55 protein-coding genes, 1 pseudogene and 1 other annotated feature (1 of these 57 running past the window's edge) are annotated in these 57,671 nt (G+C 35.3%); of the genes and pseudogenes, 31 read left to right on the top strand and 25 right to left on the bottom strand.

Annotated elements, in window-relative coordinates; all coding sequences use genetic code 11:
• Positions 1 to 176: 176 nt before the first annotated feature.
• The 4 genes from croR to V192_RS0108320 all read left to right on the top strand — a co-directional run bounded on the left by croR (position 177) and on the right by V192_RS0108320 (position 5,254).
• The gene (croR, locus tag V192_RS0108335) at positions 177 to 866 is read left to right on the top strand and encodes a response regulator transcription factor CroR (protein ID WP_010766703.1); all 690 of its coding nucleotides are present in this window, start codon (positions 177 to 179) and stop codon (positions 864 to 866) included.
• Complete coding sequence (gene croS / locus V192_RS0108330) at positions 856 to 2,007, top strand: sensor histidine kinase CroS (RefSeq protein ID WP_025870748.1); 1,152 nt, start codon at positions 856 to 858, stop codon at positions 2,005 to 2,007. The genes croR and croS overlap by 11 nt, the downstream gene beginning before the upstream one ends.
• A gap of 38 nt (positions 2,008 to 2,045) precedes the next feature.
• Positions 2,046 to 2,257, top strand: a binding site (T-box leader).
• 126 nt (positions 2,258 to 2,383) lie between these two features.
• Positions 2,384 to 3,655 (top strand): serine--tRNA ligase, encoded by a 1,272-nt coding sequence (gene serS / locus V192_RS0108325; RefSeq protein ID WP_025870746.1) that lies wholly within the window; start codon positions 2,384 to 2,386, stop codon positions 3,653 to 3,655.
• A 108-nt stretch (positions 3,656 to 3,763) separates the two neighbouring features.
• Positions 3,764 to 5,254 carry a polysaccharide deacetylase family protein gene (locus tag V192_RS0108320; RefSeq protein WP_025870744.1) on the top strand — a complete coding sequence of 497 codons (1,491 nt, stop codon included), beginning with the start codon at positions 3,764 to 3,766 and terminating at the stop codon, positions 5,252 to 5,254.
• A 45-nt stretch (positions 5,255 to 5,299) separates the two neighbouring features.
• Here V192_RS0108320 and guaB read toward each other — a convergent pair whose 3' ends face one another.
• The 5 genes from guaB to V192_RS0108295 form a co-directional block, all read right to left on the bottom strand.
• Positions 5,300 to 6,784, bottom strand: a complete 1,485-nt coding sequence (gene guaB, locus V192_RS0108315; protein ID WP_025870742.1) for an IMP dehydrogenase — start codon at positions 6,782 to 6,784, stop codon at positions 5,300 to 5,302.
• 152 nt (positions 6,785 to 6,936) lie between these two features.
• Positions 6,937 to 8,619 carry a 6-pyruvoyl-tetrahydropterin synthase-related protein gene (locus V192_RS0108310; protein WP_025870740.1) on the bottom strand — a complete coding sequence of 561 codons (1,683 nt, stop codon included), beginning with the start codon at positions 8,617 to 8,619 and terminating at the stop codon, positions 6,937 to 6,939.
• A gap of 270 nt (positions 8,620 to 8,889) precedes the next feature.
• The gene (locus V192_RS0108305) at positions 8,890 to 9,573 is read right to left on the bottom strand and encodes a DUF1129 domain-containing protein (protein ID WP_025870738.1); all 684 of its coding nucleotides are present in this window, start codon (positions 9,571 to 9,573) and stop codon (positions 8,890 to 8,892) included.
• Positions 9,574 to 9,674: 101 nt separating this feature from the next.
• Positions 9,675 to 10,775: a redox-regulated ATPase YchF gene (gene ychF, locus V192_RS0108300; RefSeq protein ID WP_025870736.1), complete on the bottom strand. Its 1,101-nt coding sequence runs from the start codon at positions 10,773 to 10,775 to the stop codon at positions 9,675 to 9,677.
• Positions 10,776 to 10,778: 3 nt separating this feature from the next.
• Positions 10,779 to 10,976 (bottom strand): DUF951 domain-containing protein, encoded by a 198-nt coding sequence (locus tag V192_RS0108295; RefSeq protein ID WP_025870734.1) that lies wholly within the window; start codon positions 10,974 to 10,976, stop codon positions 10,779 to 10,781.
• 318 nt (positions 10,977 to 11,294) lie between these two features.
• Between V192_RS0108295 and V192_RS0108290 the strand changes: the two genes are divergently transcribed.
• The 3 genes from V192_RS0108290 to V192_RS0108280 all read left to right on the top strand — a co-directional run bounded on the left by V192_RS0108290 (position 11,295) and on the right by V192_RS0108280 (position 14,405).
• Entirely contained in the window at positions 11,295 to 11,822 is a 528-nt protein-coding gene (locus V192_RS0108290) for a helix-turn-helix domain-containing protein (RefSeq protein ID WP_025870732.1), read from the top strand.
• Positions 11,729 to 12,703, top strand: coding sequence for an IS3 family transposase (locus V192_RS0108285; RefSeq protein ID WP_128080805.1), 975 nt, complete (start codon positions 11,729 to 11,731; stop codon positions 12,701 to 12,703). Before V192_RS0108290 ends, V192_RS0108285 begins: the two co-directional genes overlap by 94 nt.
• Before the next feature lie 190 nt (positions 12,704 to 12,893).
• The gene (locus tag V192_RS0108280; RefSeq protein ID WP_025870728.1) at positions 12,894 to 14,405 is read left to right on the top strand and encodes an AcpB/EbpR/MafR family transcriptional regulator; all 1,512 of its coding nucleotides are present in this window, start codon (positions 12,894 to 12,896) and stop codon (positions 14,403 to 14,405) included.
• Between the two features lie 124 nt (positions 14,406 to 14,529).
• Here the strand turns inward: V192_RS0108280 and V192_RS0108275 are convergent, their stop codons facing one another.
• The 17 genes and pseudogenes from V192_RS0108275 to V192_RS0108205 form a co-directional block, all read right to left on the bottom strand.
• Positions 14,530 to 15,633, bottom strand: a complete 1,104-nt coding sequence (locus tag V192_RS0108275) for a tyrosine-type recombinase/integrase (RefSeq protein WP_025870726.1) — start codon at positions 15,631 to 15,633, stop codon at positions 14,530 to 14,532.
• A gap of 374 nt (positions 15,634 to 16,007) precedes the next feature.
• Entirely contained in the window at positions 16,008 to 16,400 is a 393-nt protein-coding gene (locus V192_RS22110; protein WP_239644612.1) for a hypothetical protein, read from the bottom strand.
• The gene (locus V192_RS19710; RefSeq protein WP_239644611.1) at positions 16,397 to 17,227 is read right to left on the bottom strand and encodes a hypothetical protein; all 831 of its coding nucleotides are present in this window, start codon (positions 17,225 to 17,227) and stop codon (positions 16,397 to 16,399) included. Before V192_RS19710 ends, V192_RS22110 begins: the two co-directional genes overlap by 4 nt.
• A gap of 105 nt (positions 17,228 to 17,332) precedes the next feature.
• Positions 17,333 to 18,520, bottom strand: a complete 1,188-nt coding sequence (locus V192_RS0108265; protein WP_025870724.1) for a WxLIP family cell surface protein — start codon at positions 18,518 to 18,520, stop codon at positions 17,333 to 17,335.
• Between the two features lie 125 nt (positions 18,521 to 18,645).
• Positions 18,646 to 18,789: a hypothetical protein gene (locus tag V192_RS21530; protein WP_158001097.1), complete on the bottom strand. Its 144-nt coding sequence runs from the start codon at positions 18,787 to 18,789 to the stop codon at positions 18,646 to 18,648.
• Complete coding sequence (locus V192_RS0108255; protein WP_025870722.1) at positions 18,782 to 19,909, bottom strand: hypothetical protein; 1,128 nt, start codon at positions 19,907 to 19,909, stop codon at positions 18,782 to 18,784. Before V192_RS0108255 ends, V192_RS21530 begins: the two co-directional genes overlap by 8 nt.
• Positions 19,910 to 19,926: 17 nt before the next feature.
• Positions 19,927 to 20,715: a hypothetical protein gene (locus V192_RS0108250; protein ID WP_025870720.1), complete on the bottom strand. Its 789-nt coding sequence runs from the start codon at positions 20,713 to 20,715 to the stop codon at positions 19,927 to 19,929.
• 27 nt (positions 20,716 to 20,742) lie between these two features.
• Positions 20,743 to 20,913: a hypothetical protein gene (locus tag V192_RS22105; RefSeq protein WP_239644610.1), complete on the bottom strand. Its 171-nt coding sequence runs from the start codon at positions 20,911 to 20,913 to the stop codon at positions 20,743 to 20,745.
• Positions 20,910 to 21,569 (bottom strand): helix-turn-helix domain-containing protein, encoded by a 660-nt coding sequence (locus V192_RS19705; RefSeq protein WP_239644609.1) that lies wholly within the window; start codon positions 21,567 to 21,569, stop codon positions 20,910 to 20,912. Before V192_RS19705 ends, V192_RS22105 begins: the two co-directional genes overlap by 4 nt.
• A 920-nt stretch (positions 21,570 to 22,489) precedes the next feature.
• Complete coding sequence (locus tag V192_RS0108240; RefSeq protein WP_025870718.1) at positions 22,490 to 23,383, bottom strand: ParB/RepB/Spo0J family partition protein; 894 nt, start codon at positions 23,381 to 23,383, stop codon at positions 22,490 to 22,492.
• Positions 23,376 to 24,137 carry a ParA family protein gene (locus V192_RS0108235; RefSeq protein WP_010766686.1) on the bottom strand — a complete coding sequence of 254 codons (762 nt, stop codon included), beginning with the start codon at positions 24,135 to 24,137 and terminating at the stop codon, positions 23,376 to 23,378. Before V192_RS0108235 ends, V192_RS0108240 begins: the two co-directional genes overlap by 8 nt.
• A 15-nt stretch (positions 24,138 to 24,152) precedes the next feature.
• Positions 24,153 to 24,869, bottom strand: coding sequence for a 16S rRNA (guanine(527)-N(7))-methyltransferase RsmG (gene rsmG / locus V192_RS0108230; protein WP_025870714.1), 717 nt, complete (start codon positions 24,867 to 24,869; stop codon positions 24,153 to 24,155).
• Between the two features lie 275 nt (positions 24,870 to 25,144).
• Positions 25,145 to 25,903 (bottom strand): class II aldolase/adducin family protein, encoded by a 759-nt coding sequence (locus tag V192_RS0108225; RefSeq protein ID WP_025870713.1) that lies wholly within the window; start codon positions 25,901 to 25,903, stop codon positions 25,145 to 25,147.
• 6 nt (positions 25,904 to 25,909) lie between these two features.
• Positions 25,910 to 26,191 (bottom strand): hypothetical protein, encoded by a 282-nt coding sequence (locus tag V192_RS0108220; RefSeq protein ID WP_035011069.1) that lies wholly within the window; start codon positions 26,189 to 26,191, stop codon positions 25,910 to 25,912.
• A 5-nt stretch (positions 26,192 to 26,196) separates the two neighbouring features.
• Positions 26,197 to 27,553 (bottom strand): annotated as a pseudogene (locus tag V192_RS19700) (PTS galactitol transporter subunit IIC).
• A gap of 95 nt (positions 27,554 to 27,648) precedes the next feature.
• Positions 27,649 to 27,951 carry a PTS sugar transporter subunit IIB gene (locus V192_RS0108210; RefSeq protein ID WP_025870711.1) on the bottom strand — a complete coding sequence of 101 codons (303 nt, stop codon included), beginning with the start codon at positions 27,949 to 27,951 and terminating at the stop codon, positions 27,649 to 27,651.
• Positions 27,944 to 28,420 carry a PTS sugar transporter subunit IIA gene (locus tag V192_RS0108205; protein ID WP_025870710.1) on the bottom strand — a complete coding sequence of 159 codons (477 nt, stop codon included), beginning with the start codon at positions 28,418 to 28,420 and terminating at the stop codon, positions 27,944 to 27,946. Before V192_RS0108205 ends, V192_RS0108210 begins: the two co-directional genes overlap by 8 nt.
• Positions 28,421 to 28,611: 191 nt before the next feature.
• Between V192_RS0108205 and V192_RS0108200 the strand changes: the two genes are divergently transcribed.
• From V192_RS0108200 to V192_RS20880, 3 genes are all read left to right on the top strand, one after another.
• On the top strand, positions 28,612 to 29,370 hold the full coding sequence (locus V192_RS0108200) for a DeoR/GlpR family DNA-binding transcription regulator (RefSeq protein ID WP_025870709.1): 759 nt from the start codon (positions 28,612 to 28,614) through the stop codon (positions 29,368 to 29,370).
• Between the two features lie 61 nt (positions 29,371 to 29,431).
• Positions 29,432 to 30,397: a 1-phosphofructokinase family hexose kinase gene (locus tag V192_RS0108195; RefSeq protein WP_025870706.1), complete on the top strand. Its 966-nt coding sequence runs from the start codon at positions 29,432 to 29,434 to the stop codon at positions 30,395 to 30,397.
• A 441-nt stretch (positions 30,398 to 30,838) separates the two neighbouring features.
• Positions 30,839 to 32,935: a leucine-rich repeat domain-containing protein gene (locus V192_RS20880; protein WP_025870704.1), complete on the top strand. Its 2,097-nt coding sequence runs from the start codon at positions 30,839 to 30,841 to the stop codon at positions 32,933 to 32,935.
• Between the two features lie 353 nt (positions 32,936 to 33,288).
• Here V192_RS20880 and V192_RS0108185 read toward each other — a convergent pair whose 3' ends face one another.
• Both V192_RS0108185 and V192_RS0108180 read right to left on the bottom strand, forming a co-directional pair.
• Entirely contained in the window at positions 33,289 to 34,686 is a 1,398-nt protein-coding gene (locus V192_RS0108185) for a M24 family metallopeptidase (protein ID WP_025870703.1), read from the bottom strand.
• A gap of 36 nt (positions 34,687 to 34,722) precedes the next feature.
• Complete coding sequence (locus V192_RS0108180) at positions 34,723 to 35,430, bottom strand: GNAT family N-acetyltransferase (RefSeq protein WP_025870700.1); 708 nt, start codon at positions 35,428 to 35,430, stop codon at positions 34,723 to 34,725.
• Between the two features lie 261 nt (positions 35,431 to 35,691).
• Between V192_RS0108180 and V192_RS0108175 the strand changes: the two genes are divergently transcribed.
• The 16 genes from V192_RS0108175 (at position 35,692) to V192_RS0108105 (ending at position 51,251) form a co-directional block, all read left to right on the top strand.
• Entirely contained in the window at positions 35,692 to 36,432 is a 741-nt protein-coding gene (locus tag V192_RS0108175) for a LytR/AlgR family response regulator transcription factor (protein ID WP_051581939.1), read from the top strand.
• 292 nt (positions 36,433 to 36,724) lie between these two features.
• Positions 36,725 to 37,027 (top strand): WXG100 family type VII secretion target, encoded by a 303-nt coding sequence (locus V192_RS0108170; RefSeq protein ID WP_025870697.1) that lies wholly within the window; start codon positions 36,725 to 36,727, stop codon positions 37,025 to 37,027.
• A gap of 69 nt (positions 37,028 to 37,096) precedes the next feature.
• On the top strand, positions 37,097 to 37,837 hold the full coding sequence (esaA, locus tag V192_RS0108165) for a type VII secretion protein EsaA (protein WP_025870695.1): 741 nt from the start codon (positions 37,097 to 37,099) through the stop codon (positions 37,835 to 37,837).
• A gap of 67 nt (positions 37,838 to 37,904) precedes the next feature.
• Positions 37,905 to 40,415: a hypothetical protein gene (locus V192_RS0108160; RefSeq protein ID WP_025870693.1), complete on the top strand. Its 2,511-nt coding sequence runs from the start codon at positions 37,905 to 37,907 to the stop codon at positions 40,413 to 40,415.
• Positions 40,412 to 40,882: a type VII secretion EssA family protein gene (locus V192_RS0108155; RefSeq protein WP_025870691.1), complete on the top strand. Its 471-nt coding sequence runs from the start codon at positions 40,412 to 40,414 to the stop codon at positions 40,880 to 40,882. Before V192_RS0108160 ends, V192_RS0108155 begins: the two co-directional genes overlap by 4 nt.
• Positions 40,872 to 41,129 carry an EsaB/YukD family protein gene (locus tag V192_RS0108150; protein ID WP_025870688.1) on the top strand — a complete coding sequence of 86 codons (258 nt, stop codon included), beginning with the start codon at positions 40,872 to 40,874 and terminating at the stop codon, positions 41,127 to 41,129. Before V192_RS0108155 ends, V192_RS0108150 begins: the two co-directional genes overlap by 11 nt.
• A 3-nt stretch (positions 41,130 to 41,132) precedes the next feature.
• Positions 41,133 to 42,365, top strand: coding sequence for a type VII secretion protein EssB (gene essB, locus V192_RS0108145; RefSeq protein WP_051581938.1), 1,233 nt, complete (start codon positions 41,133 to 41,135; stop codon positions 42,363 to 42,365).
• Positions 42,366 to 45,086, top strand: coding sequence for a type VII secretion protein EssC (gene essC / locus V192_RS22730; RefSeq protein ID WP_239644608.1), 2,721 nt, complete (start codon positions 42,366 to 42,368; stop codon positions 45,084 to 45,086). It begins immediately after the preceding gene.
• The gene (locus V192_RS22725; RefSeq protein ID WP_239644607.1) at positions 44,981 to 46,837 is read left to right on the top strand and encodes an FtsK/SpoIIIE domain-containing protein; all 1,857 of its coding nucleotides are present in this window, start codon (positions 44,981 to 44,983) and stop codon (positions 46,835 to 46,837) included. Before essC ends, V192_RS22725 begins: the two co-directional genes overlap by 106 nt.
• A gap of 14 nt (positions 46,838 to 46,851) precedes the next feature.
• Positions 46,852 to 47,313: a YwqH-like family protein gene (locus V192_RS0108135; RefSeq protein ID WP_025870684.1), complete on the top strand. Its 462-nt coding sequence runs from the start codon at positions 46,852 to 46,854 to the stop codon at positions 47,311 to 47,313.
• Between the two features lie 23 nt (positions 47,314 to 47,336).
• Positions 47,337 to 47,600 (top strand): TIGR04197 family type VII secretion effector, encoded by a 264-nt coding sequence (locus V192_RS0108130; RefSeq protein WP_025870682.1) that lies wholly within the window; start codon positions 47,337 to 47,339, stop codon positions 47,598 to 47,600.
• Between the two features lie 27 nt (positions 47,601 to 47,627).
• Entirely contained in the window at positions 47,628 to 49,034 is a 1,407-nt protein-coding gene (locus tag V192_RS0108125) for a T7SS effector LXG polymorphic toxin (RefSeq protein ID WP_025870680.1), read from the top strand.
• A gap of 30 nt (positions 49,035 to 49,064) precedes the next feature.
• Positions 49,065 to 49,832 (top strand): hypothetical protein, encoded by a 768-nt coding sequence (locus V192_RS0108120; protein WP_025870678.1) that lies wholly within the window; start codon positions 49,065 to 49,067, stop codon positions 49,830 to 49,832.
• The gene (locus tag V192_RS0108115; RefSeq protein ID WP_025870676.1) at positions 49,829 to 50,290 is read left to right on the top strand and encodes a hypothetical protein; all 462 of its coding nucleotides are present in this window, start codon (positions 49,829 to 49,831) and stop codon (positions 50,288 to 50,290) included. The genes V192_RS0108120 and V192_RS0108115 overlap by 4 nt, the downstream gene beginning before the upstream one ends.
• A complete protein-coding gene (locus V192_RS0108110) occupies positions 50,287 to 50,814 on the top strand; it encodes a DUF5085 family protein (RefSeq protein WP_025870674.1) in 528 nt (175 codons plus the stop codon). Before V192_RS0108115 ends, V192_RS0108110 begins: the two co-directional genes overlap by 4 nt.
• 2 nt (positions 50,815 to 50,816) lie before the next feature.
• Positions 50,817 to 51,251 carry a hypothetical protein gene (locus V192_RS0108105; RefSeq protein WP_025870671.1) on the top strand — a complete coding sequence of 145 codons (435 nt, stop codon included), beginning with the start codon at positions 50,817 to 50,819 and terminating at the stop codon, positions 51,249 to 51,251.
• 129 nt (positions 51,252 to 51,380) lie between these two features.
• On the opposite strand, the gene V192_RS0108100 is transcribed toward V192_RS0108105, so the two are convergent.
• Positions 51,381 to 51,587: a hypothetical protein gene (locus V192_RS0108100; protein ID WP_025870669.1), complete on the bottom strand. Its 207-nt coding sequence runs from the start codon at positions 51,585 to 51,587 to the stop codon at positions 51,381 to 51,383.
• A 549-nt stretch (positions 51,588 to 52,136) separates the two neighbouring features.
• Between V192_RS0108100 and V192_RS0108095 the strand changes: the two genes are divergently transcribed.
• From V192_RS0108095 to V192_RS0108065, 5 genes are all read left to right on the top strand, one after another.
• Positions 52,137 to 52,451: a hypothetical protein gene (locus V192_RS0108095; RefSeq protein ID WP_025870667.1), complete on the top strand. Its 315-nt coding sequence runs from the start codon at positions 52,137 to 52,139 to the stop codon at positions 52,449 to 52,451.
• Positions 52,452 to 52,786: 335 nt separating this feature from the next.
• A complete protein-coding gene (locus tag V192_RS0108085) occupies positions 52,787 to 53,485 on the top strand; it encodes a hypothetical protein (protein WP_025870663.1) in 699 nt (232 codons plus the stop codon).
• Positions 53,486 to 53,669: 184 nt separating this feature from the next.
• Complete coding sequence (locus V192_RS0108075) at positions 53,670 to 54,152, top strand: hypothetical protein (protein WP_025870661.1); 483 nt, start codon at positions 53,670 to 53,672, stop codon at positions 54,150 to 54,152.
• A gap of 72 nt (positions 54,153 to 54,224) precedes the next feature.
• Complete coding sequence (locus tag V192_RS22090; RefSeq protein WP_025870659.1) at positions 54,225 to 54,974, top strand: DUF6531 domain-containing protein; 750 nt, start codon at positions 54,225 to 54,227, stop codon at positions 54,972 to 54,974.
• A gap of 119 nt (positions 54,975 to 55,093) precedes the next feature.
• A protein-coding gene (locus tag V192_RS0108065; protein ID WP_025870658.1) for an RHS repeat-associated core domain-containing protein crosses the window boundary here: on the top strand, positions 55,094 to 57,671 show its 5' portion. Its footprint extends 1,622 nt past the window's final position; the window shows 2,578 of its 4,200 coding nt (coding positions 1-2,578); it begins with the start codon at positions 55,094 to 55,096; its stop codon lies beyond the right edge, outside the window.

The following is a 57,671-nucleotide window of genomic DNA, read 5'->3' as shown; positions in this document are numbered from 1 at the left end:
TTCGTTCTTTATTGTTCGTTTTTACGGCAAAAACAGAGTGTTTTTATTCTATTTCTTAATTTTTAGTAACATATTCTAAATTTCCCGTAACTTCTCCTTGTTTTTGTCAATTTTTCCTTTTTTTTGTTAGAATGTAGAAGAGGAATTCTACTATATATATGGAGGAAATGAATGATATGAAAATTTTAGTTGCTGATGATGATAAAGAAATCGTAGAACTACTGAGTATTTATATTCACAACGAAGGCTACGAAGTGGTTAAAGCTTATGATGGGAAAGAGGCTTTATCTAAGATTCGAACAATTTCCGATATTGATTTACTTATTTTAGATATTATGATGCCCATCATGGATGGAATGCAAGTAGTGAAGGAATTGCGAAAAGAATCTCAAATTCCTATTATTATGCTGACTGCTAAAACAACTGACATGGATAAAATTAAAGGACTAGTAGCTGGAGCGGATGATTATGTTACAAAACCATTTAATCCATTAGAAGTCATGGCTCGTGTGAAATCAATTTTAAGACGTAGCCAAATGCAACTTAAAGCAGATGAACCTGATGTACTTGAAATCGGCTCATTGATTATTAATAAGGATTCTCATGAAGTTAAAACGGTTGATGGAAAAGAGATCCAACTAACTGCCTTAGAATTTGGTATCTTATATTTATTAGCTAGTCATCCTAATCGCGTGTTCAGTGCGGACGAAATTTTTGAACGCGTCTGGCAGCAAGAAAGTATTGTCTCAGCAAAAACTGTTATGGTTCACGTTAGTCACTTAAGAGATAAGATAGAAGAAGCAACTGGTGGAGAAAAAGTCATTCAAACAGTTTGGGGAGTTGGATATAAAATCGATGCTCGTTAGACAAAAGAAAATCGAAAAGCAAAAACGAATCACCTTAACATCTAAAGAAATCAGTGAGCTACTTGCTGAAGGAATCGTGACAATTATCCTGTTACTTCTATTAAATGTCTCAATAACGGTTCTACTTAGCGGTAGCCAGACACTGCAGGGAATCATTTGGGCAACTAAGGGTGCTTTCGCCAAAGAGTTGAATACAGATTTATTTTGGAGTTTGAGCAAGTTTGTTATACCGATCTTTTTCGTAGTTGATGTTGGCGTGTTGTACTGGCGCTTGATTCGCCGTTATCGACAAATGCAATTGCGTCATATCATTAGTGAGCTTCATTATATCGCTAACGGGAATTACGACCACCGTATTCCTTTTGAGTTAAGTGGTGATTTAGCAAAAGTTGTTACTAGCATCAATGGCTTGGTTGACAGTACTGTTGCAGCTATTGAAGACGAGCGGAAAATCGAAAAATCAAAAGATGAGCTTATCACAAATGTCAGTCACGACATTAGAACACCTTTAACTTCTATTATAGGCTATTTAGGTTTGATTGAAGATCGGCAATTTCATAACCAGGAAGATTTGTTAAAATACACGCATACTGCTTATGTAAAAGCTAAACAAATGAAACTACTGGTTGATGACCTGTTCGAATATACAAAAGTACGCCAACCTGCTGTCCCTGTCAATACGATTAGTTTTGATATGGCTCAATTGATTGAGCAACTAGCTGCTGATTTTGAATTAGAAGCAACTAAAAATAACATGACGATCCAAGTCAATGCTAATCCAGCATCAATCAAGATGGATGGCGATACTGAAAAATTAGTACGTGTTTTCAATAATCTATTATCAAATGCACTAAAATATGGCAAAGGTGGTAAAAATATCGTCATTGACGTGGAAAAAGTTGGAACAGAAGCTGTGATTGCTGTTAGAAATGATGGCCCGTCGATTCCTAAAAAATCGTTAGATCAATTATTCGATCGATTCTATCGCGTAGAAGAATCACGATCTCAGGAAACAGGTGGAACAGGCCTTGGTTTAGCTATCGCCCAAAGTATTATTGCGTTGCATGGTGGTTATATTTATGCAACGTCTGATAATCATTGGACATCTTTTATTATACATCTGCCTTTAAAAAGAAATTGATTGAGCAAGGTTGACATCTAAACAAAAATTTTGTATCCTAATGACAAGCAAAGAGAAAAAGTATTTATAGTACTGAATCAAAGAGAGTTTGCGGTGGTGAAAGCAAATATTCAACTATAAAGAAGTCCGTCTCTATTACATGCGTTTGACGAAATAAGCCAAACCGGTGGCAGCCGTTATCTGCATTACAAGGGCAGCATTATGCTGAACTTGGGTGGTACCGCGAAATTCAAGTCATTTCGTCCCAAGAATTTTTTTCTAGGGATGGAGTGGCTTTTTATTTTACTACAAGGTTATCTAGCTATGTGGGCTAACTCCTATTTTCCAGTCGGAGTTGGACGAGCCCGCTACGCTTTTATATTAAGGAGGAGTAATTATGTTAGATGTAAAAATGATTCGTCAAAATTTCGATGAAGTACAAGCAAAGTTGAAAACTCGTGGTGTAAAGGAAGAAGTATTAGTAGAGTTTTTACGCTTAGATGAAAGTCGTCGTAACCTACTCGTGAAATCAGAAGAATTGAAAAAATATCGGAATGATGTTTCCGCTGAAATTGCACAACTAAAACGGAATAAAGCAGATGCTGCTGACAAGATCGCTGAAATGAAAGAAGTTGGTGGTAACATCAAAGCGATGGATACGGAAATCGAAGAAATCGACGCTAAACTCCAAGAAATTTCTACAACCTTACCAAATCTCCCTCATGACTCAGTACCTGTCGGAGCAGATGAAGATGATAATGTTGAGGTACGTCGTTGGAGTGAACCTAGAAGTTTTGCTTTTGAGCCAAAACCACATTGGGATGTAGCTGAAAATCTTGATATTCTTGATTTTGAACGTGGAGCAAAGGTTTCTGGCAGTCGTTTTGTTTATTATAAAGGCTTAGGTGCTAGATTAGAACGAGCATTATACAATTTTATGCTTGATATGCATGTTTATGATCATGGCTATACTGAAATGATGACCCCTTATATCGTTAACAGCAATTCTATGTTTGGAACGGGGCAATTTCCTAAATTTAAAGAGGATGTTTTTCAGCTAGAAGGAACAGATATGACGTTGATACCAACTGCTGAAGTTCCTTTAACAAACTATTATAATAATGAAATTTTAGATGGTAAAGATTTACCAATCTACTTTACTGCGCTTAGCCCTTCTTTCCGTTCTGAAGCAGGAAGTGCTGGTCGTGATACTCGCGGACTGATTCGCCTACACCAATTCAATAAAGTAGAAATGGTGAAATTCAGTGATGCGGAACATTCTTATGAAGAATTAGAAAAAATGACCGCTAATGCGGAAGATATTCTACAAAAGTTAAACCTTCCTTACCGTGTTATGTCATTAGCTACAGGAGATATGGGCTTCTCAGCAGCGAAGACATATGACTTAGAAGTTTGGATTCCAGCCCAAAACGCCTACCGTGAAATCAGCTCTTGTTCAAACTGTGAAGATTTCCAAGCTCGTCGTGCGATGATCCGTTACCGTGATGACAATGATAAAGTTCAGTATGCTCATACACTAAATGGATCTGGTTTAGCTGTTGGCCGGACAGTTGCCGCAATTTTAGAAAATTATCAAAATGAAGATGGAACTGTGACGATTCCAGAAGTTTTAGTTCCTTACATGGGTAATTTGAAACTAATTAAATAAATAGAAAGAATCACTAATTTAGCGGGATGTTTGTTGAAAGTGTGATTTAACCATGATACATTTGGTTTATTGCACACAATCAAATTTTTAAATTAGAGGGATAATGTTATGGACAGAAAGAATCACCCACGAGGAACCCGAAATACCCGGCGAGAAAAAAGGCAACACAGTGTTTCCAGAAAATTAACTTTCGTAGCGATCTTTGCTACTTCTTTCATCTTACTTTGTGGAGGCGTCTACGCAACCTATGCTATGCAACACAAACCAAAAGAAGCAAACAAACTGGAAGATGATGGTTATGAGAAAAAAGAAGCGGCACTGTTGGAGAAGATACGCGACGCTCAAAAACAAGCGGAACTTAAGAATACGGAGCAAGAAAAAACAGACGGCAATGTTCAGATACTTTCTTATGAACCTGTTACGCCTGACGCTATCCCTCAATTTCAAGCATTAAAAGCGGAATTGACAACTTTAATAGATACCGCTCAAAAAAACAGCCCGAAAGAGACACCGCTCAAACTTGTCGGTTATATAAAAATGATTAAATCCAATGAACTGGTAACGGGATATCAGCCTGTTGTTGAAAGCTATACTTGGAATCCAACAAATGAAGAATGGACCGAACAAACTGAAGTAAGTCAAAAAATTGCCTTCGTCAATCAAAAAACAAACCAACCCTTGACTCTCCAGGATCTTTTCACTAGTGAAGCAAATATTTTAGCTGTTCAACAAGTCATTCAGCAAAAATTACTTGCAGAGAGTCCTGATGCTAACACAGTTATTGACAGTGTCCTCAACATGCCTAGTATTTCTTTAGACGGAACCGTATTTACCTATCATTCAGATAAAATCAGTTTAGGCTTGCCGGAAAATGCAACTGGAAAAAAGGAAATCACGTTACCTTACAAAGAGATTGCTGGCTACGTAAATCCTGAGTATATTGATCCAGAATCTATCAAAGATGCCTTACCAACGCCATTAGATCCAAACAAAAAATATATCTCGCTGACTTTTGATGATGGGCCAAACCCTGAAACAACACCGAGACTGTTAAACATCCTAAAGGAAAAAGGCGTTAAAGCTACATTCTTTATGCTGGGTCAAAATGTCATAAAAAACGAATCCCTTGTAAAACGAGTAGCAGATGAAGGTCATGAAGTAGCTAGTCATTCTTACTCCCATCCCCAATTAACCGGAGTTGATGTGCAAAGAGTAAAAGATGAGGTTCAAAAAACAGATAAAGCCATCTATCATGCCATTGGGAAGCTACCCACTGATTTCAGACCACCTTATGGCGCTGTAAACAAAGACGTTGCGACAATCATCGGAAAACCGATCATCCAATGGTCTGTAGATTCACAAGATTGGCAAAGTCATAACGCAGAAGCCATCATCAAACGCATTGACGAAACCGCCTATAATGACACAATCGTTTTAATGCACGATATCCATCCAGAAACAGTTGATGCTGTGGCTACAGTAATCGATCGATTACGTGGAGAAGGATATGAAATTCTACCTTCTAAAGAATTATTAGGAAAAAAGGCTAAACCCTTGCATATGTATTACGGTTCTAAAGATGAACGTCCTGTACAATAAATACAAAAACTCCGAAGTCGATTATGACTTCGGAGTTTTTTGTATTTATTGTTCTACAGAATAATTAGGGGCTTCTTTCGTAATTTGAACATCATGGGGGTGAGATTCTTTCAAACCATTCCCACTCATTTGAATAAATTGTGCTTCGTCACGTAATTGTTTTAAGTTTGCCGCACCGACATAGCCCATACCTGATTTTAAACCGCCAATCAATTGGAATACAATGTCTGAAACGCTACCTTTATAAGCAACGCGACCTTCAATACCTTCTGGAACTAATTTATTTGCTTCATTAACGCCGCCTTGGAAATAACGATCACTTGAACCTTTTTCCATTGCACCTAGTGAACCCATTCCGCGATATGTTTTAAAGCGACGGCCTTGATAGATTTCAAATTCTCCTGGTGATTCATCTGTCCCAGCTAACATACTTCCTAACATAACGGCATGTCCACCAGCGGCTAAGGCTTTGACGATATCGCCTGAATACTTGATCCCGCCATCAGCGATAATTGCTTTACCATATTTACGAGCGACAGACGCTGCATCATAAATTGCTGTTAATTGAGGCACTCCAACACCAGCAACAACACGAGTCGTACAAATAGAACCAGGTCCGATCCCTACTTTAACTACATCAACACCCACGTCATAAAGGGCTTTAGCACCTTCTGCCGTTGCAATGTTTCCAGCGATAAGCGTTGCGTCTGGGAAAGTATCGCGAATTTCTTTGATTTTACGAATCACACCTGCACTATGACCATGTGCCGTATCGATAATGATCGCATCTACTCCCGCATCTAATAAGGCTTCAGCACGTTCAAAGGTATCACTCGTAACACCCACAGCCGCAGCTGCAAGTAAACGACCATGCTCGTCTTTAGCTGCATTTGGGAATTCAATTACTTTTTCGATGTCTTTAATCGTGATCAATCCGCTCAAACGGTTATTTTCATCAACGATCGGTAATTTTTCGATTTTATGTTTTTGTAAAATCTTTTCAGCATCTTTTAGCGAAGTCCCAACTGGGGCAGTGACTAAGTTGTCTTTCGTCATGACTTCATCGATCTTCATTTGATAATCGGTTACAAATCGCATGTCACGGTTGGTAATGATCCCAACTAATTTACGGTTATCCATCGTTTCTACGATTGGCACCCCGCTGATACGGTATTTACTCATCAGATTTTCAGCATCTGCTACTAAGTTGGTTGGCGTTAAGAAAAACGGGTCGATGATTACGCCGCTTTCAGAACGTTTTACTTTGCGAACCTCATCAGCTTGTTGTGCGATACTCATATTTTTATGAATAACACCCAAACCACCTTGACGAGCCATTGAAATGGCCATTTTACTATCAGTTACAGTATCCATGCTTGCACTGATTAGAGGAATATTCAACTTAATATTTTTTGCAAGTTGGATACCCATATCCACTTCATTAGGCAGTACGTGACTTTCTGCTGGAATCAATAAAACATCATCAAATGTAAGACCTTTTTTCACGAATTTTGTTTCCCAGTTAGACATTTTCTAGACCACTCCTCTATTTAATTTTATATAAGAAAATAACAGATAATAAAAGGTAAGTCAACCGCATTTCCTTGTTTACAGAGATTTTCTCTTAGTTTTCTGAAACATGAGCATTTTCTCATTTCGTTCTTATTATTTTAAAAGGATAACTAAGGCTTTTTCTTTGATTTCACCCTAGTTGAGATCTTTGGTGCTACTTGCCATACAACACAGCTCAAAAAGGTAAGAGCCGAGATACTTGCTGAAATTTTTTGAGCCCATGTAGCATGATATGAAATCGATACACTGCCTTTTTCGGATACCTGAATATCCACCAATCCATTTTTCTCATTTAATACAGCTGGAGTAGTTATTTCTTTTCCATTGCTTACAATCTTAGCCTGATAGCCATAATAATAAATAAACGGAATTGTAACCGTTACTTTTGATGTATTTTTAGTCTGATAGTCGAATGACACCGAATCAAATGTCATTTTAACATCCTTCACCACTATTTTATCAGGGTTATACACGACTTTGCGCTTTTTATTTTTCTTGATAGTGTCATAATCCACTTCCTTTGGTAAATACTCATGTCCAGCACCAATGTAATAACTATTCGTTTGATCATAAGATTGGTGGGATAAAATCCGTTTTCCTTCAGTATCAATACTTTCTTTTTCATACAACCCTACACCAAGTAAAACAACAAAAACTAAGATGATCTGACTACTGGGAAACTTTTTGAATAACCCAAAATCATCATTTGCAATAAGATACGCCAATAATAAGGTTACAATTGATAGGAAACGCCAAGGAAACTGGATGGTATTAATTGGTGTCTGGTCAAATAACTGCCATGGAAAAAGATTTGTCGTCATGAACATAAATAATAATGCCAAAATGATCAATTCACGATTTGGCAGGTCTCGTTTAAACAACATTCCAGTATAGATGATCAAACCAACTAACAAAAGAACACCTATATTTGCTGAAGATGCATGGAACACACTATTTTTAAAACTATTAGTAAGTAACTCTCCTAAAGAATAGCTCTTATCAGAAATCAACGTCAGAGGATTTGACGTAACTTGAAACGTTACGTGCTTCATTTGTTCAAAAACAGGTACTAGATAGAAAGCTAAAAGCAAAATTGTTACGCCAGTTGCTTTTGCTATCGCAATAATTATCTCTTTTTTTATAAATCGTTTCGCATGAAAAAGGATATACAATCCGATAAAAATACTAAGAATTTCCAATGAAATGAAATGAGCTAATCCGATTCCTGTCATTCCAACAGTCAGGAGAAACCATTTCTTCTCATCACCATTTTTCAACAAATACAAACTTGCCAAAACCACTGGAAAAAACCCCATTGCCAGCAGTTCTCCAATCGCTTGTCTATTAAAAAAATCTTGTAAACGATAGATCGATAAAGTATACAATAGTGAAAATAAGTAACTTTTCACTTTAGAAAGCTTCATATATCTACCCGATACATAGCTCAAAATAAATGTTCCTAAATTTATTCCAATAGCAAAAATAATAAAACTAGTAGCCAGTGAGAAGCCAAACACGCGTAAAATTGCTGGAACATACAAATAAAAATCTGGATAAAACAAACTAGATGCATACCCATATCCACCAATGAAAAAGTAACTTACTTTCGGAAATAACAGACCATGCTTTAATGACATAGCCAGACCCTCGATCCGATTTTGATGAAAATGGTAATCATCACCAATCATAATATGACCGTTTTGAAGATAAACAATATATACAGACAATACACTTAATATAAAAAAACTCAGAAAAATCAGTAATCGACTACGCTTGCTGATCCAATCTTTCATTGCTTCACCTCTTCATAATGAAAATTATTTGAAAGTTTCATTCTTAGTGTATATGGTAGCGCGCGGAGCCTTTTCTTTCAAATACAAACCCTTTATATTTGAATTTGCCTATCGTTTTATTTGTTAAAAATTCAATAATCCTATATTTGTAGGTTTTTTTATTCAGAAAAATAAAAAGATCTGAGAGCTAACTCAATGAGTTAGCCCTCAGATCTTTAAAATTCAAATAGATGGTGAGACAGTATTCCTTTATCTCAACCTTTTTACTCTCTATCGCGCCAAACTACTACGCATATTGTATTTTTTCTTCAATAAGTAACGAGCACCTAAAGCAATCCCACCAATAATGATAACGACAATTGGATCAAAGACAGGGTTGATAACGGCTGGCAACATTGCAGAACCTGTAAAGACAATAAGCCATAGAAGCATCGATCCAACTAAGATCAAACCAGTTTTAAACCAACCTGGACGTTTTGATTTATCCACGCCTGGGCGATCATATTGATAGACATATTTATACATTAGATAAAACACGTAACCACCAGCCATTGATGCCAGCACTAAGGTTAGTAACCCTAAAGGCTGTGTCTTTCCTTTAGACCACAGCATCATTACTGAAAACATGATTGTCATCACACCAAATAACAGCAATGTATTGTCCAACCACATCAAAATAGGAGGTGATTCCGGCAATTCTTCTGGTTTATTTAAAATCGACTCCGTACGTTCAGCCACTGTTCCGAAAAGCTGACGCGCAGTTTTCCCACTTTTTTGACCTTCTACTAAATGAGGCAGAATTTCATGTAAAGCAAGTGTCTGTGCTTCCTCTGAAAGATTAGCAGCAACTAGTGATTTTTTTAAGTCAAAGATGTATTGTTCATTTCTCTTTGTCAATTTTTGTTCAAGTTCACGATTTTCTGAAACAATATCTCGAAGTGCTTCTGATTCCATGTTTTGCGTCCTCCTCGCCCGTGACCAACGGGGCAGTCTTTACCTAAAAAGTATTCTAACACATTTTTTAGGGAGAAAAACAGTTTTTAGCTATTTTTTTCTTATACATTGAAACGGAAAAGCATAACATCGCCATCTTGTACAATATATTCTTTTCCTTCTAAACGAACTTTGCCTGCTTCTTTCGCTGCTTGCATATTGCCATACGTATTCAAATCATCAAATGAAACCGTCTCGGCACGAATAAAGCCTCGTTCAAAATCAGTATGGATGATTCCAGCTGCTTGAGGTGCTTTGATTCCTTTACGGAAAGTCCACGCACGTACTTCTTGCTCACCTGCAGTAAAATAGGTTGCTAGTCCTAATAAATCATAGGCTGCACGAATCAATTGATCTAACCCAGATTCTTCGATGCCCAATGCCTCTAAGAACTCAGCTTTATCTTCATCATCTAACTCTGCGATCTCTTCTTCTGCACGTGCACAAACAACGATTACTTCTGCTTGTTCATTTGCAGCAAAAGTTCGTACTTGTTGAACATAAGGATTATTATCTGAATCAGCTACTTCATCTTCTGATACGTTTGCTACATATAAGATAGGTTTTGCTGTTAATAGGAATAGACTTTTAACGATTTTTTGTTCGTCTTCTGTAAATTCGATCGTCCGAGCAGATAATCCTTCTTCTAGAACTGGTTTAAGCTTATCTAATACTACTAACTCCGCTACCGCATCTTTGTCTTTTGTTTTAGCGATTTTAGCCACACGTGTATAACGCTTTGTAATAGAATCTAGGTCTGCCAATACTAATTCCAAGTTGATCGTATCGATATCTGCTAAGGGATCTACACGTCCTTCAACGTGGGTAATATTATCATCATCAAAACAACGCACCACATGGCAAATAGCATCTACTTGGCGAATATGGCTTAAAAATTGATTCCCTAACCCTTCCCCTTTACTTGCGCCTTTTACGATTCCGGCGATATCTGTAAACTCAAAAGTAGTCGGTACTGTTTTTTTAGGTTTCACTAACTCTGTTAAACGCAGCAAGCGCTCATCAGGTACTTCAACCATTCCCACATTAGGATCAATTGTTGCAAACGGATAATTCGCCGCCTCTGCTCCTGCTTTTGTAATTGCGTTAAAAAGGGTAGATTTCCCTACGTTAGGTAAACCTACGATTCCAGCTGTTAATGCCATTGATCATTCACTATCCTTTATCAGTTTTTTTTCCAAAATTTTTTTCATCTTCTTTTCAAAATCACGGCGTGTCATCATAACGATATGACCGCAGTTCGTACATTTTATTTTAATATCGGCGCCCATTCGAATAATTTCCCAACGATTTGCCTGACAAGCATGGGGCTTCTTCATTTCTACAATATCACCAAGATCATACATAACAGACATATCCCTTCTAAAAGTAGTCATCAATTTTCATAAAATCAGACATAAACATACAAAGATACAATACCATTTTTTCGCCAATCAAGCAAAGCTATTTTATTGATTGGCTTTTTTTCTATATTCCAAGTGAAACATCCAGATAAAACGATTGTTTTTTACATAAATAGAAGAAAAATCCATTTATATAGGATTGTATTTGCTGGATTTATGTTAGATAATAATGGGAATGGCACTATCAGAATGAGCTCGGGACAAAATGAGGTGACCCCCAAAAGTTGTACGTGAAAATACAATTTTTGGAGGTTATTTTTTATGACTTATTATGAAGTAGAGTTCAAATTAAAAATCGTCAAAGAATATCTGGAAGGTCCCCTAGGTTGTCGAGCATTAGCTAAAAAATATGGTCTTTCATCGTATTCCTTAATTTATAGTTGGAAACACTCTCATCAACTATTTGGAAAGGAAGGGCTCGTCACACATCGTTCTCCTCAAAAATATACTAGTGAATTTAAGCGAGATGTATTACACTTTATAGAAACGACAGGGGCTTCTTTCGGGGAAGCAGCGAGACAATTTAAACTGCCATGCGGTCAAATGATTTCTCGATGGCAGAGGAAATACATTACGGACGGCCACACAGCCCTGTCTAATCGCAGAGGGAGACCTAAAAAAATGACGAAACCAACAAAAAAACAGCAGAAAAAAGCCTCACTTTCCCGTGAACAAGAATTAGAACGTGAAAATGAATTATTACGAATCGAGGTGGAGTATCTAAAAAAGCTACAGACTTTCCAACAGAATATTATGGCGAAGCGAAACGGCGAGTCCAAACCAGAATAGCCATCGACCTGATTGGAAAGTATCGTCAAGAGTTAGTCTTAGAAGCCATTCGCTTACCCCGATCCACCTTTAATTATTGGAAAAAAAAGATAGCTGTTGAAGAAACTACGTCTCCAATAGAAGAATGGATTCAGCGTATTTTTAAAGAAAACGATGGGAATTACGGATATCGTCGATTGAAGTTGGCGTTAGCCCATAAGGGCTATCAAGTGAACCATAAAAAAATTCGGCGAATCATGAAGAAATATCATTTAGTATGTACAAGCTTCACTCGTCGTTCAAGAAGGTATCGCTCTTATAAAGGACAGGTCGGTCAGACAGCCAAAAATAGAGTGAATCGACGTTTTTTCAGTTGTGTTCCCAATCAAAAAATTTATACAGATATATCAGAATTCCACTATACTGAACGAAATCCCGAAGGAATAACTGTCAAAAGAAAAGCGTACCTAAGTCCGTTTCTAGATGGGTTTAATGGAGAAATCATCGCCTATCATTTCCAACAAAAACCAACATTGGATTGTGTGTTAGGACCTTTAGAAAAAGTGATTGAAAAAAGCAAATATGGGCACTATCGAATGACGATTCATTCCGATCAAGGCTGGCATTACCAACATCACCAGTATGTCAGACGGTTAAAGCAAGCAAAGGTATACCAGAGCATGTCACGAAAAGGAAACTGTTTAGACAATGCATTAATGGAAAATTTCTTTGGTTTGATGAAACAAGAAATGTATTATAGACGCATTTTTTCTAGCTTTGAGGAATTAAAACGAGCAGTTGAAACGTATATTGATTATTACAATCATCATCGAATAAAAGCAAAATTGACCGGTATGAGTCCAGTACAATACCGAATTCATACCAGTCAAGTAACAGGTTAATCTACGTACAACTTTTGGGGCGCACATCAAAACTAAAAAACAGTTTTGCATCGAGCTCTAAATTAAATATAAGATGTGTTCCAATTAGGAAAGACCTGGCCATATAACCATCTGATATAGTACACAGAACCTACCTTGTTTCCAGAATTTAATTTTTATTCGATCTTTAGATAGTTAAAGGAGTTTTGCTATGAGAAAATTCGACTTATTAGAAAAATTAGAAGTTTATCAAATTGACTTATTAATATATTTAAGTAATATTGGCGGTACCGCAACAAAAAAAGAGCTTTTGCACCACTTAGATATCGGAGATTACTTTTTATCAAAGCTGATTGAAGAGCTGATGACCTCGGCAAAACATTCGAATAATCGATTTTCTATCGAAGTAAATAAACATACCATTACTTTTAAAACAAAACCTGATTACTCCCTCCATACGTTATATAACGAGTTGATCTGCCACTCACCAAAATACAAAATTCTAGAAGAATTGCTACTTTGCGGTACAATTGATGTCACTCGTTTATGTGAAAAAATTGGGATCAGTCACTCAACTTATTTTAGAAAAATCAATGAATTGAATGTCTTATTAAATGAATTCGATTTATCCATCCAAAACGGCTATTTGCTAGGTTCTGAATTACAAGTTCGTTTTTTTTATGTCTCTCTTTACATAGTCACAGATCCTAAGCACCAATTAAAAAGCCCGCATATCGACCCCAGAATTTATGAAACGGTCAATCATATTCAGCAAAGCTTAGGTGGCTCCATCTCTATTTTTTCCCGAAAAAAACTTATCATTTACTTAAGCCTATTAAAAAGAAGAAATGCTCAAAAAAACGTACAAAATTACAGTGATCAGGAGCCCTTCTTTAGTAACCAATCAGACATTAGCGGGCAAAGAAGATTTATAAATGCACTTAAAAACACTCGCCTATTCAAACAAGTTGATAAAACGCTTGGGGCCTTTCTCGTTTATTACTCCTTTAAAATGCTTCCTAATGAAACCATCTTATTGCTCCTCTTCATGATTGGCGAAGAAATCATCCCTAGTAATTCTCACTGCTTAAAAGAACTTGACTTGATTGAACGATACAGTAAACTTTTGATTAAAAGATTGAACACAGAATTTTTTAATTTTATGAATAACTGTTATCCAGATTCCCATCTAAATGAAGCACAACACGAAATGCTCCATTATTATTTAAATTCTATCGGCTATCGCCATTTAATATTCAAGGGAACGATCGATTATTATTGGGAGCTCCATTATGCTGAATGGAAAAAAAGCGAACATGCTGGAATTGTTACTATTTTCGTTGATTATTTAAAAAAGAGTTTCCCAGAGATTTTTGTCGATGATACACACGACATTATGCTTATTACGAGATATGCTCATGCAATAAGTTTTTACGAGGAGTGTATCAAAACAAAAATATCGGTCGGTATCTTTATTGAAAGTGATCTATTACGCAAAAAAAAATTTACGGACTGGTGGATCAAATATATTGAGTTATCCACATTTGCCCGAGCTGAGCCTTTAGCTGACAACCAATTTTATGATTTAATTATTAGTAATGTAGATTGTTCCCATTTGAAAAAGAGAGGAAAGCACTTTTTTGTTATGACCAACTATAAAGAAAAAAAAGATATCTCTGATCTTGATCGATTGCTATATGATATTTATTCTTCTAGTCATTGAATACTACTTAGCACGCTGCTAACAGAACTGTGCCGAGATTGAGTCGTGCCATTTCGAGCTACTTCTCAGACCTTAAAACATAAATCAACGTATCCTATCATAAAGTTAACTATACGTTTTTTCATCAAACAAATTCAAGCTTTTCCATCAATTGGCGTTCTTCAGCAAAAAATGAGTTTGTATAACAATCCAGCGTCATTTTTGTTGAAGAATGACCCAATAGGGAACTTATTGTTGCAATATTTCCTCCTGCTTCTAAACATCGCGTAGCAAAGGTATGTCTCAAAGAATGGAAAGAAAATTTTTCTAAGCCTATTTTCTTCCGGATTATTTGAAACCGATAAGCAATTGTACGAGGTTCCAATGCTTTATGTTTATTGGAAATAACATACGCACTAGTTGATGTTTTTTGAAGCTCCAACAAGGTTTTCATTAATGCACTAGTAATCGGTATTTTTCGTTGTGAGTTGTTGCTTTTCGGGGTAATCTCCACGATTTCTGTCTTTCTTCCAGCGTTATCTTCCGTCTGAATTCTAAGTACGGTCCTGTTGACACCTAATGTGTTGTTGTCAAAATCAATGTCATCCCATTTTAACCCGCAAATTTCTCCAATTCGTAGTCCGGTCTGTAAAGCGAGCATGATAGAAAAAAATTTCTGACTACTATTTACTTCCTTCACCAATCTAGCTTGGTCTTTGACCGATAATGCCTGTACTGTTTTTCTTCTTGTTTTGGGGAGTTCAACTCCTATACAGGGATTTTCTGACAATAGATTTAAAGAAACGGCCTTACTCAAGCAATTTTTTAATACTGAAAAGATCGATCTAATCGAACTGGCTTTAAGCGTTTCATCCATTTTTTTAAGTAAAATACCCATATCTGATTGTTTTAGCTTTTGTAACTTGATCGAACCTATCGTTGATAAAACATGTACATCCATTTTATTTTTATAGCTAGCATACGTACTGCTTTTCACTTTAGGACGAACAAATGTCTCCAACCAATAATTCGTCCAATCCGTTAAATAGCCTTCATAAGGAAGGAGATTTTTGCTATTGTTTGTCTGTTTTTCGTATTTCACCAAGATGAGTTGATGCTTTACTTCTGTGTATTTGTATCCGTAAATATATCCATAATGGATTTTTCCATTCTTTTGTCTACCCTTTATGTATCGGCCTTCCCAGCGACCATCTTTTCTTTTATAGATATTTTCTCCTCTTCTTGCCATAACTAGCATCCTTTCTAAAATATTATTTTTATACATTTAAATAAAATGAAATGACTACAATTTTAAATACATGTATGTTATTTTTATCTATTGGAAAACCACTTAGTTAAAATCAATGTATTTAATTTCTCTTTTTATTTAGTCCCAACTAAAATAAGCGACAATCTTACAATACGTTTAGTTTTCTTAACCAAGTATGAATGATTATCTTTTTCAATTAGTTTCAAAAATTTTAGAAATAAAGAAAATATTTGGAAGTCTAATATCCATTTTTTTTGTTATACAAATACTATTTGTATAATATTAGAAGTAAAAGAAAGAGGTATGACACACCTGAAACTGTTCTAGTTTCTTGTACATCACCCCTTTTTAAATCATCTTGCTTCACTGATCAGGATATTGTTACTTAACCTTAAAGAGCTACTTAAGAACTCTTTTAATGCTGCGTATCCTTCTAGCTTGATCAAGAGCTCCTGCGAACAATACACCCAGTAACTAAAAATGGTCGGACCTGCTGCAACTTTTTCTACAGCCTCCATAAATTGACCTAATTCTTCAATTAGTTCTCTACAACTTAATTTACCAGCAATGATGATTTCTTCTTTGCCTTCCAACTCCAACAACATCCATAAATAATCGATAAATTCTACTTTGGCTTTTAAATCCAAAAATTGTCTTTTAGGTATCATTCGTTTTCTATTTAATTCTTCACTTCGTGTAAAACAAGTTAAAACGTCCAGCTCAGCTTTAGAGGTGTACTTTTTCAAATTGTTTTTTTGCTTGGTTTCCTGTTAGTTCTCTGTTTTTGCTGGAACCAATTGGATGACCAAGTTTTCACTTTCAACGCTACCGAGTATTGTTTCGCTCGATTCAATTTATATCTACTTACTTTAGTTTTCTCGGAGCGTATACTTTTTTTATCTACACTAGTCAATTTTATTTCCGTTACTGCTTGTTCTTTTTTTTCAGAATCGTTTGGAATACTTTTTAATTTATATTCTCCCTGACTCAGCCGCTCTTGGATCGTTTGGCTGACTTTTGTAAGTTCTGTTTTCAGCTGCTCTCCAGAATCTAAAACAATGGATTCATTCTTTGTTAGCCGATCTTCTAACCCGTCCATTTTCTTAGTCAGCTGACTGAATTTTTCTAATACTCCAGAAATTTCAGCTTCTTTTCTTTTATACTCAGCTTCTTTTTCTTCCTTGAGCGTGTTGTCATAGGTTTCGATAGTTTCTTTTGCGCATTCTTTTAGTTCCCGTAGCTGTTTTACCTGAGTCTCTTCGTAAAAACCTATGGTAAAAGTCAAGACAATATATGCTGTAGAGGTAAAAACATTGATTTTTTTTATGAGTAATTCATTGTTTTTTTCAGTCCACGTTTCATATATTTTTTTAGCCATACGCTCAAGTTCCATTAATGATCGAACATCTTTTTTAAAAATTAGCTTACAGGATAGATACGCCTCATTTGGTGTATCTAAGTGCTTATTGTAAAGTTCTACTCCTAAAAGTCTAGGATTGACTTTTTGATGGAGAATATATTTTTTAATTATTCTTTTTTCCTGTTTTGGGGTATTTTGTTCCGATTCCTTCATATCCTCCAACTCCTAAAATCTCTATGCTATAAACTCTTTTTTTATGCTTTAAAAATAGTGTTCGAGCAATTTCTGGTCTTTAATTCTATCATCCAAACGTAATGGCTATTTGTTAGAAACTGAATTTCTTTGCCTTTTAGACTCTACAGAACGTCTTCTCCTAACGCTTTCGCTCCTATTACCTTCTGATTTTCTTTTGCGTCTAGGATTTTTTTTATTAGGCTCTCGCTTTTTATTTTTATGATATAATGCTTCAGCATAGCGCTTTTCTTTGCGTTTTCTTAAAATCAGTAAAATCAATAAGAGTAACAACAATAAAACGAATGTACTCACAAAGATAATAGTGTAAAACATTAAGTTCTCTTTGCTCTCGGTTAGACTATCTTTTTCTTTATCCTCAGCTGACATAATTTTTACTTCCTTATCCCATTGCCATTCCTGATTAGTTGCTTTGGATTTCGCTGCTATAGCAACTTGATAGCTTCCAGGTTGAAGTACCTGATGTTCATCATCGATAATAAAAGTAAGGCTTGAATTAGGTGCCATGCGATACCCTGTTAATTGGGTTTGAAAGGATAGTTTATCTGAGCTGTCTTTATAAACTTTCGCTGTAAGCTCGATATCTTCCAAATTCACAGCTTGATCATTTTGAATCGTTGCTTTTATAAGATTTTTTTTTGATTCTTTCACAGAAAAAACGGTTAATAAATTCAATTTTGCTGTAATTGGCGTATCTGTCTCTGTTAATTTTACAGCTACGATATATGTCTTAGATGCTTTGTCTTGCTGATTAGTAGCATCCTTATCCTTATTATTTTTTTCTGTTGAAACAACTTTGATTCCACCTAAAATCATTCCATTAAATTGATCCTCAGGCATTTTTAAATGTACTGTCGTTGTAATTGTTTCATGCGCAGGTATTGTAATTTCTGACTCCGCGCTTGCAATATCTTTCAAGCCCAGCTTTAGGCTTTTATCTCTTTCAACGATTTTTGACCGATCTGAATAATCTATATCTCCCAACTCATTGGTCGTAGCATCATTGATTTGTAAAGTAACCTGTTGTTTTTTATCAGAGGTATTGGTCAACTCCAACGCCAAATCTTGTTCTTGATTAGGCTTCATTCTAAGATCATAATACGTTGCCTCTGGATTATGCTGATTATTTGGTAAAATAGGCTTCACTGAAACAGCCCACCCGACTTCTGATTTGATTGTCATAAACACCAACATTAAAAGAACAGATCCTATTATTGCAATAATCAGGCGAAGCATTTTCCGTGTATTAGTCATTGAATTTTACACTCCCTGCATAATGAAATCATATGTATTTGAAAAAAAATCGGATTTAACAACTATGAAAATGAAATGAGCAACCTAACCAATCGATTGCTTTCAAATTATTACCTACTCTTTTTTTACACCGATTGATTTTCTTTATAATCCTCTGATGATCCCATTGTTGTAGCATCATTTTTATATGTAGTGATGGATGGGAAAAGCCGACTATTCCCAATCCACTTTGTTCCTTTATCCAAGTAAGAAAGGTGCTTTTTAAGCATCAATAATTGACTCATCGTTTAATACGATCTGCTCAAGTAAGTAATTTTCTCCTTGGATAAGATCGAAGTAAGCCGCCTTATTCAATATACTGTCATAATCCATTTTCATGATTCGAACATGAGGTTGACGAAACCAAGATTTTTTTTTGATTTTCACTCTTGATTCAATCAGCTTACATTCGTCTAAAATCAAGTAAATTTCATTTGTAGAAACTGAATCTTTAAAACTTCTTACCTGTTCTCTTTCATATGTCAGTTGGTTATCTGAAATCGTCATTTTTTCAGATTTTGTCATTAATTCTTTGTTCATCATCCAAGACTGCTCTAAAAACTTGGCTTTTTGCAGTAGTTGAGAATATTCTCGCAGGTCGACCCGTACTATATGATCCCAGTTCTCATTTTCATTACTATCTGATTTACTTAATGCTTTCATCGCCCTAGAGAGATTTTGCCGCTCCATTTGATCGATCACAACTTCTAGTTTCTTATTAGCAAGTCGCATCCGCTCTTTTGCATGTCTTTCTCTGCTAACAGCTTCTTCGATCTTCAACAAATAACTAGCATTATTATTGTCCTCATATTCCACCACTTCTGCTGGTTCTGCAGTTGGTGGGCTGTCCACTTTGAAAGGTTTGATAAATTTAGCGACGAGTTGCTCGATTTCGTAAACAAAGGACTCTAATACGTCATCTCCACCTTCGATTAGTTGCTGATCCAGCGACTGTAATAGATTGACCATAAAAGGAAATCCAGCCTCTCTATATGCGATGGGGACAAAATCGATATAGTAAACGACACGCGTATCTTCTTTTTCTTTAGAACCACCTATCCAGGCAATCTGAGGAAATGAGTGGATCAGCTCATCCAACAAAGCTGACCAATCAAGATCCACAAAATCTAATGTAATCTCTACATGCTTGAAAAAAGAAATTATGGTATGAAATTCTTCAAAATATTCTTCCACTTCTTTTTGTGGATAGGGGATTCTTTTATTCCTTTTTTGAAAAATCTCTTCGCAAATATAATAGATATCCCGCAGCATATCATCATCAAAAAGACGCTCGCCTACTGCTGGAGAAGCGGCTTGGTAAATGTCGACCATAATATTTTGATAAACCACTCCTTAATCCCCTTTCCTTAATCTAGTGATTGATCTGATAACCGGCTGGATTTACTTAACAGATCTTCCATTAGTACACTTGTTTCACTTTGCAGGCGAAGTATTCGCGTATGGTAATTTGCAGCTTCCTGATTGATCATTTTTAACTCGATAGAAGCTTCTGAAACAGCTTTTTTGGTTTCGTGTCTAGCAGCTTCTACGGTTCGATCCGCTTCGATAGTTGCCCGCTCAATGATTTGCTGTGCTTTTTCTTTGGCTTCCATTAGGACTTCTGCTATTTGATTTTTCATTATATCTTGCTGACGTAGCTGTTTTTCAGTCTCTATGCTTTTGTTTCGTTCCTCTAATAATTGTTCATCTAGTTGTATTCTCAACTCTTCTAATCGATTCACTTGCTCTTCTAAAGCAAGGATTCTTTCTTTTGATTTAGACGAACTTGTTAAACGCATCGTTAATTGATCGATTTCTTGTTGCTTATTCTCCACTTCTGCTTTCAAGCGCTCAGCCATTGTTTTTTGACGTTGCAGTTCCTTTTGAAATTGCTGATTTTCATTATTCAAATGCTCAATTACAGTTGCTTGCTCTTGTTGTGTCTCTTGTTCTTGTTTTCTCATATTATTTTCCAAACGCTCTCTTTTAGTTGAAGTTTCTGGACGACTTTTTTTAGGGGGCTCATAGACTTCCTCTTCAAATTCATCGTCATCGTATTCGTCGTAGTCATCATACTCGTCATATTCATCGTAGTATTCCTCATAATCATCATCATGATCCCTTTTCTTTTTGCTTTTTTTGTTAAATATCGCCAATACTCCCGCTCCCCTTCTCGCTTATAATTACACACTACCTACCAGTAATTCTCTTGTTTTTTCGTCATTTTGTTCATCTATTGCTATGAACTCTTGATTCAAGTAATAACCAATTCCTTTTTTATTTAGAATAAACGGTTCGAAAATCGATGTTTTTTCCATAATTTTTTGTTTGATGCGATTAATTAAATTGCTCAACAATGCCTGTTTATTTTTTTGTTTGGCATTTGCCAGATTGCCTCACAGAGTGACTGACTAGAAAAAACTCTCTGATCTGACTCAATAAAATGTTCCAGCACTTGATGCTCTTTTTTCGTCAATGGAATCAACCAGTTATCAATAATCAATGTTCGATCCTTTAATTGAAATGAATACTGTTTTTTAACTTTAGCTACATTTGAAAAAGATGAAACATTTTTAGAAGAAGCTTCGCTGTTCTCAAAAGAAGCGTCTGTTCTTTCCTGACTATTTTTACCCACGCGACCGGCTGTTTCTTCAAAAATTGCTGCTAGTTTGCTTGCTAAATCAGTGACAGATATCGGATAACGAACAAAACTCACGCTAGCATTAGTCAGGTATTTAGATTTATTGACCTGTTCTGATTCAAATGTTAAAACAACAATCGGCTTATTCAGTAGCACCAAATTATCTAGAAAAGACTCTTTTAATCCGCTATACATGGATTGTTGATAAATAATAAGATCAAAATTTTGTAGAAAATAAAACTCTTTATCTTTGGGCTGAGTCATTATATCTTTTGAAACCATTATTTCATAGTCCATATTCAACAAACTATTTTGCAACAGTCCATTTGCACTTAATGTGTCGGTTAGTATGATAATTTTTTTCCTCATAAATAGTAAATCCTCCTCTTGGTTTTTATATATAGTAAGTTCCAACCATTTATATTTTGATACGATTCCTCAGGCTGATGGCTGTGGCACGCAACTAACTCGTCTACCACATAAAACTGCAAATAGTAGTCTGCCAGGAATTTCCTATTCTTATATAAAATAAGAAAAAAATGACACATAAGCTGATTTGATGATTCTTTTAACGAAGTGTTGACGGCTGTATGACGGTTAATCCAACTCTTTTAAACAAATAATTATTCTAAAAAATGACATTTTAATAAAATAAATAGATCGTGTTTTTTAATACGTGAATATTAATTTTCGCATAATCAACTACTACACCATTTTTTGTATTACGTATAATAGTCGCTGAAATTATTAATTTTCTTCGATGTTATCGAGACTTTTACTCATTTATTTGACGGTTCATTTGACGGCTTATGAAAATAAGTAAATTTATTATCAGTGACATTACATGTTAAACTTTAGAAATACAGTCATAGTTCACAAAACGTTTTGTATGGTTATGTGGCTACTTAGCAAGGCCTAATTGTTAAATATATGATTTGATCCCTGAGCCAGCCATAATATATATAAATTAAATATATTGTTATTTTTTATTCCTCATTGACATGTCCAAATTATTTATTGTATACTCGATGTATAAGTATTTAACTATTAGACATCTATTTAACAATATCCATAAGGGCAAATTTAAACAATTATAGATTTTTCTTATTTTATATAAAAACAAGAAAAATATTAGTTATTTTGTATATAATGTTTTTTATAGAAAAAGGCACTATAAAAATAGTTATTTTAGTAAATGGTAAGATATACATCATTTAAAAAAGCAAAGGATAAAACTAAAAATTAGTTTTATCCTTTGCTTTTTCTATTCATTTATTTTTCTTCGCTCATTATGCTTCATCAAAATGAATTTCTAAAATATCTAAAATTCTGGCCAAGTCTGACTGTGACAGGTACTCGATTTCAATTTTTCCTTTTCCTTCTTTTTCTTGAATGGCAACAGTGGTACCAAACTTATCCATTAAACGATCTTCGCTCTCACGAATGTAGTAAGGTTTGTCTTTGATATTTTTCTTTTCTTTCTTAGGCGCTTTCTTGCCCTGATTTTCATTTAAGTCATTGACGATTTGTTCTAATTGACGAACAGTCAAATTTTCTTCTACCACACGTTTTGCTAAAACCAAAATTAGGTCTTTATCCTTTAACCCCAACAATGTTCTGGCTTGTCCCATAGATAATGTTTCACCCTGAACCATCTCTTTCACTTGAGTTGGCAATGTCAATAAACGTAAATAATTCGCAATATACGGACGACTTTTTCCTAAACGTTCTGCTACTTCTACTTGTGTTAACTTCAAGTTTTTCATCAGCATATCGTAGGCTTCTGCTTCTTCCAACGGGTTTAAATCCTCACGCTGCAAGTTTTCCAATACAGCGACTTGCATCATCGCTTCTTCATCAAATTCGCGGACAATTGCTGGAATTGTTTCTTTATCTGCTAATTTTGATGCACGGAAACGTCGTTCACCAGCAATGATTTCGTATCCCTTAACGGCAGACTTTCTAACAATGATCGGTTGAAAAACACCTGATTGCTGAATCGAATTTGCTAATTCCTGAAGGGACGCTTCATCGAATGTTTTTCTTGGCTGATAAGGATTCGGACGAAGTTCATTTAAAGGAATTTCAAGTACCTCTTCTTTTTGAACATCTACATCTTCCAAACTAGCAAAATCTTGAAACAATGCATCAATACCTCTACCTAAACCTTTTCCTTTACTCATTATCCAACACTTCCTTTGCTAGTGCTTGGTACACTTCGGCACCACGTGAACGGGGATCATAATCAATAATCGACAAACCATGACTTGGTGCTTCAGACAGACGGACATTTCTAGGAATAATTGTATCGTACACTTTTTCCCGGAAGTATTTGCGAACTTCTTCCACAACTTCAGCGCCTAAATTTGTTCGTGCATCATACATCGTAAGTAATACACCTTCAATACGTAAATCTGGATTAAAATGTTTTTGAACGAGACGGATCGTGTTTAACAACTGACTCAATCCTTCTAACGCATAATATTCACACTGCACCGGAATCAAAATCGAATCACTTGCTGTAAAAGCATTAATCGTTAAATGTCCTAAAGAAGGCGGACAATCAATTAAAACAAAGTCATAGATATCATTTATCTCTTCAATAGCAGCTTTTAAACGAGATTCTCTAGCCATCATTGAGGTCAATTCAATTTCAGCTCCAGCCAACTGGATCGTTGCTGGAACGATATCTAAATTCTCTCTAGAGGTTTGTTGAATTACGTTTTTGATTGGTTCTTCATTCACTAATACATCATAAACATCCGTTGCAACATCTGGCTTACGGACGCCGATACCACTTGTTGCATTTCCTTGAGCATCAATATCGATCAGCAACACTTTCTTACCATAATAGGCAAGACAAGCACCTAGATTCACAGTGGTCGTTGTCTTACCAACGCCGCCTTTTTGATTCGCTACAGAAATTATTCGTGCCATTTGTGTCCCTCCATCTTATTTGATTGGTTGTTTATTTGGTAAACCAGGTTTTCTTGGGTATTTTTTTGGTGTTTCTTTTTTCTTTTGGATCACGACGATATGACGCTCATCTTCTGTGATCGGTAATTCAAATGACACTTCTTTTTGAAATTTACCGCCTAAAGTAGCAATCGCAGGTTTGGCTTCTGTAATCTCTTCCTCACTCTTGGCTGCTTTCAATGCTAAGAAAAAACCATCCTTTTTCACTAACGGCAAACACAGCTCACTCAATACATTCAAACGGGCAACTGCGCGAGCTGTTACATAGTCAAAAGCCGCACGAAATTCTTCTTTTTGTCCAAATGTTTCTGCACGATCGTGATACAATGAAACATCTTCCAATTTCAGCTCAGTAACCAATTCAGTTAAAAATGTAATACGCTTATTCAATGAATCCACGATTGTAACTTGTAATGTAGGAAAAACGATTTTTAATGGAATACTGGGAAATCCTGCCCCTGCACCAACATCGCAGATCGATTTGTTTGTTGAAAAATCTTCAAAAAACGCCAACGAAATAGAGTCATAGAAATGTTTTAAATACACTTCTTTTTTTTCAGTGATTGCAGTCAGGTTCATTTTTTCGTTCCATTCAACAAGTAATTCAAAATAACGGGCAAATTGATCCATTTGATGATCTGATAGTTGGATCTCTTTTTGGCTTAATAATTGTTTAAATTCTTCTGGAGTCATACGTTACCTTCCTTGCGTGAAACAGAAAATGTTTCACAGTTGTCTTTTCTTACTTTAACGCAAATAGCAATTTCTTGCAATGTTTTTAACAAGATTTTTAGCAGTTATAATAAAATGTTTCTTTCTATTATATAGCAGAAAAAATTCCCTTTTCATCGAAACACTTTCTAAACAATAAAAGAGGATGTGGAACAAAAGTAAAAATCACTTTTGTTTCACACCCTAAGTACAAATAAACGTTGGAAGTAAAAACATCTCCTTCCTCGTTTGCTTTCTTAGTCGCCACCAGCTGTTGCTTTAACAATTTGGTTGTAGATCGGTTCACGATTTATTAAATCTTCGATCGTGCCTATTTTAACTCCTTTGGAATAATAGCCATCTAGAATTCCTAATTTTTGAAAAATGGTTTGTTTATACGCAATTTCCGCATTCCACTCGACAGTATCCAGAATTGCTAAAGCTGAATGGATCGCTTCCATCCCAGTTTCTCCACCTGTCGTAATTAACACACCATGACTGTCCAGTAAAAATTCATGCGGCAAGGTTTTTCGCGCCATTGTTTTGATATGATTGCTAACGATTTCTGCTAACTCTTCTGAACAATTTGGCTCAAATTCCAACACTTCAATATACTCCACTTTCTGAGTGGCTTCTGTCAAGTTTGGCATATCTAAGCCGCTGGTAGCCCAAAACATGCTATTTGGTGCATGAGCATGTAATACCGCCTTGATTTCAGGATTCGCATCATAAACTGCTTCATGCATATTAATCTCTCTGGTCAATCCACCCTCACCTGCGATCACTTTTCTTGTATGAGGTTCAACTACTATAATTTGAGAAGGGGAAACATGACCTAAATACGCTTGTGACATCATCGTTGGTGTCATGATAATAAATTCTTTGCCCATTTTATCTGTTGTTTTAAATGAAAAGTTGCCTCCTGCAACATTTGTGTTTTTACGTTCAAAAATCAACTGTACGATTTTTGCCATATCTTCTCTTTCACGTTCAAATAAGATTCTTCCGTCTGCCATGATTTACTACAGCTCCTTCTTCTTTTTTATTATTTTTCCTGTACGAATCGATTCCTTTGCTGCTTCTTGAACCACTTTATATTCTACGTATTTTTGTTTTTTTCTGTCATCGTATTCTTTAAAAAGCACTGCATTCCCATTTTTATAGATGAAAAAAGATAGGAGCATGACTAAAAAATACAGCGGCAAGATATTGATTGATAGCGCACATATAAAAAGTAGGATATCTAAGAATAGCAGCAGCATCCATTTTCCCTTTTGATCCATGTCGACCCATCCTTTCTTCATTTTACTCAACTCTTTATTTCTTTATAGCGTGCACTTGGTACTGGCTCTTTTGCCATATACTTATACAGCCAGACAAACATCGCGATAAAAATGATAAAACCGATGATTGCTATCACGTTCAAATTCGCGGCTTCTGCAAACAAGATTCTAAATTCCGGCCCTTCGATCGATGACCATGTAATGCTGCCTCCTTTTAAATCTACTGCTCCTGTTTTTTTCGCTAAACCAGTCAATACAGGTGCCAGATAGGTTGCGCCATATAAGTAAAGCGGCGTATAAATAATACCTAGCGTGATCATTCGGTATAAATTGCCACCGGTCAATAATAAACCGCCAACTGCAATCGAGTAGTTGATGATTCCAGCTAGCGGCAATACTTGATTACCAGGTAAAATCATCGCATAGCCAATAAAGACTGGCACTAAAATGATTGCTGTAACCCAAATTTCAGAACGTCCCGCCAAAATCGGCCAGTCTAACCCAATGTAAACCTCGCGATCTTTAAAACGTTTTTTCATCATTTCTGACATCGCATCAGCCAATGGAGATAACGACTGCATAAACATCTTACTGATCATCGGAAACAACGCCATGGCTGTTGCCACTTGAATCCCTAAATTTAACGAACCAGAAATACCATAAGCTGCGCCAAAACCAAGCAGTACACCAATGATAAAACCCATTACACTATTTTCAGAAAAAATGCCTATTTTCGCTTTTAGCGCTGAAGTATCCGCTTTTTTTTTWAAAAAAAGGAATTTTATCCATCACAAGATTGACCGGCAACATCAACACTGCTGAAATATTCATCAGATGGGTCACGGTTACTAGAGGAATTCCTGTCAAATCCTGAATATGACGTTGAAACATATCTCCCATTTTCAACTCCAAAACTACTTGTACAACAGCGGCAATAAACCCTGCAACTAATGAGCCGCTGATAAAGTACACTAGATACGCAGTCAGGGCTTTCCCCCAGACGTTCCACATATCGACATTTAATGTTTTAGTTAAATTCAATAAAAGCATAATGAAATTCACCCCTAAAACAACAGCGAAAAAGACAAATGCGTAGGACCAAGACCATGTAATACTTGCAGCTCCTGTCCAGCCTAAATCAAGGGCTGGTAAACTTATTCCAGTATTTTTAGCCATTGCAACAGACGCTGGACTTACCGCATCTGACATAAATCCGATCACCATGCTCATTCCTGTAAAGGCTACACCTAAAGTAATCGCCGACATAAAAGCTTTTTTCAACGGCATACGAGCGATCAGCCCAATAATCAGGATAATTAAAGGAACAAAAATAGCTGAACCTAGATTTAATATATAATCAATCACAGATTGAAAAATTTCCATCTCTTCTACCTACCTATCTTTTTGATTTTTTGGTATGATTAGTTTGTATTATTATTTATGTGGGGGTCGGATTCGTCATAATCCGAGCTCCTGTTTTATTTTCTTGTGTCGTTAACGATTCCTTCATAGATTTCGTCAACGCCCATACCTGTTAAAAATGGCACTCCTGCATAAACAGAAATCCCTAGTTTTTCCGCTTCTTGAAGTACTTCGTCATCCGGTTTTGCGATATAAACATAAATATCCGCATTGGGTAACTCCTGTAAAATCGATTTATAGTCTACTGCTTCTACAGGATAGTCGATGCGATCGGCATCAAATTTACTTTTGATTTTTTCTGCAACTGTCGTACTTGTCGCCACACCACTGCCACATGCTACAATTAATTTTCTAGCCATTTTTTACTTCCTCCCATTGGTTCATGAACAATTTGAACATGTCCTCATTTTCTGTTGTCATTTTTAATTCGGAAACAAATGCTTCATTTTGAAATAAGACCATTAACTCTTGTAGTAAGCCAACCTGTTTTGAGGGTTCCTTGATGCCTAAGAAAAATAAATCTCTCACCTCCATCTCTTGATTGTCCCCCATTTGTTTGACCTTGATCGGCTTTGTTGTTCTTACAATATATATGAAAGGCCTTTCAATATATTTCGTGTCAGAATGAGGTAGCGCAATATTAAGATATTCAGTAATCAATCCTGTTGGAAATACTTTTTCCCTAGATGTGATTCCTTCCAAATATCCATCGTTTACATACCCTACCTGCGTCAAGCGTTTTGCGATACACTCAAATAATTCTTCTTCATTTTGCACAGTGACTTTTAAATCGATCAATTCCGGTTGAAACATCTGCTGTGTATTCATGGTTCCCCTCCAATTTAGTGTGCCATCAAACTTTTTGTGTTCAACTTTGTAAAAATATGTTAAACTTTGTTTATACAAAAAGAATACATCTTGTACAAAGGTTTGTCAACGCTTTCTTTTGATTGTTTTTTGTTCATTTTACGTTTAAAATGTAATAGATAAACATTTTCGAACAAAAAGGAGAGCTTTTTATGTTAAAAAGAGAGCGGCATGCACATATTTTAGAATTACTGGAAAAAAATACATTTATGACGGTATCCGATATAGCAGTAGAACTACAAGTTTCTGAAATGACGATTCGTAGAGATATCAATGAACTAAGTGACTCTAATCAGTTAGTTCGCTTATATGGTGGTGCGCAAAAAATCAATCGAAAAGATAAAGAACTAGCTACCCACGAAAAGATCAACCTACATATCGAACAAAAAGAATATATCGGAAAGATCATGAATTCTTTGATCCAGGATCATCAGGTTGTTTTTGTAGGTGCAGGAACAACGATTTTATATGCATTACCTTTTATCAAGAAACAAAATTTAATGATCGTTACGAACAGTTTATTAGCGTTCAACTATGTGATTGAACACACTGACTACCGGATCTTGTTGACTGGAGGGGATTTTACACCGATTACAGAAGAATTTATTGGAGAGCACGCAGAACAAACATTTGAAACAATCAACATCGATATTGCTTTTGCCGCAACAAATGGCATCTATAATAACAACGTGACCACTTCCAATTATTTAGAAGGCGGTGTGCAGCGGGCGGCGTTTAAAAATGCTAAGAAAAAGGTTGTTGTAGCAGATAGTACGAAATTCAATGTCAGTGATGTGTACACTTTTTATAAACTTTCCGATTTAGACTATGTGATCACTGACGATAAAATGGATGAGCAAACGTTCAATTTTTACCAATCTTATGGAAAATTATTAAACAAGAAACGTTAACTGGGTTGTCTGATCTTTTCAAAGCCCAGATTGACAGGCTTTTGAAGGAGAGGAAACCACAATGATTTTAACCGTGACACTTAACCCATCGATAGATTCTATTTATTTTACTGACACATTTGTTTTAGGCGAAATGAACCGTTGCAGTAATCCTGTCAAAGCGGTTGGCGGAAAAGGCATCAACGCAGGAAGAACTGCTGCAATTTTAGGTGGTGAAGTGACCGCAATCGGTGTTTTAGCTGGAATCAATGGAAAATTTATTCAAGCTGAACTTGAACAAGAACCATTTAAATCAGTATTTCTCCCCATCTCAGGGGAATCAAGAAATGCTGTAACTGTGATGGATCAAGAGAAAAACCAAACGGAAATCGTAGAGCTCGGCCCCGAGATCACAGATACAACGGCAAAAAAAATAATCGACACTGTGATCGATTTATCTTTTAAACAAAAAAAGACGCCTGTCATTGCTTTATGCGGTTCTGCTAATACTAAAAACGAGCGCCTATACCAAGGTTATTTACAACAGCTACAAAAGCGACTTGGACCAGCGGCAAAAATTCTAACAGATATTTCAGGAAAACAATTGCACAATGTCGTAAATGGCACAATTAAACCTTATTTCATCAAACCTAATATTCATGAATTTGCAGAACTAGTGAATAAACCCTTGACGAACAAGCAAGATGTTATCGAACAGCTAAATCATCCACTATTAGCAGGAATTCCGTTTATTCTAGTTTCTTGCGGCGGAGACGGTGCTGTAGCAAAATACCATGAACGAATCTTTGATGTCTGCATACCTGTCATCAATATCGTTAATCCTACAGGATCAGGCGATGCCACTGTGGGCGGTGTTGCATTTGCTGTAGACAAAGGTTTTTCTATAGAAGAAACTTTGCGTTATGGAATGGCTTGTGGCATGAGTAATGCTCTTGAACAAGCGGTCGGCTATGTTTCAGTTGAAAATGTTGAAGCTTTGAAAAATAACATTGTGATACATGAAATAGAGCAAATGTTTCACGTGTAACAATGAATTTTTTAAATAAAAAAATAGAGAGTTTTTTTGCATGACATAGGCCCTCTCAAACAGAACACAAGTTTAATTTCAATAATCTTTGTCAAGTACCTGATTTTTAAAATCTGCTCACTTTTTTTTATGAATTTCTATGATTTCGTCAAATTCATATCATGCATATCAGTTTGAACTCTTTGTTTCCCATCAAAATAGATACATTGAAAAACCCATTGAGTCTCCTACTATTCAAGTACAGATTTGACATTTTCTAATAATTATTCATGTTATTCTAGATTTTTTTTAATTATATAAAACACAGCAGCTGTAATACGCTTCTATATATTATAAGTTAATTTTTTTATTTATGACCTCCAGTTATATTAATTATATATAACTATAGTAATTTATTAGAAATTACTGTAAAATTTATACTATAAAGGGAGTGTGCTATTTATGAAAAAAAAAGTTTTAAAAAAGTTGTCATTGGTTTTAATTTTAGAATTATTTGTTGTTCAATTAGTCGTAGCTATACCTTCAGTTTTTGCTATAGAAAACTATACAGAGCAAACTGGACTAATGCAGGACTCAACAAGTACTACCGAAAGTGTCTCGGTAAGTTCGGATGAAGAGCCTCTACCAATTGAAGAAAGTACAATAGATTTAGATAACGTGGTTGAAAATGAAATAACAACTGATGAATTACAATTTGAAGATAGTCTTAAAGAAGATAGTTATTCAGTCACAGAAGTTGATCCTGTTTCAAATCAAGTAGATAAAGAGATGGAATACTCTTTACAAGGAGACACTAAATCGGTGATTAATTTTCCTGATAAAAACTTGGAAAATGCAGTGAAGAGTCAACTAGGATTGAATCAAACTGAGAATGTAACTACTGAGAATATTCAAAAATTAGGATTTCTTACTGTCGATGGTACACCAATTAGTTCATTGACTGGTCTTGAGAATGCTAAAAACTTATTTTCTATAAACATATATTCACCAGGAACAATTAGCGATTTATCCCCACTTAAAAATTTAACTCAAATTGACAATCTTGATTTGCGAGATCAAAATATTTCTGATATTTCAGTATTATCAAATTTACCCAAATTGAAATATGCTAAATTTGAAGGAAATAATATATCAAATCTAGCTCCATTATCAAATTTAAAAAATCTTTATGCTGCTAAATTTAAAAATAATAATATCTCAGATGTTACACCTTTAAAAAACTTAATAAGTCTAAACCTTTTAGATTTAGAAGGAAATTCTGTGACAGATATTTCAAGTCTAGCTAACCTTGTTAATTTGACACAAGTCAACATAAATCAGAATAATGTATCAAATATTACAGTTTTAAAAAATTTTAAAAATCTAAAATTTCTAGATATGGAAAAAAATCATATAGTAGACTTAAGTCCATTGAACGGATTAAGTGCGTTAAGTAGTATTTATGCAAAAGGTCAAATCGTCTATTTAGCAAGTGATGTAGCGACTCATTCTAAATTCATTGAAAAAAATATTGTAAAGCCATTAGATAAATGGAACGGTAAGTTAGTTTATAAAGGATTTAATAAAAATTCTAATGTATTATTTTCCATGAATGAAGAACTAAATCAGTTTGAATGGGACTACGATAAAGAAGACCCGCTTGGTGAATTGGAACTAAAGGTTTATTGGAGTTATGCCAACTTTAATGGGTACTTAATAAGAAATGTGACTTTTGATGGTACAAGCAGTAGTTCAAGTACCACTGAGTCTAGCAACAGCTCAAGTACCACTGAGTCTAGCAACAGCTCAAGTACCACTGAGTCTAGTAACAGCTCAAGTACCACTGAGTCTAGTAACAGCTCAAGTACCACTGAGTCTAGTAACAGCTCAAGTACCACTGAGTCTAGTARCWGCTCAAGTACCACTGAGTCTAGCAACAGCTCAAGTACCACTGAGTCTAGCAACAGCTCAAGTACCACTGAGTCTAGCAACAGCTCAAGTACCACTGAGTCAACTGATACGAAAGTTCTTGAAGGTCAGATATCGCTCAAAGAAATAACAATCCATCAAAATGAAAATTGGGTTCCTTCGGCGCACTTGGATTCATTATCTTTAGGAAACAAAAGTTACACTTTCGATGAGGCTGTTAAATTAGGCGCTTTAACTTATACACCAAATACTATTGATACGACTAAACCTGGTGATTATAAAATAAGTTTTACAATTGATGGTAACAAATTGAATCAAGAAAAGGCTGCAAATAAATTCTTGGATGTATTTGGTTTCATTGTAGCCGATGCGGATGAAATACCTGAAATAGTAGTAGTTGATACGGTATTGCATATTCTACCAAAAGAAAATACAGCTAGCACAAAACCAACAAGTAATACTACAAACGGTCCAGTAACTACAGAGTCAATAAAAGGAAAAGTATTCCCTAAAACCGGCTCAGAAGTGCCTAATCTCACGCTAAGTATTTTAGGAATAGGGATGATAACATCAGGTTTTTATTTCATTAGAAAGAAAGAGACATACAAACCTAAACATAAAAAAAATTAATAGCTGTCAATAAAAGAGATATGGGCAGTGGAAAACCCTAACTTCTTTGAGCTATCCAATTAGACTTCCTAAACAAAAAATAAATTTCATCAGTTTAGCCTTTTCTTCTTTTAATGAATCTGGAAAGCTTCTATTGATGAACTTGAGATGTATGTTAAAAAGGGAAAATAAAATAGAAGATCCCAAATTGTAAATAGATTTTGGGTCTTCTATTTTTTATATTATTTGAAAAATTTCCCTTATTCATTGGCTTATTTAACCAGTATTTCCTCAACTAAACAGTGATTAGTCCAAATCCTAATTCTTCGTACACCTATTCTTTTCTAATATGTAGAACCCAAGTAAACCAGAAACTAACAGTTAACACATTGAAAAGCTTGATCTTTCGCTAAATAAAACGGTCGTAAATACCCCACAGTATTCGACAACGGAATAACCTCTTCACTTAAGTCGATCTTTACTATTTCTTTGATATACTTTTTCCGTGTGATGATTCGCTCCCATAACTCAGGATACTCTTCTCTAATTTGTTTTTGTAACTGGTTATCAGCCAACGCAACACATTCTTCCGCACTCACTCCTGTATAGCCTGCCACAGATGGAATAATATCGATTTGTAAAATCATGCCACTCTTCAATCGTTCTTCAGATCCAGCATAAATCGGCGAAGACATCCATTCTTCATCTGATACCAAATGTCCAGGATTTAAATGCCAATGATAGTCAGCTTTGGGAAAAATGGTTTCAATTGTTTGATAGAGCTCTCTTCCCGGCATTCCGATTTTTATTGTTTCCAGCCAAGTCGTAACAGCCTGATAGTATGGCTTAGCTACTCTTTCTAAGTAATCTTGCTGATTTTCAGGAAGCTGCTCCACATTTTCTATTACAAAACCCGTTCGGCTAGATAACCCACCTTTAAATGCAGTCGTTAAAGACAGCGGATCTCCCATGGCTACTTTTTTGTGTGTTGGATAAACATTTCCATATTCAAAACGTTTCCCAGTTGCGGCAATCGTAACAACCGTATTAGTTTGACCTTCAGCAGTCAACTCATTGCCTAAGGTAGCCTCAGTCACACCTATTGCCACCGCATCCATCGCATTTAAAATGCAGCTAGAAGCTAAGTTGGCGCCATATTCATAATGGGCAATTTCATTCACATTATTAGTCGTACGAGCACCTTTGTCGCCTCGAATAAACAGATGAGCTGCATTTTTGACTACCGCCTGTTCATTTTTACTTGTTAAAAGTGCTTGGATAATAAAATAAGGAAGATCAAAGTAAGCTTCATTCGCTGATTTAGCAGTAGTAAACATTTTCCAACCGACAACACCGATTTGGCTTTTTTCAGATAAACCAATCGTTTCAAAAATGGTTTCCAGCCTCGCTTCATTATCCATTGGCTGATTAGGTAGTGAAAACAAAGGACAGTGGATCAACTGATTTTCGATCCGAGCAACCTGTGCCATTTTCAAATTTTCATTTCCAAGAATCAGTGTGCATTGCCCTGTATCATCCAAAACGAGCAAGCCTTCTTCAAAACGAGGAATAAAACCTGTTAAATATTCAAAGTTTCCCCCATGCTCTTTATCGGCATAAATCACCAAAGCATCGTACCCCTCTGATTTCATATTATCCAAAACCTTTTGTTTCCGCTCATTCATCGTTTCGTCTGATAAAAAAACTGGAGCTACATTTTGAAAAATTGTTGGTTTAGGCAGCTTTGCTAATTGAATTTGCGATTCTTTCATACTATTAACTTCCTTTCAAGCAAATTATTTTTGTATTCAAAACTCATGTAAACGTCTTTTTTGCTCTCCCTCAGCCGTAAAATTAGTTGGCGCCAACCAAGACTCCAACTGTATTTTTACTTGTTGCCATTCACTATCGATGATAGAAAACCAAGCTGTGTCCCTATTTCGCCCCTTATATACTAATGCATTCCGAAAAATCCCTTCAAAGCGAAAACCTAAACGTAATGCAGCATTTCTAGAGGGTTCATTCAGCGCATCACATTTCCATTCGTATCGTCGATAGCCTAAATCATCCATTGCATAACAGGCTAAAAGATACTGTGCCTCTGTCGCTATTCGTGTTTTTTTCAATGTATCAGCATAAATCACAAAACCAACTTCAATTGATCCATGATCTGCATTTATCCGCATTAATGCCAACGTACCCAGTGCTTTCCCACTAGCCTTGTCAATAATTGCATAATGAAAAGGATCTTTAGAGCCACTGATTGTTTCTAAATAGGAGGAAAAATCCGCTTTGCTTTCAAACGGATACAATGGTAAATAGGTCCAATTTTTAGCCTTACTTTCTGGACCATATACTTGATATAGCGCTTCGAAATGACTATTTGGATCTATTTTTTCTAGCCGACAATACATCCCTTCTAACGTGTTTTTTGATGGGTATTCTCTGGTTGACCAGTCTGATATCGGAAACCCAATTGGCTGATCGTATGAATTGTAGTTAGGTTGTGCGTTCATTTCATTTCCCCCTATCTCTTCCCCTAGTTTAACAAAAAAAGGAAAGCAATTATAGAGAGAGGTTCATGGTATTTCCGATCACAATAAACACTTTTTTAAATGATTATAATAATTATCTAAAAATAACGTTTTTAGTATAATTTTTGAGAATTCCTGTAATAAAAATATGCTATAATTAGGAACAATAAAAACATATTGTTCAAAAAAGATAAATACCACAAACCATACATTATTGATCTTAAACTCAAGGGAGATGAGCTATTGAAGATTGCATTGTGTGATAATAACCAGAGAGAAATGGGAAAAATCGAAAAAACTATAGCACTACGCTATTCTCACAAATATGAGTTTGATTTCTTCAGCAATGGGGAGAAATTACTACGACATCTTAAAGAAAAAGGGAAAAAGAATTACAGCATCTACTTTATTTCTATTGAAATCAACGAAATGGACGGGATCGCATTAGCACAGCAAATACGTACACTTGATTTAGATGCACTGATTATTTTTGTTTCTGACGATATTCAGCGCATGCCTGAGGTCTTTAAGGTACAAGCCTTTGACTACCTATTAAAACCGATTTCTCAGGAATATTTGCTGGAAACGATCGATCGGTCTAATCATTATTTTAACGCCACTCATGCCTACTTTGAATTTTCTTTTAACCGAAAACTTGTTGTTTTAGCGATGGATGACATCATCTATATCGTCAAAAGTGGACGAATCGCATACATCCATACAACAGAAAAAGTTTATAAAACTTATTTAACGATGGCAGAAATTATAGATAAGTTAGATAAAGATTTATTTGCCCGAATCCATGGTAGCTACGTTGTGAATTTAAATTATATTGTTGAAATCATGAAAAATGAAGTATTCGTTAAGCAGTTTGAAAATAATATCCAACAAGAGAACACTGTCTCTTTACCAATGAGTAGAACCTTTAAAGATGAACTAAAGCAAACTTACACTATTTTTCTAAAATCAAGACAATCATCATAAAAATGTCGTTTTGACATATTTTCAAAATAAGAATGATAAATACTTTTTTCTATTAAAGTATTTATCATTCTTGTATTTTTATTTTTCAGACTAATAGAATACTATAAAATTCACATAAAAATAAAAAACAATCCTAAAGAATAATTATAATTCTATTATTTTCGTTATTTTTTACTTAAAACATGCAAGTTATTACATTAAGTCTTTGCTGACTCTTGTTTTATGGTAACGTTTAGGTAACTAGCGGGCGTTATCGATGCTCTCTACTAATAACGATTTGGAGGAATGAAAAATGGCAGGCGATAGAATTAAATTATCCCCACAAGAACTAAGAACATCTTCAACAAAATATACGGATGGTTCGCAACAAGTTCAAGATATTTTACAAAAATTACAAGCAGAACAAGATACAATTCAAGGAAACTGGGAAGGTAGCGGGTTTGATAGCTTTAACGATCAATTCACTGCTTTAAAACCAAAAGTGACAGAGTTTGCTGAGTTATTAGATCAAATCAACAAACAATTAAACGAAGTTGCCAACATTGTAGAAGAAACAGACCAAAATATCTCTTCAGCAATCGGAAGAGGTCTATAAGAACCATATAACTGAGGAATAGGGAGGGCACTTGCTCCTCACTGTTCCTCTTTTTTAGGAGAATGATAAATGAACAGTAAAAAACTATATTATCTGTTGAAGTCTGTTTGGATGGTCGTAATATTACTTATTATGCTGATATTTATGAATCGAGATTTTACCGATATCTCTGCAAATAAAGCAAAAGAAGAACAAGATATGCGGTTGAATATTGCTTTAGTAAATGAAGATAACGGGATTGAAAAAAATAACATAGACTATAACCTCGGCTCAGATTATGTAAAAAAAATCGAAAAAGATGCGACGTATAACTGGTTTACCGTTAGTCGAGGAATTGCAGAAAATGGATTAAAAAATGGCACTTATAACTTACTTGTTACGATTCCAAGCAATTTTTCAAGCAAACTTTTAGAACTAGATAGTGAAGCACCTGAAAAAGTTCAGGTCAATTATAAAATCAACGCAAATGGAAATGCTACTTTAGAAAATGAATCAAGAAGTGTTGGTCGAAAAATCGTCAATGATTTGAACCAGCAGCTCGTGGATTTGTATGTAGTTAGTATCGTGGATAATTTATATACGGCTCAAAGAAATATTGAAAAAGTTTATACAAATCAAACCGATTCAGTTGGTAAGTTTCAAGATATTCTTTACCAACCAACGATCAATTTTAAAGAGTATTTACCTAGTATCACCTCACAATCAAAAAATGCATTAGAAACAAATAATCTTTTAACTGATACATTGACTAATTATACAAAAAGCACTGAATCATTGGTATCTAGCATGGTGATCAGTCAACAACAGTAGAAGAATTACTAAAACAACGAGCGGATGGCAAAATTACCTATGAAGAATTTTTAGCCATTTTAGTTCCATGGATGAGAGCATCTTAAGTTCAGAAACAGATGAACTATATCGAACGATCAAAAGTGTGAATGATGCTATGCAAAACGACTTTGGAGCTGTCGGAGCCGATGGAGAATATGTTCAAAAAACCAAAGAATTACAAGAACAGTTAGCCGCTTCACAAGAAGAAGTTAATGCTCAATTAGAGAATCTAAAACAAATCAATTTAAATTATTTTAAAACGTATAAAGAATATTTTTATTCCTATTTTGGCTATCGAAACCTTGAAGAAGATGATTATCCTGAAATTCGTTTAAGCGATGCTTTAAAGAAAAAAGGAAATGAGCATTTAGCAAGTGTTAAAAATATTGAAACATTCAACAAAAATCATTTAAAAACAATGCAAAAACGACTAGGTTCCTTACCTTATACAGGGATTTCTCTGAATTTAGATCCAATCTATACTTACCCTAGAGTCCCTTATGGTGATCAACAACCTTTGGATCAAATCATCACAATGCAGACGGGGATTTCTGAAAAAGTAGATGCTATTAACGAAACAATTAACGAAATCAACCAAAGAAACCAATACCCCGAAGGACAAGAAATCAAAACATTGAATTTCGTAGATGAGCCTACCAACGGTTACTATCGAGACTTAAAATATGCCTATGATCGTCTGGAAAACGAATGGGAGAGACTTCCAAGAAGAGGAGAGTTCACACTATCCTTTACTGAAATGGAAGAAGGTCAATTAGCCGTTGCCATCCCAGAATATGTTGAAGTAACGTCAATCTATGGAGTAAAAGATGGTGGCAGATTTGATCCACCTCTTCAAGTAGGTACTTATACTTTTAATCTAACAAAATATCAAAGAGAAATCACAATATCTTACAACATCAAAGAAGATTACGACGAAACAACCGTTGTAAGTCCTCAATTCGATCTACAAATTAGTAAAGTGATGAACATCAGCCGGATGCTTCCAGCAACTACAACTACAAAAATCATTAAAGAAGAAACAGCAGATGAAGAAAAACAAGAAACAACCGAATCGAGTACGCCCGAAAAAAGAGAAGCCGACGAGACTGATGTCCCTCTAGTTCCTACAGAACCAGAAACATCTACAGGTTCAGCAGTTAGCGTAACATTCCCTTATAAAGTTGATGTATCTGGTTTCCTCAATCAAGACTACCAAGAAGCAAAACGAAAATACTCTGAAGAAGTCGGTAAAGTTTTAGAATTATACAAATCAGTTGATGCTGAATTAGAAGAATTTCAAGATTATCCTTTTGAAGAATTTCATGATTTACTGTCAATGCCGCTAACTGATGTATTACAAGGATTGATCAATGAAACCTTTGATCGCGGGCATTACAGAACACAATCAGAAGAACTGATAGACTTGCAACGAAAAGCAACTGATATGGAGAAACAAGCAGAAGATGCTAGTACGAGATTAGGAAAAATTCAAGAAAACAGTCTTACGTTAAATGAAACTGTCGCAGGACAATTAGCCAAAATGGAAGACTGGCGTAAAACATCTCAGGAAATGACCGCCGGAGAAAAACTTGTTGATTCTACTAATAAAGAGACTGATTCACGAATAGAGGCTCTTAAAGCTTCTCTAGATGCTCTAAATGAACAAACTAAAATGGTAAAAGACGCTTCCGAAACGAATGTAAAAGAAGCTTCTGATGTACGTAATGTGTTTGATTCATTCGACAAAGAAGTCCAAACTGCACAAAAAAATGGTGAAGACCTATCTGCTAACGCAGATGTCATCATGGACAACCTAAACAAAGAACTCGCGAACAACAATGATTTCGTGTCAGCATTTATCAAAGTATTGAACAATGCGCACAAAGACGGGGTACCAAATAACACCTTGCTACAATTTATCGCAAATCCTGTCAACGGAAAATCAGAAGCAACAATTAAAACAACCGAAATCAACGAACCATTTACTTGGATCTTGATCATGTATACCTTGAGCTTATTTATCGCATATCTTTTTGCAACACAACCTGTCGCAAGAAAAGTTAAAAATAAGTTCAAACGAGAAAAATTATGGCTGAAAGATAACATGTTAGAAACACTTCTTCTCAGTCTTAGCGCAATCGGTATTGGTTTGATTTTAGGAATTCTAAGCATCAGTGAATTAGGCATCGTAAAAGAATCCCAAATCGTTTGGGTCATGATGATTGTACTATTTATGCTGATATTCTCATTATTGAATCACTATGCATTGAAACAATTCCATATTGCAGGTTTTGCCTTAAGTCTCTTCCTATTTATTAGTTATGTCTTTGTCACCAATGCGATCGGTAAAACCAAAGGTAATAATCCGATGGTTGACTTGATTCGTTCGGTCAATCCATTGTCGATCGGTGAAAACAACTTAGCAGATATTTTGGCAAATAATGCGTTGAATATTGTGCAGATCATTTTGTATCTGTTAGCGATCGCAGCCTTGATCGTATTTAACATTTTCATTTGGAAACCAAAACGCAAAGCAAAGGAAGTGACTCCGAAATGAAAAAGCTAATGTTCTTACTTTTACTAGGAATAAGCCTTTTCTCCTTTTCTGACACAGCCAAAGCGGATGAAACCTTACTTGATAATAACTTAGAATTAAAAACAGATCGATTGAATAAAGAACAGGTCGATGATGGTAAAACGAAAAGCTTTGTAGCAGAAGATCGTCTATTCGAAGATGAAATGATGCAAAAAACGGCGAATGCAAAAGCGTTGGAAGAACAACAAAAACAAGAAGACATGTCACAGCTTTTCCTAACAAAAGCAGCAAAAGTAAAAGAATTAGATGCTACTCAACTATTTGTAGTAAATGAAAATAATCATGCAGCAGGAAAACGAGAAGAAACTGGTACAACGGTTTCTTCTCCTCCTGCGTTATTTCCACTAATTTTAGGTTTAGCGCTAGTGACGATTGTTACCTTATTCTTGTATCACAACAGAAAACGAGGACAAAACCATGGCAGATAATAAAGAGCATATCAATGTCACCTTACTGTATCAAAAAAACAAAGAAAAAATGGTCGATTTACGAATTCCGAATAACATCACTGTTTATCGTTTTATTCGAGAATTAAACCAAATTTTCGGCAAAGAAAAAGACGTTAAAAAATACCAAATCAAAGTTTTGAATAAAGGAATTCTTTTAGATGAAGAACAAAAACTAAAAGATTTTCCGATTACTGACGGAGATATAATCGAAGTGTTAGGGGAGTAAATGATGGAAAATATGAAGGAAACTACAGTAGCAGTCATAATTGAAAAACACACATACGAGTTTAAGAAAACAGTAGAAAATTGGCAACTTGCCTTAAGAAAATCAGAAGTACAAGTTAGTGAAGAAAAGGATTTAGCTTTACTTAAAGTCGCTCACCCACTATTGATGGATGCCAGCATCCACTGGGAAGAAGATGCGGTGACGTTCACTTATGGTTTGCCGGAAGAACGAATGACATTTAGTGAATTAAAAACTGGATCAAAAGAAGATAAATTACGTGCAATGGCCAATATGGCTGCTGTTGAGCAATTATTAGATTTACCTCTTACCTTCTTTATCCATCCTGAAAATTTATTGTTTGATTATAACTTACAGCCAAAAATCGCTTACCGCGGACTAGCTGGAAAAATGCCGCCAAAAGTTACAAACAATGACCTACTATTAAGACAATACAAAAGCTTGATCATCGCCTTATTCGAGAAAAAAGACGATTTTACCAAACTATATGAAGGCCAATTAGAAATCAAAAAAGGTTCTGAATTTATCCAAACGATTTTGAAAAAGGAAAGCTTTGAAGACATCAGACAATACTTGGTGCAAATGTATGACCAAACCGTAGAACATGCGACAAGAACTATCAAAAAAGTCAGCAAAACCAAATTCCAAGTGATGAAACAGTTATCGATCTGGATGACTGTGCTATCTGCTATTTTAGTGATCCCTCTTGTTTACTTACTATTTTTCCGTTTACCATTTTTAGATCGCATGCAAGATACAGATACAGCTTTCTTGAAAAATGATTATGAAGCCGTGATCACAACCTTAGAACCAGTGAAAACAGCCAGCATTCCTTTCACGCAAAAATATGAATTAGCGTTTAGCTTTATTCAAGGAGAAGCATTGCAAGAACAACAGAAAAAAGTCATTTTAAATAACGTAACGTTACGTTCTGATGAAAATTACTTAGATTACTGGATCGAAAACGGTCGCGGAAATCTTGATGAAGCGCTAGATGTAGCGAAAAACTTAGAAGATTCTGATTTGATTTTATATGGAATCACACAAAAAATCGAACAAGTTAGAAAAGACACGAAAATGACGGGTACTGAAAAAGAAGAAACCATCGGTAAATTAGAAGCCGACTACAAAAAATACAAAGAAAAACGTGACGAAAGTGTGAATGCTGCTGAAGAAGCTGAACAAACACAAGGATCGACAGCTCAGGAGGGAAATTAGATGCCCAAGACACAAGCCATCATCTACCTTCAAGGCTATCGCTATCAATTGACCCTTGATGAAGAAAAAACACAAAGAATCGGTTCAGACAATCAAGCGTCTCTTCACTTACCACTATTGACCGATGCAGACCAATTGACGATCGAAATGAAAAACGAATGGGTCCTAACACACCAAGGACAAGAGCATGTTTTATCCCTTGGTTCTCCCCTTACCTTTTCATTATCAGATGACCAACAAGCAACAGTTATTTTAACACCTGTGACAAAACTACATGTGTTTGATCTATTAGATAAGAAAGAAATCATTTTAAGCACAGATAAAGGTGCAACGCTTGAATTGCCGAATGACGATTTAGCACAGCCTCTTTCTGCTATTTTGAAAAAGCAAGAGGACCAATGGCTGTTAACAGTACTTTCTGGTGAGTTGATGATCAACAATCAGCTATTTACTGGCACAGACTACTTACTCGGCAAAGGAGACGAACTGTCTTTCTTACACCACACATTAAAAGTCTTTACCCATGAAATCCATGCCACAGAAGGCACGATCATTAAATCTGATTTGTGTGAAATCTATACGTCTCGTTACGATGTCTATGAAGATTACCCGGATTTCCACCGTTCACCACGGATCATTTACCGTGAACCAGAAGAAAAAATGATGATCAATGCCCCAAGTGAGCCAAACAATAAACAACAAGACCAACTGATCAAAACGATCTTACCACCGATCGTGATGTTGATGGTAACCGTTGCGATGGCCTTTTTCAGACCAAACGGCTTATTCGTTTTAGCAAGTGCGGCAACAACGTTGATCACGATTATTTTCTCGATCACCAATTACTTTAAAACGAAAAAAGAACACAAACAAAGCTTGATCGATCGCACGGTCAGCTATAAAAAATATTTAGTCGATAAATCAGTGGAATTACACCAACTGAATCAAGAACAAAAACAAGGACAATTGTATCATTATCCAACAGTTTCAGAATTGTTGGAGATGACCAAAACCTACAGCCCAAGAATTTACGAAAAAACACCGTTGCACTTTGACTTTCTCTTCTATCGTTTAGGATTGGGAACACTGCAATCGTCAAGTGAAATTACCTATTCTAACAAAGAACGCGGCAAAGAAACGGATGATTTAGAAAAAAGCGGTTATGAGCTTTATACGAAGAGTTTAGAGCTAGAAGATATGCCAATCGTGGCGAATTTAGTCAATGGACCTGTTGGGTATATTGGCCCTAGAAACTTAGTGTTGGAACAGCTTCATTTATTGGTCAATCAATTATCTGTCTTCCATAGTTACCATGATCTACAGTTTATCTCGATTTTCCCAGAAGCGGAAAAAGACCTATGGGAATGGATGCGTTGGTTGCCACATGCAACGATGCAAGATGTCAATGTGCGTGGATTTGTTTATAACCAACGTAGTCGTGACCAAGTATTGAATAGTTTGAATCAAATCTTGAAAAACCGTAAAAATTCCATGGAAGAAAACCGTAATAGTCGTGATAGTACGATCTTCTCCCCTCATTATGTGGTGATGATTACTGACGAGAAATTGATTTTGGATCATGTCATCATGGAATTTTTCAATGAAGATCCAAGTGAATTAGGTTGTAGCGTGATTTTTGTGGAAGATGTTATGAGTAGTTTATCAGATAATATCAAAACCGTTATCGATATCCGCGACCGCAATACTGGGGTTCTCTTATTGGAAGAAGGCAAATTGATGAACAAATCGTTCCAATTGGATCACTTCCCTGCTGAATTTAACAAAGAACAATTGCCACGTTTATTGGCACCATTGAATCACTTACAAAACTTGAAATCAAGTATTCCTGAAGCTGTTACTTTCCTAGAAATGTACGGCATCGAGAAATTTGACGAGTTTAATGTCACCCAACGTTGGGCAGAACACTCTCCGCATAAAACCTTGGCTGTGCCGCTTGGTTTACGTGGAAAAGACGATATTGTCTACTTGAACTTACATGAAAAAGCCCATGGACCTCATGGATTAGTCGCTGGGACGACAGGTTCTGGTAAATCAGAGATCGTGCAAAGTTATATTTTGAGTTTAGCTGTGAATTTCCATCCGTATGATGTGGCTTTCCTACTGATTGACTACAAAGGTGGAGGAATGGCGAACTTGTTCCGTAATCTTCCCCACCTATTAGGGAGTATTACCAACCTAGATGGCGCTCAAAGTATGCGTGCCTTAATCTCTATCAACGCCGAGCTAAAACGCCGTCAGCGCCTTTTCTCGGAGAATAACGTGAATCATATCAATCAGTATCAAAAATTATATAAAAATGGCGATGTTTCTGAGCCTATGCCTCACCTCTTCCTGATTTCGGATGAGTTTGCGGAGTTGAAATCAGAACAGCCTGAGTTTATGAAGGAACTTGTTTCCACTGCTCGTATTGGGCGTTCATTGGGGATTCACTTGATTCTTGCGACACAAAAACCAAGTGGGGTGGTCAATGACCAAATCTGGAGTAACTCGAAATTTAAATTAGCGTTGAAAGTAGCGGATAAAGCCGATTCGATGGAAATGTTGAAAACGCCAGATGCAGCGGAAATCACCCAAGCTGGGCGTGCTACTTGCAAGTGGGGAATAATGAGATTTATGAATTGTTCCAAAGTGCGTGGAGTGGAGCGGATTATCAGCCTGAGAAAGATGACCAACAGATTGAGGATCATACGATTTATCTAGTTAACGACCTTGGTCAGTATGAGATTTTAAGTGAAGATTTAAGTGGACTTGAAAATGCGGATGATGTGAAACAGATTCCGACTGAACTGGATGCCATTATTGATGGGATTCATGAAGTGGCGGAACGTGAAAATATCACGCCACTACCGAGACCTTGGTTACCGCCGTTGGAAGAACGGATTGCTTCTTCTACGCTACATCCTGTGGACTTTAGAGAAGAATGGTTAACAGAGAAACAGCCGCTTGAACCAGTGCTTGGTGTGGTGGATGTGCCAAGTATGCAGGCGCAGAATACCTTACGTTTGAATATGACGCAGGAAGGTCACATGACCGTGTTTAGTAGTCCTGGGTATGGTAAGAGTACGTTTATGCAGACGGTTGTGATGGATTTGGCGAGAGTGCATAGTCCTGAGCGGTTGAATGTTTACTTGCTTGATTTTGGGACGAATGGACTTCTTCCGTTGAAGAAATTACCACATGTGGCAGATACGATGAGTATTGATGAAGAAGAGAAAATTGAGAAGTTTGCGAGACGGATCAATGATGAGTTGAAACGTCGTAAGAAATTGTTGAGTGAGTTTTCTGTAGCTAGTTTGGATATGTATGAACGAGCAAGTGGGAAAGAAGAACCAATTATTTTGATTCTTTTAGATGGTTTTGAAGGATTGAAAGATGCGAAGTTCAATGAAATCCTTGAGAAAGTGATTACCCAAGTTGCCCGTGAAGGTGCTGGGATCGGGGTTCATCTACTTCTTTCTGCAGGTAGACAAAATTCTCTGAAAGCAATCCTTTCAAGTAATATCAAAACACAAATTGTATTGAAAATGATTGATGATAGTGAGCCTAGAGCGATTGTTGGACGGACAACATTGACGATTGATGACATCCCTGGTCGTGGATTGATCAAGTTAGAAGAACCTGAGTTATTCCAAGCAGCATTACCAGCTGATGGCGAAGATACGTTACAAATTATTGAAGCAATTCAAGAAGAAGTTAGTCAGATGGATCAACATTGGACTGGGGCTAGACCTGAACCAATCCCTATGGTGCCAGAAATTCTTGATTTTGAAAGCTTTAAGAAGAAAAAACAAGTTCAAGAAATGGCTGAAAATGGTGTTTTACCTCTTGGTGTTGATTACGAGGAAGTTGAAGTAATGCCCTTCAGCTTAGTTCATCAAACGAATTTAGCTGTTATTGGTGAACAAAGAAAAACATTCTTACCATTAAAACAAGCAGTTCTTTCCTCAATAGAATTGTTGGCTGGTCAGCATAATACAATGATTATTGATACTGGGCATATCTGTGAAAAAGAAACACTAGCAGTAAATGCCTATATCGCCGATCCAGCAGTATTTCCTAAAGTAAAAGAAGATATATTAGTTGAAATCAGAAATCGAAAAGAAAATGGCTATGAAGGATTACCTAAATGGCTTATCTACATTACAGACATGGAAATATTTGAGAAAGAAACTACCTTAACAGAGGATGAACTAAAAGAATTCTTCCTTTCTACTGAACAGACAGGTGTTCATTTTATTATCGCAGGAGATCATCAATACCTTGGAAAAACAAGAATTGGTTTACCAAGACACTATAAAGAATTAATCAAAGCTGCAGTTTTCTCAATGAGAGTTTCTGATCAAGAGTTTGTAGAAAAACCATATATGTCTAGAGAGCCTGAAATAGAAATAGACAGTGCTTACTATGCCGCAGAAAAACAATTTATAAAAATCAAACACACACGAGAATAAAAAGGAGAAACACTATGGTTGAATTAGGAATGGAAGAAGAACGAGCGAGAGTTGCAAAAGATGCAGCAAAAGCCCATCGACGGGCAGTGATTGTCAGTCAATTGAATATGACTCGTGCTTCTTTGACAACATTAAGTATAAAGAAAATAGAATTAGAAGAAAAAATTCAAAAAATCACGACCGCATTAACAAATATTGAATCCGCTAAAAGTGATTTTGACACGGGAAAAACAAGTTTAGACGGCGTTACAATTGAATCCGGATCATGGAAAGGTCAAAACGCAACAAAAGCCAATACGGAGCTTGGACAGATGAAAACATCTGTCCAAAGTATCGGTACGAAAATTAATGATGCAGTGGATACTATTCAAGATGATAAAACACGATTAGAACGAGACTTAGAACGTTTAGAAGCAGAAATCGCTGCAAAAAATGGGCAAGTAACTAACTTAATTGCGCAGTTGAATAGTTTATAACAATAACCAAAGGAGGTTAAAATATGAGTGGACAATTCGGTATTAATATAGGTGTTTTTAATAGCAACATAACTTCTCTAAAAGCGAGTGCAAGTTCAATAGATTTTTCTCCAAGTGCTAGTTTATCAAAAACAGATATCAATCCTTTTAAAGAATACGAAAATTCTGTTCAAGATTTAGCAACAGCACTAGCACAATACAAATCCATTATCGAAAGCGATGCACAACAAATGGAAAATATTGGTAAAGCAATTGAGGACGCCGATAAAAGAAGTCAAGGAAAATAAAAAAGCCCTATTAGAAAGGAGAAGAACATGGCAAAAATTGATATGAGTGAAGTAAAATTATTAAAAGAAGATTTAACTAAAAATGCGGATAAAGCCACTTCGGCCATTGCTGAAACAAAAGCTGGATTGGGTAATATAAAGGATATGGATTCATTTAAAGGAGACGGAGCAAAAGCAACAAAAAATTACATTACTCACGCACACAACAATTTGATTGAAGTTTATGATAATATAATAGAAGACTTAAAGTCTAATTTTACCTACTCAATGGATCAGTTCAGTAGTTCAGTAGATAACGATGCAAGCTGTATAATTGACAGTAGCTATGTCACTCAATTAAAGACAGAAGTGACAAGTGCAACTAAGAGTATTTCTTCTGCTATAAAATCAATAAATAAAGAAATCAGCAGTATTTCTGATATTACTTCTGCAAGTAAAATTCAGACTACTGAGTTTAAAAGTGATGAAAAAGAGTTTAAAAAAATCATTACAGATATGATTGATAAATTTGAAGCATTTATTTCAGCATCTAGTAATAAAGTATCACAGTCTAAGGAGTTTATTAGCACGTTGAACTCTATGCAGGGTCAAATTCAAAAAATATCTGCAGTACCTAATGGGATAAAAGGATTCAATAAAAGTAAAATACAAATATTTAAAGACCTTAGAAACTCCTATAAAAATATTAAAAAATATGCAAAACCTGGTATTGGCGCAGTTCATTTTGTTTACCATGCCAAAAAAGGTAATATCAAAGTTAAATACGTAAAATATGGAAAACTTGATATACGAATTGTTAATCCTAAAGCGATTATTGGGAAGATAAGAAAAAATAGATTTGACAAATGGACATACACAAAAGACTGGGGAAAAGGAACCGCCTATAGAGCTATGACAGGTATAAAAAAAGGTAAGGTTGAGCTTGCAAATGCCACCAGTAAAACTTCCAAATTTTGGACTCTTGACAAATCTGTACTTGGTGTTTCTAAAGGAACAATTGCTAAACGACTCAAAGACAGTGTTAAATCTCCTTTTACAGGTTGGAAAAATTTAGGAACATTTGGGAAATTCGCAAAAGGAGCAGGCTTAGTAGGTACAGCAGTAGATGCTGGTTTATCAGGTTATGATAATTTTAATGATGCAACAAAACAAGGCTTAACAGGAAGTAAACGTGTAGTAAGTACCACAGTAAACACAAGCATAGATGTTGGTATAAAAGCTGGTGGTGCTGCTGTTGGAGCAAAGGCTGGCGCAATTGCTGGTGCGTGGGCAGGATCTTTTATTCCTATAGTGGGAACAGGTGTTGGAGCTGCTGTTGGAGCTATAGTAGGTGGGGCTGTAGGGAGTGGGTTAGCTAGTAAAGTTACAAAAAAAGTTAAAGATGGTATAAAAAAAGGAATAAACAAAGTAATCAAAAACTGGGCTTTTGGATAAAATAACTAATAGGTAAGGTTAGGGGGAAAAATGAGAAAAACAGCTGATGATTTTTATTTTTTTATTGCACCAATAAAATATCGATTAGAATTTGCCGGAATTAAAGCTACAAGAACAGTAAGCCTTATAGCTGTTGCTTGCTTTCCGATTATGTATTTATACATTGATAGTCTTGAGTATGAGGACATTTATCTACCAATAACAATATTGTTTCAGAGTATTAGTGCATTCTTTTTAGTTATAAATGTGTTAATATTATGCTCATTATTAATTGTAAAAACTAAAATATATGATCCAATTATCTATTTTTTAACTAGTTGGGGCTTTTTAGAGCTAGCTTATGTCATACTCATCTTTGAATATAGTGTTTTTTTATCAAGTCGTATTTCAGAAAAGTATCAAGCACTAGTATTTGATATCTTGTTATCTCTTCCATTTGTATTTATGCTTATCTCGCTAGTATGGTATATTTGGATGATTCGGACTGGAAAAACACATAAAAAATATTCTAAGGTAATTAAGATGGAAAAAAAGGTAAAAGGTGACAGTGATATAACTAACGCAATGACTAAGGGGCAAGGAATTGTTTTGATTGGAACATTTGCTGGAATTGGGTTAGGAGGCCTCCTTGAGGGATCGCTTACCTTATTTGTATTGCTGATTGCACTTGTGTGTTTTATGGCATTTATAGTAACTAAATTTTTGATTGTATCATATACGAAATTTAAATTTTCTGAACAATATTCTGAAAAAGCTTTAACAGTAGCATTAAAGAAAGAAGGATGGGAAAATTCATGAAAGTAACTCAAGGTCCACTGATCTTATTAAATGTAGTACGACCAAAAACAATTGCAAAAAAAGAAGAAATCACTACAGCTTTAGAATTCTCTGAATTTTTTGATTATCAAGAGGAGTTTTATCAGAATGGTCCTGATGTATTATCTATTACCCCGCAACAAAATGAACCAGATTATGTCATTTTTGAATTTTTCTTAACTTTAAACTTACCAATAGAAATAGCCACAGGTGGCAATAATTTAAAAACTTATGACAGATATACAGTAGAAAATGCTTTGATCACTAGAATTGCTGATAATGAAGAAGACTATTTCAGGTATGATAAAGAGTTACGAACATATGCAGATGAACAATTAGATTTAAATTTATCTGAAAAAACTTATTTTGTTATTACCGACAATTTAGGAGAAAAAGTTGTTGATATTTTCATTCCGATTGAAGGAGGAGTATTAGCTTGATTGTAGAGGGAAAAAAAATTGCATATAAGAATGTTGTTTCTAAATATTATCAATTTGAGCGCTCAGAATCTCTGCAGATAACTGAAGACTTCATGCGACTAATTGATGAAAAAGACCTGACTCCAAATGGTCCATTATTTTACACTGTAATGAGTGAACTTGGTGTTGAGCCTATTTTCGCCGTCTACAATATTCCAGTCGAAGAAAATCGATTAAAAAACTTAGACGATGAAGACTTAATGTTTCAAACATATTTTCAGGTAGAGCCTATGTTGATGACTAGAGCTTTGGTAACTGATCAAGAACAAGCTCAGGAAATAGCAATAGAAAAATATGCAGAGTTGATTGATTATGCGAATAAAAATAATATGGAAAATACAGCCCCTTTCCATAACCTTTTTAAAATAGTTGATGATCAGCTGTACTTAGAAGTTTATTTTGGAGCAATTCGTGTATTTCAAGACGAAGGGAAAATGAAATCATTCTTGAACAAAATAAAAGAAAAATTCTTGAAAGGAGAATGATTATGCGTTTAGAAAAAATGCCACTAATTATGCCCAATGTAGTGAGGCAAAGCATGAATTTGTCGAAAACTGATTTTGATAAAGGTTTTGAAAAGATGCACAGCATTGAAGCTCAGGAAAATGTTTATAATATAGATATAATGATCTTCAAGTTATCTGAATCTGACAAAGACAATACTGTTAGAAATATTGAATTCTATATGCCTATTTCAGAAATACCAGAGAACTTTCCTTACGAAACAATTAAAGTATTTGAGATAGACAATACAATTGTTCTGAGACAAGCTGATCTAGAAGATAATCTAGAAGAAGCTAGAAGAAAAATTGCTGATTATGCTCTAGAAGAATACAATAGCGAATTATGCGACGAAATGTATTGTGTGAATTACGATATTTATAATGAGACTTTGATTGACGTTTATATTCCTATGAAATAACGCTTTGATTCTATAATGTATAACACTATACACTGGTATTTAAAATACTAAAAAAAACGGAAATAGTTCTGACAGTTAGGTCAAAACTATTTCTGTTTTTTGAGCCATTTCAACTGAGCAATCTTCATATTACTCATCTGTAGACATATTGATTGCTTTAAAACGTTCGATTTCTTGACCTATATATTTTTCAATATTTGTTTCAAAAATAAATTTATTATAGTTCAACACCTTGTCAAAATTCTGCTTCTCCATAAATGGATACTCATTGACCAACTGTTTCAATACACTCTTTTCATCCCCAACTTCCAACTTACGAAAAAAATCAGCTTGCAAATGTGCTTCATTATTAATGTTCTCAATTTGATTATTGTAACCAAAAAAAGCATTTGGATTGACTCTAAAAAATTGAAGAGTCTTCTCTATTTTTCATAATGACTTTACACAAACCTTGACGAAAATTGAGAACCAAATTACAGAGTTGAGACAAAAAGAAAAAGTTAAATATTAAGTCATGTTCAAAGTGAAAAATTACTCTAATTAGTAGTTTTTTACTTTTTTGTTAAGTATAAAATATTTATCCAGTCTTTATGTTAAACTTAACATAAAGACTTATTTAGAATGTACGCTAGATATGAAAAAAACGAAGCTAGCGATATTAAAAAAAGAAAAGATAATACTTGGAATGTGTTCGTGACTAGTAAAAAAGGAAACCTTACAGGCTTTAAAACATATTTATGTTACCTTAGATGATTTCGTGGAGAGTTTGAGAACAGATAAAAGATTGCGTGAGTATTTTAAAGCTTAGATCATGTTTATATGTCTAGAGCTTAGTAATACAGGTTCTCTTAACTTAGACAAATTAAAATAAAGGGCTGATAAACAATGGGCACAGAAAATTTTAAAATTATGAGGAAATCTAACAAAAATAAAAATACAATTTATGAAGATCCATCTTGTATCGTCAACTGCAATGTTGCAGACTTTAGAGATGAAGTTTATTGGACAATTATATTATCCGCCCATACTAACGAGACCATACAACAAGTACAATTGACAAACGAACAAGAATTAGAAGTCTATAGAAGAATTAATTATTTGACGTTGAAAGATTTAAATAAACAGATATATGTTAGCGGATTAGGTTTTATAAAAGAAGCTCCTCAGTCCTTAGAAGTCCCTTTATTAGATTGGAAGTGAAGAATTGTTCTCAATGATAGGTAACATAATTAAATTTCGTAATCTAAAAAATATTGAATATCACTGTAAACAAGTTTTAAAATTAATTAAGAACAATTACCCAAATGACAATTCAAACTATAGCTTAGCTAGAATTGAACGTTCCATAAACCAAATTTTAGAACAAATCGACGGCAGTGAAACAATCACTAGTACTATTAATCTCATGGATTTAACCAGACATTTTGTGGATGATACAGGGAATTATAACGATCCTATATTGATAGAGCTCGAACATATGCATAACAAAATAAAAAAGTTAAACAAATGATCACAACAGTTTTAGGAGGAACAAAATGAATCTTAGTTTAAGACAATTTAAGAAAGAAGATTTATTTGAATACACGCTATCAGTAAAGTCTGGTAGACATGATTCAGAAGGATTAAAAACATTGACTAATTTTTGGATAATATTGGGACCGCTATTTGCTTTTGGTATAACCCACTACTTCATTGAATATATAGGTTTTATACCTAGCATTGTCAAAATAATGTCTACTGTTTTTATAGTAGTTTCTATCATTTGTCTCTTCTTTAGCGTAAATAAAGTGAGAAAACATTTTGAAAAAGCTCAATCGATCCTCTTTCTTATTATTCTCTTTCTTTTTGCATGTCTATCTTTTTGTACTGGATTCATTTTATATCTTCAAAATATTTATAATTACTACAAACAGTTTACTCTAGAGGTTATTCCTCTCAATATAATAAATTTAATTCTAATTATTGGGATGCTTAGTTTCATTATTCCAATAACATCAGGATACATTACTATGTTGACATATATAAAAAAAGGAAAAGCTAGAAAAGAAAATTTGGTAAATGAGAATGAAAAATTGTCTAGAGAAAATTTCATAAGTCTTCTTTTTTCATTTTTCACACCTATAGCGTTCCCTTTAATACTTTTTTTCAGTCATGTCCCTATGAATGGGTTTCCTAATTTAATTTTAGGTATATTAGTAAGCTATGGGATATTGTTTTTTTACCTGGACTGGTGATAACGTTCTACACAAAGTGGAAATTTCCAGAGTGTTAAAAAAAGGAGAACTTTATAGTGGAAAACTTAATATACAACAGTGAACTCATCTCTTGGATTTTTAACGGAGAAAAAATTGAAATTAAACTAAATAATGGTGACTTCTATTTAATTCTAGTCAATGTATATATTAGAGGTGAAAAATTTTGCGTACTATTAAGAAAATAATGATTATTATAAGTTTTTGTGCTTTTATTTTCCTCATATGTGCGAGGATTTTATCAACAAGATTTCCACTCGTTACTGAAGGAATATCCAAAAAAGCTGCACTAGATAAAATCGCTACAAAGTCATCAGAGTATTATATTGTTAAGCCTGAGTTATGGACAACTAGTCGAGGTTGGACTATTGAATCTGAAAATGGGCATAATTTAGAGGATGTAGAGTTAGTCGACAATTCACCCAAAAATCAGTTATCAAGCATGGTACTTTTAAACGAAGATAATAATTTTTTAGTCAAGGGAACTTTAATAGATAAAGAAAAAAAAATAGTTGTAAAAAGCTGGAAATTTATAACACCTATAAAACGAGATTATCTACATCCTAAAAAGGGACAAAAAAATAGATGGTTCTATCCAAAAAAATATGTAGATCAATTTGATGTGGATAACGGTGATTATAAACCTTAAGAAATGAATTGTAAATAAATAGCACTCTAAAGGAAAAATATTTCAAAAAATAAATAATTTGGAGGAGAAAAAATGGGTGTAGGAAAAGATCGCGTGTTTCTCTTATCGGCTATTGTCGAATTAAAAACACAATATGAATCACTCTTCAAAGCAGCGGAACAATTCAGTCATGAAATGGAATCTAAAGTATCAACTGTTCGTTCATTAGAATCTCAGGTTCCCTCAGAAGCCAAAAGTGGGCGCTTAACTGGCGCTACCAGCGGCTTTAAATTAGAGAAAAATAAATTTCAGGATTTATTACAAAAATTACAACGTGATGTTGAAAAACTTCAAAATGATTTACCAACTTTAGACAGAGCGGCGGCTAGTAATGTTTCTGAGTTAACAAGCGCTGCCAATGAACTCGCTAGTCTATTTAAAGAGTACCAATCGTTTATCAATGGTGGCTTCACTGCTCAAAGTGTCGATGCCTTTAAGAAATCATTATCCAAAATGCGCTTAAAAAATGGAATGTCTATGTCCAATGTAGACAAAACACTGAAACGAGTATCAGAAACATCTAAAGGCTTAAAAGTAACCAGTGCCCGATACAGTAAAGATCCAGTCAACCTGACAACGGGTAACTTTAGTGCAGACAAAGAAGATTTAGTCATTCAAGGGGAAGTACCTTTGAGCTTCACCCGTACGTATAATGCGATGGACGAGTACAAAGGGGCTTTAGGGAAAAATTGGGTTCATCCTTTTGAGGTCTGTGTGACCGAAGAAACAGATGAACTGAAAATTATGATGGAAGATGGGCATGTTGTTTCTATGAATTCTTAGAAAACAACAACTACCACTCTTCTCTCTTCCCTAGCCATATTGTGGTAAAAGAAGAAACAGGCTATCAGCTAATTATAGAAGACCAAACCCATTATCACTTTAATACCAAGGGTCAACTAGTGACTAAACAGACAGAATCTGGACAAAAAATCCGCTTCTCATACAATTCTGAACAACGATTGAAAAAAGTAGAAAGTCCAAGTGGTTTCATTCGTTTTCGTTATGATGACACTGGGTTACTCACAAGTATCAAAGATCAAGCCAAACGAAAAGTAAGCTTTTCTTATGAAGATGCGTGCTTGACGGAAGTAAAACTACCAAATAAAGCGATTGTCCGTTACGGCTATGAAAATGGTAAATTAACAACAACAACCAATCCAAGAAAGATTAATTTAGTCAAAAATGAATACGACTATTTATCAAGAATCACGAAACAAACCTTCCCAGATGGCGGAGTTATGACCTATGAGTACGATGATGACGCGAAAACAATTGTTGTAACGGAACAAAATGGATTAAAAGTTACCTACTACCGAGACAAACATTACCGAAATACGAAAGTCGTCTATCCAAATGGCGAAGAAATTACGACCTACAATAATCAGAATAAGCCTACTTCTGTCACGGATAGAAAAGGAAATAAAACACAATACAACTATGATGAACAAGGTAATCTGATTAACGTAACCAATCCATTAGGTGAAGTTATGACAATGAAATATGATGAGCAGAACCACCCTATCTATATGAAACAACCGAATGGCGCTGAATATACCTTTACCTATGAAAATGGCAACTTATTAAAAGTGGAGAATCCATTACATTGCTCGTCAGAAATGATTTATGATGAACAAAATCGTCCAATACGTGTGAAGCAACCCGACGGTAGTCGCATGGTCTTTCGCTATGATGAACGCGGCAACCTAGCAAGTATCCAATACCCAAACCAAGGAACCACTCATTATGTATACGACAACCAAAATCAAGTCATTGAAACCACGAATCCAACGGGTGCCGTAACGAAATTCGAGTATGATTCAGAAGGTAATTTGACCAAAGTTACGAATGATGAAGGCAATACACGCGAATATACGTACAATGAAATCAATAAAGTGACTACCGTTAAAGACTTTGATGGGACAACAGTCACACAAGAATACAATGAGTTAGGAAAAGTTTCAGCTATCACGAATCAATCTGGACACGTGACAGAGATGGATTATGATTTGATGTGGAATATCTCAAAAATTAAAGAACCAAATGGCGCAGAAACGGCCTACTTGTACAACCAATACAACCAACTAAGTCAAGTCGTTAACGCCAAAGGTCACAGTGTTCACTACGACTATGATGAAAATCAAAATGTGACTAGTATTCGCTCTCCTAAAGGGGAAGAGACAACGTTTGCGTATGACGCCTTAAATCGACGGACAAAGATGGTTGAAGCTGATGGTGCGACCACTCGTTATACCTATAATAAACTAGGTAAAGTCGCAACAATCACCGATGCCTTAAACCATACAACGACCTTTGAATACGACTTACTAGGACAATTAGTCCGCCAGACAGATGCTTTAGAAAATGAAATCACCCTTTCTTACACCTCACTTGGACAATTAGAAGATGTGACAGACGCAAACGGTGGGATCACGTCTTATGCGTATTATCCAGGTGGAAACTTAAAACAAGTCACCTACCCTGCTGGTGAAACAGAACAATATGTGTATGACTTGAATGACAATGTCATTGAAAAATGGGCTGGTGAAGAAAGCAAGATCACTTATACCTACGATAGCTTAGATCGTGTCACAGCTATTACCAATCCATTAGGCAACACCCGGAAGTTCTCTTATGACGCTGCCGATCGAATCGTTTTATACCAAGATGAAGCGGGAGCCATTACGGAATACGATTATTCTCTGACAGGAAATCTTACTCTGGTTAAAGATGCTTTAGGGAATGAAACCCACTACGATTATGATACGGTAGGGAATCTAACAACCATTCAACAATACGGGTTAATCGATGCCGAACTAGAAAAAGTGTCCGAACAAAATCGTGTAACACAGTATCAATACGATTTACTAGGAAACGTGACCTCTGTCACTGATGCTTTAGGAAATCAAGAACAGTATCGCTATGACGAAAATAATCAACTTATCAAAAAGACGGATAAAGACGGTTATCAAACAGACTTAAACTATAACCAAACGGGACAAGTTCAGAAAATCCAGTATTCAGATGGTAAAGAAGTCCTTATGCAGTATAATCCTCTACGTAAATTGGAAGCGGTGAAAGACTGGTTAGGCACCACTCAAATGAAATTAGATGCTTTAGGTCGTGTAGAAGAAGTTCAAACGCCAGATCAACAAATCACAAAATATGGATGGGACGGTCAAAGTAATCGTACAAAATTAGTCTATCCAGATGGCAAAGAAGTACAATATGTTTACAATCCTTCTAACAAACTAACAGAACTACACACCGGAGATCAGGTCTATCGTTATCACTATGATGCCCAAGGACGCCTGATTGAAAAATCTTTACCAAACCAAGTGACAACACACTATGAATATACACCTGCTTCTCAACTAAGTGCCTTGATCCATCAAAAAGAGCAAGAAATTCTAGAAAAATACCAGTATCAGTACGATCAAGCTGGAAACAAACAAGTAATTGAGAAGCAACGTCAAGGGT

Source organism: Enterococcus crotali (assembly GCF_000633635.1).
Classification (GTDB): Bacteria; Bacillota; Bacilli; order Lactobacillales; family Enterococcaceae; genus Enterococcus_L; species Enterococcus_L crotali.
The sequence above is the reverse complement of the archived record's forward strand: the minus strand, read 5'-3'. Positions and strand labels throughout refer to the sequence as shown.

What these genes read in the sequence shown, in the direction of transcription:
- croR (WP_010766703.1), top strand. Translation starts at nt 177, where the DNA reads ATGAAAATTTTAGTTGCTGATGATGATAAAGAAATCGTAGAACTACTG.
- croS (WP_025870748.1), top strand. Translation starts at nt 856, where the DNA reads ATGCTCGTTAGACAAAAGAAAATCGAAAAGCAAAAACGAATCACCTTA.
- serS (WP_025870746.1), top strand. Translation starts at nt 2,384, where the DNA reads ATGTTAGATGTAAAAATGATTCGTCAAAATTTCGATGAAGTACAAGCA.
- V192_RS0108320 (WP_025870744.1), top strand. Translation starts at nt 3,764, where the DNA reads ATGGACAGAAAGAATCACCCACGAGGAACCCGAAATACCCGGCGAGAA.
- guaB (WP_025870742.1), bottom strand. Translation starts at nt 6,784, where the DNA reads ATGTCTAACTGGGAAACAAAATTCGTGAAAAAAGGTCTTACATTTGAT.
- V192_RS0108310 (WP_025870740.1), bottom strand. Translation starts at nt 8,619, where the DNA reads ATGAAAGATTGGATCAGCAAGCGTAGTCGATTACTGATTTTTCTGAGT.
- V192_RS0108305 (WP_025870738.1), bottom strand. Translation starts at nt 9,573, where the DNA reads ATGGAATCAGAAGCACTTCGAGATATTGTTTCAGAAAATCGTGAACTT.
- ychF (WP_025870736.1), bottom strand. Translation starts at nt 10,775, where the DNA reads ATGGCATTAACAGCTGGAATCGTAGGTTTACCTAACGTAGGGAAATCT.
- V192_RS0108295 (WP_025870734.1), bottom strand. Translation starts at nt 10,976, where the DNA reads ATGTATGATCTTGGTGATATTGTAGAAATGAAGAAGCCCCATGCTTGT.
- V192_RS0108290 (WP_025870732.1), top strand. Translation starts at nt 11,295, where the DNA reads ATGACTTATTATGAAGTAGAGTTCAAATTAAAAATCGTCAAAGAATAT.
- V192_RS0108280 (WP_025870728.1), top strand. Translation starts at nt 12,894, where the DNA reads ATGAGAAAATTCGACTTATTAGAAAAATTAGAAGTTTATCAAATTGAC.
- V192_RS0108275 (WP_025870726.1), bottom strand. Translation starts at nt 15,633, where the DNA reads ATGGCAAGAAGAGGAGAAAATATCTATAAAAGAAAAGATGGTCGCTGG.
- V192_RS19710 (WP_239644611.1), bottom strand. Translation starts at nt 17,227, where the DNA reads ATGAAGGAATCGGAACAAAATACCCCAAAACAGGAAAAAAGAATAATT.
- V192_RS0108265 (WP_025870724.1), bottom strand. Translation starts at nt 18,520, where the DNA reads ATGACTAATACACGGAAAATGCTTCGCCTGATTATTGCAATAATAGGA.
- V192_RS21530 (WP_158001097.1), bottom strand. Translation starts at nt 18,789, where the DNA reads ATGCTTAAAAAGCACCTTTCTTACTTGGATAAAGGAACAAAGTGGATT.
- V192_RS19705 (WP_239644609.1), bottom strand. Translation starts at nt 21,569, where the DNA reads ATGAGGAAAAAAATTATCATACTAACCGACACATTAAGTGCAAATGGA.
- V192_RS0108240 (WP_025870718.1), bottom strand. Translation starts at nt 23,383, where the DNA reads ATGAGTAAAGGAAAAGGTTTAGGTAGAGGTATTGATGCATTGTTTCAA.
- V192_RS0108235 (WP_010766686.1), bottom strand. Translation starts at nt 24,137, where the DNA reads ATGGCACGAATAATTTCTGTAGCGAATCAAAAAGGCGGCGTTGGTAAG.
- rsmG (WP_025870714.1), bottom strand. Translation starts at nt 24,869, where the DNA reads ATGACTCCAGAAGAATTTAAACAATTATTAAGCCAAAAAGAGATCCAA.
- V192_RS0108225 (WP_025870713.1), bottom strand. Translation starts at nt 25,903, where the DNA reads ATGGCAGACGGAAGAATCTTATTTGAACGTGAAAGAGAAGATATGGCA.
- V192_RS0108220 (WP_035011069.1), bottom strand. Translation starts at nt 26,191, where the DNA reads ATGAAGAAAGGATGGGTCGACATGGATCAAAAGGGAAAATGGATGCTG.
- V192_RS0108210 (WP_025870711.1), bottom strand. Translation starts at nt 27,951, where the DNA reads ATGGCTAGAAAATTAATTGTAGCATGTGGCAGTGGTGTGGCGACAAGT.
- V192_RS0108205 (WP_025870710.1), bottom strand. Translation starts at nt 28,420, where the DNA reads ATGAATACACAGCAGATGTTTCAACCGGAATTGATCGATTTAAAAGTC.
- V192_RS0108200 (WP_025870709.1), top strand. Translation starts at nt 28,612, where the DNA reads ATGTTAAAAAGAGAGCGGCATGCACATATTTTAGAATTACTGGAAAAA.
- V192_RS0108195 (WP_025870706.1), top strand. Translation starts at nt 29,432, where the DNA reads ATGATTTTAACCGTGACACTTAACCCATCGATAGATTCTATTTATTTT.
- V192_RS0108185 (WP_025870703.1), bottom strand. Translation starts at nt 34,686, where the DNA reads ATGAAAGAATCGCAAATTCAATTAGCAAAGCTGCCTAAACCAACAATT.
- V192_RS0108180 (WP_025870700.1), bottom strand. Translation starts at nt 35,430, where the DNA reads ATGAACGCACAACCTAACTACAATTCATACGATCAGCCAATTGGGTTT.
- V192_RS0108170 (WP_025870697.1), top strand. Translation starts at nt 36,725, where the DNA reads ATGGCAGGCGATAGAATTAAATTATCCCCACAAGAACTAAGAACATCT.
- esaA (WP_025870695.1), top strand. Translation starts at nt 37,097, where the DNA reads ATGAACAGTAAAAAACTATATTATCTGTTGAAGTCTGTTTGGATGGTC.
- V192_RS0108160 (WP_025870693.1), top strand. Translation starts at nt 37,905, where the DNA reads ATGGATGAGAGCATCTTAAGTTCAGAAACAGATGAACTATATCGAACG.
- V192_RS0108155 (WP_025870691.1), top strand. Translation starts at nt 40,412, where the DNA reads ATGAAAAAGCTAATGTTCTTACTTTTACTAGGAATAAGCCTTTTCTCC.
- V192_RS0108150 (WP_025870688.1), top strand. Translation starts at nt 40,872, where the DNA reads ATGGCAGATAATAAAGAGCATATCAATGTCACCTTACTGTATCAAAAA.
- essB (WP_051581938.1), top strand. Translation starts at nt 41,133, where the DNA reads ATGGAAAATATGAAGGAAACTACAGTAGCAGTCATAATTGAAAAACAC.
- essC (WP_239644608.1), top strand. Translation starts at nt 42,366, where the DNA reads ATGCCCAAGACACAAGCCATCATCTACCTTCAAGGCTATCGCTATCAA.
- V192_RS0108135 (WP_025870684.1), top strand. Translation starts at nt 46,852, where the DNA reads ATGGTTGAATTAGGAATGGAAGAAGAACGAGCGAGAGTTGCAAAAGAT.
- V192_RS0108130 (WP_025870682.1), top strand. Translation starts at nt 47,337, where the DNA reads ATGAGTGGACAATTCGGTATTAATATAGGTGTTTTTAATAGCAACATA.
- V192_RS0108125 (WP_025870680.1), top strand. Translation starts at nt 47,628, where the DNA reads ATGGCAAAAATTGATATGAGTGAAGTAAAATTATTAAAAGAAGATTTA.
- V192_RS0108120 (WP_025870678.1), top strand. Translation starts at nt 49,065, where the DNA reads ATGAGAAAAACAGCTGATGATTTTTATTTTTTTATTGCACCAATAAAA.
- V192_RS0108115 (WP_025870676.1), top strand. Translation starts at nt 49,829, where the DNA reads ATGAAAGTAACTCAAGGTCCACTGATCTTATTAAATGTAGTACGACCA.
- V192_RS0108105 (WP_025870671.1), top strand. Translation starts at nt 50,817, where the DNA reads ATGCGTTTAGAAAAAATGCCACTAATTATGCCCAATGTAGTGAGGCAA.
- V192_RS0108095 (WP_025870667.1), top strand. Translation starts at nt 52,137, where the DNA reads ATGGGCACAGAAAATTTTAAAATTATGAGGAAATCTAACAAAAATAAA.
- V192_RS0108085 (WP_025870663.1), top strand. Translation starts at nt 52,787, where the DNA reads ATGAATCTTAGTTTAAGACAATTTAAGAAAGAAGATTTATTTGAATAC.
- V192_RS22090 (WP_025870659.1), top strand. Translation starts at nt 54,225, where the DNA reads ATGGGTGTAGGAAAAGATCGCGTGTTTCTCTTATCGGCTATTGTCGAA.